Below are 57,671 nucleotides of genomic sequence, written 5' to 3' on the forward strand. Positions count from 1 at the left end.
TCGATGTTGCATGAGCTTAATCTGACGGCAATGTAGATTTAAAATAAAGTTTGATAATTTATAATAAAGATTGATAATTAGTAAAAGAGTTTGATAAAAAGGTCTATTTTGTAGGGAAATTGCTTATGCATAAAATAAAGCTAATTTTTTGTATACAGTAGCTATAAACTCTCTCGAGATTTGGAAAATAGATTCGCGAATCAACCAGGTTTCCAACCTGATGTGGTGATGAGCTGCGAAGCTATTATGAGTGCAGTGACATAATTAGGAGGTTTCCACTATGACAGCTTTATTTAAACCTATGGCGTTCCATCTGAAAACTGAACGACTTGACCTGAGTATGTGGGAGGAATCAGATTCAGCCTGGTTGAGAAAATTAATTGGCGAACGTGGTGTGGACATGCCAACCCTTGACTCCGTTCGTAGCTATCTTATTGAGATGCGCAAGAAAGCGGCTGAAAATGGCATTTCTCTTCTCACTATCCGTAGGCGAGACGAAGGCGATTTCATCGGGTACTGTGGCTTGATTATCGGCCGTTCCACCCTTGAAGAGCCTGAGATCGCATACGAGTTGTTCCGCAGTGTTCATGGTAAAGGATATGCGACCGAGGCAGCATCCGTTGTGCTGGACGCTGCGATTGCTACCGGGCGTCACAGACTTTGGTCGACTGTGGGCGCTTGGAATGTTGCGTCCCTTCGAGTTCTGGAAAAAATAGGATTTAATCGACATCACAGTACGTGGGACGAGCGCGGTGAGATTGTTTGGAACGTACGCGATTTTTAGAGATCCCGACCTAATTCGAAACTATGGAAAAGGAGAAAAGGTCATTAGTTTAGGGGAGAATCCACATCGCTATCAACCTAATAAAAAAAAATACTCCCTAAAATCAAAAAATACGCTATTCTTTCTGTAGACTCATAGGAAAGGATGGCGTGCACTTTAATAGCACAGGTGCTAGAATTGTTGCAGCCGAATATGCGTCGACTATAGATCGACTCTTATATAACAGGCATTAGGTAGTAGCAATTAATTTTGTATAAGGTAGGGTGCATGAAGGAGGAATTATGATGGGGGAAGGTAGGAAAGTTTCTATAGTAACGGGTGGTGCATCGGGGATAGGCCAGGCGCTTTGTAGCGAATTAGTATCCCGTAATGTCTTTGTCATTATCGCAGATATTAATAAAGTAGAAGGAAAAATTGTAGAGACTGAGCTAAACGAAACTGGAATCAATTCTAGGTATGTGTACTTAGATGTTACACATTTTGAAAGTGTGGAGCGAACAATTACGGATATATATAAAGAGTTTGGTAGATTAGATTATCTCTTTAATAATGCTGGTATTGCTATGTATGGCGAATTTTATGATATGTCGATTGAAGACTGGAAAGAAATCATGAATATTAATTTGTGGGGAGTCATTTACGGAACTCAAGTTGGGTATAATCTTATGAAAGATGAAGGATTTGGCCATATTGTGAATACAGCATCAGCAGCAGGACTTGGTCCCTCTCCTATATCCTCAGCTTATTCTACAACGAAACATGCGGTTGTAGGTTTAACGACATCTTTACATTATGAAGCAGAAGAATATGGGATTAAAGTAAGTGCATTATGTCCGACATTCGTTGATACTCCTATTTTTGATACCGCAAAAGCAGTTCATATTGATAAATCTGTGATGACAGAACAATTGAAAAAACAAAAAATGATGTCTCCACAGCAACTTGCGAAAATTACCATCAATGGTATTCATAAAAATAAGCCGATTATTTGTCCAATGTCAATGCGAAGAACAATGGATATTATTTTTACTTTGTTTCCATCAGTTCATAGAAAATTGATGAGATTTGTTTGTCAAGTAAGTAGAAAAGCTCGCATGAATTAATAAAAAAACACGCTATTCTTTTTTGTAGAAATACAGGGAGGAAAGGCGTGTTTTTTATATGTATATCTATTTTGATTTTTCAACATATAAGTAGCTGTTATGCAAAGTAAAACATGCCCTACACTCGCTTTCTTTATTTTCATCCTTGCATGTGTTGATTTGAAATTAAGCTGCACAGTATATAAAAAGTCATATCAATTTGAAAAAGATGAACCAAAATATCTTATTTCAATAACAACTGTGATTGTATGTTAAGAAAGGAATGATTATTTTCAATCCTTATTCTATAAAGGTTCATTATTCGTACTTGTTCTTCGGTTAATTCCTCTTTATTCCAGTACGTTTTTTTAACTTTTCATTTTCTTATAAATACAATATTTTAATCAAAATGGGTGTTTTTGCCCATCCCCTCGAAAAGGGGGAATAAGAAAAAAGCAAGCTTCCCTTTTAATATAACAGGAAGCATAACTTTGCATAAAATGCAGGTTTATGCTTTTTTTGTGCAAGAATATACTTCTCAAAAGTCATGTAAAAAAGATATTTTAGCGGTTAGCCTTATAAGTGTTTGGTGTGAAACAATTAAAGAATTAGAATTACTAGGGGTAGCACCACATTGCTATCAAGCTAAGAATTACAAATACCCCCAAAACGAAAAAATTGACATCTCCAGATGAAAATGTACAAACTTTTTGTTTTTGGGACACTTCAAGATACAACAAAAACAAATTACTAAAACTGCAACAAGGTTTCTAGCCAAAATAATCTTTAGTGCAAAGAATTCATAGTTTTTATCCCAAATAAATGTAACATCTTATAATTTTCACGTTTTTTCAGTTAAACATATAATGTGTTATTCAGTTTATAGTAATATATTCTTTACTTTTTGTAAAAAATATATTACTATCGAGTTGAGATAACTGTGTAATAGAAGAGAGGAATGACATGCTCGAAAATAATATAGCGGTAGGAAGAGCTGAAAAAAGATGGACGCAACAACAATTAGCAGATGCAGTTGGTGTCAGTCGACAAACTATAGTAGCTTTAGAAAAAAATAAATATAACCCTTCTTTGATTTTAGCTTTCAAAATTGCTAATTCGCTTGAGAAAGAAATAACTGATGTATTTAAATATGAGGAGGATGAATGATGGTTAATATTGCTACGATTGTAATTTGTGTGTTGGTAGTATTAGTGTTCATTGCAGAAATTTACAAAATTACGTTTGAACGTCGGATGGAGTCACAAGATGAGAGAGGACAAATGTTCATCTTTAAAATTAAGTCACTATCTTATACTGTTCTAACGGTTGGTATATTAATTGGAGTAGCATTAATAGCAATATTTAAGTTAATAGATAAGGAATATTTTATTTATTATGTAATGCTTGTGTTTTTTATTCAAAGTATAGCATCATCCATTTATTTGGCTATGGTTCGGAAAGTATAAAAACGGTTTACTAGATATAGGAATTACGTCCCATCGCTATCGAGCAAACTGTACACAAATATTAAAGTTGTTAAAAAAATAATAAAGTCCTTTAAAAATTAAAATAGTTATTTAAAAAGATGGTATGAATTGGAATTTCACACCATCTTTTTATTTGTATGCTATATAATGAAAAGAAAGAATATTTCGATATTATGTTCGTAAAAAAGGGCTGTATGCAGGAGGAGTTAATCAAATGTTAGGGTTACCCCATAGCGAAGTTTTTTTAGTTCCTTGGACTGAGGAATGGGAAATCGAATTTTCAAAAGAGAAACAATTGATTGAAAAACAAATTGGAGAATACATTTTGGCAATACACCATATTGGAAGTACTTCTATTCCACACTTGAGTGCAAAACCTATTATTGATATTGCGATTGAATTAAAGAATTTTGAAAATGGTGTGAAATGTATTGCTAAGTTAGAACAGTTAAATTATAGGTATAGAAAAGATGTATTACCTGAAAGATATTATTTTAATAAGGGAGAGCCGAGAACACATCAAATTCATATGTATGAAAAGGGTAATAAATATTTAATTAAACAATTGTGTTTTAGAGATTACTTAAAAAATAATAAAACTTCTCGGATTGAGTATGAACAGTTAAAGATTCAACTTTCACAGGCTAATCCCAATGATAAACATAAATATGCAGATGATAAAACAAACTTTGTTAAATCTATATTGGCTAAAATAAATAATTAAAAAAGGAGGCTATGTGTAACTATTCGCCTTCCGAAATTAAACAACTTTAATATTCTTAAAAAATCGTAAAGCGAAAGAAAAGCTAACCTTTTAAACATTTTTAGTAACCATCTATCAGCGTACAGATAAATGGTTACTTTATTTTTAAGAATATAATTAAACGACTTTATTATCTCTATACATAATAGATTTATTTTTCTCTAAATTCTGTTTATCATAAAAATAACAACTTTTTAATGAGAGGTGTCAAATTTGGAAACAAATATTTATTTTATTCGACATGCACATTCACAATCATCTAAATAATATACAACAAATATTTCCCGATCTTCATCTATTTCTGATGCACATCTTTTTAATGGCCTGCCCTGTAGAGAAGGATTAAAAATTAAAAGATGAGGTAGTAAGTCAGAAGTACTTTCTTTCTCAAGAACATGAAGCACCTCTCTTTGCGATGGGTCATCTTCATATTTTCGGTATTCAACACATCTAAAGTTATATTTCTTTGATTGAGTTAGGTAAGTTGTTTCTTCCTCCAACTTTTTAAGTTTAATTCTCACTACATCATCAACCCAAGAACCTATATTCTCGTAAACTACACCATTACTTACAATGTAATCAGTTATTAATCTCGCAGATAGCTCTTCATTTTTTAAGTTTTTACGTGAAAATAAAACTTCTTTCGTTTCAGTAATATATTCGATGGTATTCATTTTTGCATCAGCCTCCTTCACTTAGTTTAAAATTAGCTTATACTATAAATAAGACAGATTTTGTCATATTTATTGAAAAAGGTGATTAAATGTCTAAGACTAAACGTATCATTAGAATCATGCTGGCATTAAACAATAATAATTCCATTACTGCAAAGGAACTTGCTAAATCCGAAGGAGTCTCAGAGAGAACAATCCTCCGAGACATACAGGAGCTAAGTGAAATTTACTTTCCAGTCTATTCAGAAAGAGGTAGAAATGGAGGGTTTAGTACAATGAAAAATAAAATGATCCCTCCTATTTGGTTTAGTGAGGATGAAATAATAGCTTTATTTTTTGCAATAGATGCCATGCAATATGTTGGCTCCACTCCTTTTTCTTCTTCATATGAAGTAATTTTAAATAAACTGTTCAATATGATTCCTCAGGTAACTTCCGATGCAATTGAGAATACTAGAGACAAAATCTTGATGTGGCAACCAAATATTAAAGTAGATAAAAAGACGCTAAGAGACCTTTATGATGCATCTATAGAAGAGAAAACTGTAAATATCTTATATGAAACAACAGAAGATGAAATCTATAGAGAGATAGAACCTACGGGCTTATATGTATATAACGGGTATTGGTATTGTCCTGCTTACTGTAGAATGAGAAGAGGCATAAGGCTTTTCAGAGTAGATCGAATTAAAAAAACAATCATTAATTCTAACTCTCATTCCACTAATATCCATTTGAATGTTAAAGAATGGTTGTATTCTGAGTATGAATCTAATCCCATAAAGCTCGAAGTGAGTTTAAGCAAAGAGGGAAAAAGAAAAGCTGAGAGCATATCATGGTTAAGAGATAATATGGAATATAATTCGGATGGAACCGCGAAAATAACAAAGAATATTAACCCTTCAGAAGAGTGGTTTTATGTTGAACTACTTTGGAGTATTGGACCTGAAGCAGAAATAATAGAACCTGATTTCATAAAAAATAAGCTTATTGAAAGGGCTAAATCAGTGATAACAAAATATCATGACTTGTAGCTTAATTTGTATTTAATTTTATACTACTAGGCTGGATTGCTGCATAGATAATTGTTCCTTTATTCAACTAAAGAGTGCGATTGTGCCATAAAATAGATAAAAAATAATCAAACTTATTTCAAATCCACAACGCATGATGTTCCTATTAGCCACGAATTGTATTTATCCTCCTAAGTCTATTAAAACGCCAATATCCCCTACTATTGGTTTAGAAAGTAGGGGATATTTTTTGTAAAAGATTTACCGTTTTTTCTCAAAGCACTACATTACATTTAGAAAGAATAACGTTTTTTTACACTTAGGGGTAGTCGGAATTCTTAAGTTGATGGGCATGTGGCGATATCCCTTATTAACAATTTAATCTTTTATTCTAGAAATTTAAATTATATCAGGATGTTATTATGAATAACCTTTTCCTCTAAAATACTCTACACGCTTATCTACTCGTCGTTTCTTTTTATATTCCGTAGTCATAAGCAATGCACCCATTACAAACAAACTATTACTCACAATGATCCAAAGCATAGATAAATGTTGCGTTGTCAATAAACTAGGAAAAATTGCAACACACATGAAAAAAATCCGATGAAAGAACACTGCTATACAAACAGATAATGTAGTTAATAAAATTAAGAAAAAAGAAATAAATAGTTCCATATTAAAAAAACGCCACTGATATTCTTCATAAAAGTAAGCTATAATTTGTATTTCACATCCTAAAAATCCTAGCATATGACCAAAAACATGAAATTTATATCTATCTTGTTGCCTTCCCAGTTTCACAGCTAAACTTATAAGAGTACCCGTTACAACTCCAATCAATATAAATACTGCTACGTACCATAATGGTCTACCGATAGAAATGTCGACACCATAAAAGCCATAGAGCATAAGGGTTATACATACTCCTATCATTATAGTAGACAAAAAAACATCATATTTTTTATATAGAAATTTCTTTTGTAAAATCAACGAACTTATTAACATACAAGTACATGCTATTAAAGCAATATAAATAAAACCCCTCAAATCTCTCCCTCCTACATAGTAAATTTTACCATAATATTAACCTAAGCCTATATTCATGGGATCCCTAATAGAGATAACAGTAAGATCTATGATGTAAACAGTGAAATGACTTCCGATAACAAGAATTATTTGAACACAAAAGTCCCCCAGTTAAAGAATCTGGAGGACTTTTAATAGTCTTCTAAATACATTGAATCCCGATAATTAGAGCTTATGTAAACTGGGTATGTATAGTGTATTCACTTAAAAAAAACATTACCTAGCCCAAAATAAAGAAAATTTAATCATAAGAATAACTTGATAGAAAAACATGATATGATAAAAATAGTCCAAAAATTATAAATTTAAAGATAGTTAACGGTGAGAGAGGCTTTCTTTATGACAAACAGAAGGTCTTTTATCGGTAATGATTTTAAGGGAATAACACCTAATTAACTATAAGTGGTAGAGGTATTCTCTAAATTCGAAAGGGGAAAATTTATGATTAAAACCGCTGTGAAACTTGTAGAATTAAATGCAGAAAACTGGTATGAATGTTGTGAATTAGAGTTATCCGATGGACAAGCAGAATATATTGAACCAAATGCTATTTCAATAGCTCAATCAAAATTCGAACCAACTTTAAAACCTTATGCAATTTATTGCGAAGAAAAAGTGGTAGGATTTTTAATGTTTAATTCTGAAATGGAAGAACTTGATGGGTATTGGGTATATAGAATAATGATTGATAAGAAATTCCAAGGTAATGGTATAGGGAAAGCAGCAACTAATTTAATGATTGAAGAAATGACTAAATTACCAAATGCAAAAAAAATAGTAGTAGGTTATCATCCTGAAAATAAAGGAGCTCATTATTTGTATTCGAGTTTAGGTTTTGTTGATAATGGTGACAGGTTTGGTAAAGAAATGGCAGTTATAAGATATATAAATGACTAAGAAATCAATATAAAAAAGAAAAATTCAGAGTCACATATAGGGAAGGGTTTGCTTTTACTTCTGATATCGGGACTTACGTTAATTAAACAAACAAAGAGGTCTTAATAGACCTCTTTGTTTTATTCATCACTCAATAGTATTTGCAATTTGGACTAAGACTTTTGATGAAGCTTTATCTAATCCTCTACTATCAATGATTAGCATATATTGCCAACCATTCCTTTCAAATGTAAGAGTATCAAGACTTGAACTTTCCCTTATATGAAATAATATTGCTTTCGATTTATCCTTCAGTGTATATACACCCTTAGTCAGTTCTTGTTTAATTGGAATTGTATACTCTAAAGGGCGGATTCTTATCATATAATGTTTCGTACCCGTATGCTCATTTATATACTCAATTTCAAAACTGTCATTTACACTATATTCATTGTTATTACAATGTCCAAATTGATGAGTAAATTCTACTGATGGTAGCCTTGTCGGTAATGTAATGCCTCGTTGAAATAATTTTTCGCATTCAGCTATTGCTTCTCCGACAGATTTATAACCAATCTTATACCAAAACTTTTCAACAGAATGCTGTTCTTGAGCTTTAGCAGGAGTATTAATAACACTGATAATTAAAGCAAAAAGTATTGATATCAATATTATATGTCTTTTACTCACTAATGGGTTCTCCTTAAAAATACTTGCAATATACTGTATTGTTTATCATACCCTTTAATCTCAATATCATTTTTCACTTCCGATAACACTGATTATGTGAAAAGAGAGTAGTCCGTAATCATGTTAATAATGTAATGCAAAAACTAAGAGTCAAAGGATTTCACAAACAGTTATCATGTTTCTTCGTATAGCGTAATTTCAATTATAATGATTAGGCCAACTTTGTAGAAAAAGTTGGCTGTTTTTTCTACTGTCTTTCGTTTTATCCCGATATTTTAGGACAGTAAAACTCCCATCTCAAAATTTAGCGAAGGCTAAGAAGTTAGGTGGGAGATGAAGAAAAACCCCACTGATTAAAGTTTTACTTTATACCAATGACAGTAATGTTTAGAGACGGAGGGGGGATTATGCTGCGAATGCATAGTTAATTTACTATAAGCACTACACCGAGCCGGATACTTTCGGATTTAACAACATTGCAAAATCAACCATGTATTTTCAAAGTTTCTTTGCAATAAATCCTCTTTTTTGATCCAGAAATACAATAGACCAGTGTCTCCCCAATCCATTTCAGACTCATCGTTCGTATCAAGTTGTAACAGTAACATCCAATCTTGAGGACTACCGGATAAACGCTTTATTTCTTTCTCTGAAGGGTATCCATTTCCTAAAGAGATTCCGTTTGTAACAAGATGACACTCTTCAGCCATTTCTTCTGATTGTATAGCTTGTGCGGAGCCGAGTAAATGATGCAATCCATCGATATACAATTCTTCTATTTCTTTATAAAGATCCCATTCATCATCATGTGATAAACCTGTTTCACCGACTTTTTCTTTTGCTAATGTCCACGTTTCTTGAAATGAAATGATTGAAGGAGGGAACACTTCTGTTTGAAGTTCTCGTCGTTTTAGCTTTTCTATATTTTCCGTGTACATAACGCGGTGTCTTCCGGTATCCCTTGGATCAAATCCCCACGGTTGTTCTTCTGCGTCATAAAAGAAATACAACATGCCTTTTGTAGGTAGTGGGTTTCCTCTGTGATAGGATTGTACTTCTTCTAAATTCAGTTGCCCAATAAAGTGTAGCGGTATGTCGTTATATGTTGGAATCTTTAATTCATCAGGTAAATCTGGAAAACCTCCTAATTTTGACGTTCCGATTGCTATTTGCTCATCAGATCCTTTACGTAGATGAATTTGAATTGCTCGGTCAAGAGAATTTAAAATATGCTTTTCTAGATGAATGGCATTATACTTTTTGAGCGCATTTTGTAGAGTTTGTTTCATTATGTATCACCTCATTCTTATTGTACAACAATTTGGTAATGTTTTCTGAATAAGTAAGAAAATAGTGAAAATTATGTTAAAATATCATTAGCATGGAAAAAGGAGGAATATTTTATGACAAAAGATCGTCTTGCCCAAGTAGATTTAACGAAAAAAATGGAATCAAAATCAAAGTATAATAAGAAACTTGAGAAGTATCAAAGGCGCTTATTAGCGCTACAGCAAATTTTACAAAAAGAAAAAATAGCTGTTATCATGGCCATGGAAGGTTGGGATGCAGCCGGAAAAGGGGGAGCGATTAAACGAATTACTGAGCATCTTGATCCGCGTGGATTCCAAGTAAATCCAATTGGTGCGCCTGCTCCTCATGAACAACGTTACCACTATTTGCAACGCTTTTGGCGGAAAATTCCCCAGTATGGTCAAATTACTATTTTTGATCGCTCTTGGTACGGTCGTGTATTGGTTGAGCGTGTAGAGGGTTTTGCTACAAAAGAAGAATGGACGAGAGCATACGATGAAATCAATGATTTTGAAAAATTATTAACGGATGATCATTACATAGTAGCAAAATTCTTCTATCATATTAGTAAAGATGAACAACTGGCACGATTTAAGGATCGGGAGAAAAATCCTCTGAAGAGATGGAAAATTACAGATGAAGATTGGCGCAATCGTGAAAAGTGGGATGAATATGTCCGGGCAATGGAAGAAATGTTTGAGAAAACAGATAAACCGAATGCAAGCTGGAATATTATCGCTAGTAACGATAAATTATATGCACGTGTGAAAACATTGAAAGTGATCATTTCATTAATTGAAAATTATTTTATAGAGCATGGAATCGAATTACCATCATACTATCATGAAATGAAAAAGGAAATGCAAGAGGAAAGCGAACAAGTACAAAATTAAATTATGTCCTCTTCACCATAAGAAGTGTACGCAAAAAATGAAGAATATAATCGGAAATTGATGATTTTGTTTATGCCCATAAGTGAAGTTTATTCTTGTGAAAACTACATAATTATGCTAAGATTTATGTAACTTTTAATGAACGGAGGGGTCTCCTTTGATTTTAATCAGATTACGTCTCAATACTTTGTGCCAATAATTGAATAGCGCTCAAAGGCTCTGTCTGTGTACAGAGTGAACGGGATTGGTCTGCCTATTTTAAAGGAACCCTTTATTGAACAGATATGTGAAAAGAGGGAGGGACGAATACGCCCTCTTTTTGTTTTGCCTTTATAAATAGAATGATGTGATATATGTGTATGCTTCCTTGAATACGTATATCATTTGGGACTTATTGACCATGTAGCAATTTGAAAGCAATGCTTTCTTTTGTTTATTTGGTGTACTCTCATCCGTTTGCAAAAAGCACAGGCAGTGACCTGTGCTTTTTATTTTACGTAATCGAAATGGAGGAATTAATGTATGGAAGAACTAGTGCAAAAAGCGATATTAGTTGGAGTAAATTTAAATAATGAAAGTGATTTTGAATATTCGATGGAGGAGTTAACAAATCTTACGGAAGCGTGTGATGTGGAAGTTGTAGGGCGAGTTACACAAAATTTGCACCGCGTGAATCCATCACATTATATTGGAAAAGGGAAAATTGAAGAAGTTTCTACTTTTGTGAAGGAAGCAGATGCGAACATGGTGATCTTTAATGATGAACTATCACCTTCGCAAATTCGAAATTTAGAAGCTGATTTAGATTGTAAAGTCATTGATCGTACAATTTTAATTTTAGATATTTTTGCGCAGCGTGCGAAGACAAAAGAAGCACAGTTGCAAGTTGAAGTAGCACACCTGCAATATATGATGCCACGTTTAATCGGTCTTCGTGAATCTTTAGGAAGACAGAGCGGCGGCGTTGGTACGAAAAACAAAGGTGTCGGTGAGAAGAAATTAGAATTAGACCGTCGTAAAATTGAGGAACAGATTGCAGCGTTAAATAAAGAGTTAGAAGCGCTTGTCGCACAGCGCCAAACGCAGCGCAAACAACGTAAGAAAAATGAAATTCCTGTTGTTTCCTTAGTAGGATATACAAATGCGGGTAAGTCAACGATAATGAATACGATGCTGGAGATCTTTAACGGTTCTACCGAGAAACAAGTATTTGAAAAGGATATGTTATTTGCGACGCTGGAAACGTCAGTGCGAAATATTGAACTTCCAGATAATAAATCATTTTTATTAACAGATACAGTTGGGTTTGTAAGTAAATTACCGCACCACCTTGTGAAAGCATTCCGTTCTACATTAGAAGAAGTAGCGGAGGCAGATTTATTGATTCATGTAGTGGATTATGCAAATCCAAATTATGAACAATTGATTGAGATTACAAACCAAACTTTAAAACAAATTGGTGTTGAAAATATTCCAACGATCTATGCGTATAACAAATCAGATATGATGGATGTTGAAATCCCGAAAACTCAGGAGGATCGAGTGTATCTATCTGCAAAACAACAAATTGGGATTGAGGAACTTGTAGAAATGATTCGTTCGCACATATACAAAGAGTATATAAAGTGTGAGATGTTAATTCCGTATGATCAAGGGAAAATGGTCTCTTATTTCAATGATTATGCACATGTTATATCTACGAGTTATGAAAATGAAGGTACGAAAATTTCACTTGAATGTAAGACGAGTGATTTTGAAAAATATAAACATTTTGTCATTTAAAATGAAAAAGACATTGATTTTATTTGGAATTTTTAGTTATACTAAAAATAGCATGAATGAAATGAAAAGAACGGAAGGGTGACCCAATTACATGAAGTACTAATCCTATTTACGAAAGCAAACAATTGAAGGTTTTTTAGCATACGATAACGCTGTTATTTGTGATGCCTTCAATTTGCGTTTTTCAGAATAGGATGGGACTTCTATAGTTGGATCTAAAAGGGATAGTCTCTTTTGGTATGCACCTATAAATGATTGATGCCTCCTATTCTGAATGGATATAGGGGGCATTTTTTGTCTCCTACATTTGATAAAAGGAGATGTTACTATGTTTTTATTAGAAGCTAATTGTATAAAGTATTATGTAAAGGATCGTTTATTATTAGATATAGATCAACTACAAATTCAGCAAAATGCTCGAATTGGGTTAGTAGGTAGAAATGGAAGCGGGAAAACAACGTTATTTCAAATGTTAGCTGGGGAAATTTCTCCAGAAGAAGGAAATGTTATTCAACGTACTAAATGTGAACTTTTACCGCAACTTAAACGGACGGATACAACGAAAAGTGGTGGTGAAGTGACGCAAGAATATATTCAAAAGGTTTTTGTGAAAGACCCAGAACTTTTACTAGCAGATGAGCCGACAACAAATTTAGATACAGAACATATCGAATGGTTGGAGAAGAAATTGAAAAAGTGGCAAGGTGCATTTGTTGTTATTTCACATGACCGTGCGTTTTTAGATGCTCTTTGTACAACTATATGGGAATTGAATGAAGGAAAGATAAAAGAGTATACAGGCAACTATAGTGATTATGTAAAACAAAAAGAAATAGAGCTTCATCAAGAACAATTAGCTTATGAAACATATGAAAAAAAGAAAAAGCAGCTAGAAGAAGCAATGAAACTAAAAGAGAAAAAAGCTGAAAGAGCAACAAAAACGCCAAAAAAAGTAAGTAAATCCGAAGCGAGAATTACAGGAGCAAAGCCATACTTTGCCAAAAAGCAAAAGAAGCTACAAAAAACAGCATCGGCCATTGAAACGAGGTTAGAAAAGCTTGAAAAGGTAGAAAAAATAAAAGAAATTCCACCGCTTAAGATGAACCTGCCGAATGCGGAAACGTTTAAAAATCGGATTATTCTTCGAGTAAAAGATGTAACAGGGAAAGTTGGTGAGCGTGTACTTTGGAGCAAAACGAGTTTTCATATTCGAGGTGGGGATAAATTAGCGATTATCGGCTCAAATGGAAGTGGGAAAACGACACTTGTAAAAATAATTATGAATCAAGAGTATGGCATTAGACTTTCACCAGCTATGAAAATTGGTTATTTTAGTCAAAATTTAAACATATTAGATACGGAAAAATCAATTATCGAAAATGTCCAGTCTTCTTCCAAGCAGGATGAAACACTGATCCGAACGGTTCTTGCGAGAATGCATTTTTTCAGAGATGATGTTTATAAGCCTGTAAGGGTTTTAAGTGGCGGTGAACGAGTGAAAGTAGCGCTGACGAAGTTATTTTTAAGTGATATTAATACTTTAGTGTTAGATGAACCGACGAACTTTCTCGATATGGAAGCTGTTGAAGCGTTAGAGTCTCTTCTAAAAGAGTACGAAGGAAGTGTAATCTTTGTCTCACATGATCGCCGGTTTATTGAAAATATTGCTACAAGAATTTTAGCAATTCATGATCAAGAGATTAAGTTATTTGATGGAACGTATCAGCAATATAAACTCAATCAAGTGGAAAAGACGCGAGATACGAAAGAAGATCAGCTTCTTTTACTTGAAACAAAAATATCGGAAGTACTAAGTCGCTTAAGTATTGAACCATCTGAAGATTTAGAAATAGAATTTCAAAAACTTTTAAAAGAAAAAAGAGAATTATAATTAAATTTTATTTAGAAAATAAAAAGTACATTACGACTAATGGAGTGATGTACTTTTTTTTCTGAGCTAGATGTTGTTTCTTGTTTTTGCCACTATGCAGATAAAAATACTAATAATGTGAGTGAGGGTGCAACAATTTCTTTTGTCTTTTCTTCATAGTTTTCATGCTTTGCCTTCATTTCTGTCTAAGTATAAAAGAAGAAAAAATCGCTATAATTAAAACTGGTAATTCTTATATAAATATAATAGAGTAAATAATTTATATAAAATCGAAGTTGTGTTACTGGAAAAAGAGATAAAACCATTATAGAATAGGAAATGTTTCAAAAATCAGAAATTAGTACAGTAAGTGTACGGTTTATAGGTTGTATTTTCTGTTTTTAGGGAAGGAGAGAGTGAACTATGCAGGCAGTGTCAAAGGAAAATACAGTGGATTCACCGACGATTTATCGTATTTTATTTGCGATTAGTTTCGGCCATTTTTTAAATGACTCGATGCAGGCTGTTGTACCAGCGCTATTTCCTATTCTGGAAAAGTCGATGAATCTATCTTATATGCAAGTAGGGTGGATTGCATTTGCATTAAATATGACGTCATCGATTATGCAACCTGTATTTGGGATGTATTCAGATAAGAAGCCGTCGCCATTTCTCCTGCCACTTGGTATGTTTTCAAGTATGCTTGGGATGATTGGACTTGCGTTCGCGCCAAACTTTATTATCGTTATTATTTCTGTTTTATTTATTGGGTTAGGATCAGCGGTCTTTCATCCAGAGGGAGCACGGGTTGCTTATATGGCAGCAGGTACAAAGCGTGGTTTGGCGCAATCTATTTATCAAGTAGGAGGAAATACAGGGAATTCTCTTGCACCCATTTTTACAGCGTTAATTTTTGTTCCGTTTGGGCAAATTGGATCACTGGGATTCACAGCTTTTGCAGCAGTAGGTATTGTGCTATTAATTTTTGTTTCAAAATGGTACAAAAATGAGTTAGTAAATGGTGCGGTGCGAAGAAAGAAACGAGCTGCACTTGATGCTGAGAATGCAATTGTAAGTACGCATATTAAATTTGTAATCATTCTTCTTGTTTTCTTAACCTTTGTTCGTTCTTGGTATGGAGCTGGCATCGGGAATTTCTATCAATTCTATTTAATAGAGCATTACGGTTTGTCTATTAAAAATGCGCAGTACTTTGTATTTGCATTTATGATTGCTGGGGTGCTTGGTACATTCTTTGGTGGGCCTTTGGCCGATCGATTTGGTAAGAAAAATATTATCGTATTTTCAATGCTAGGTTCTGCACCGCTCGCACTTTTATTACCATATGTTTCTCTCGCATGGGTTGTACCGTTATTTTTATGTATTGGTTTTATTAGTTCTAGTAGCTTTAGTGTTATCGTTGTATATGCACAAGAACTTGTCCCGGGAAAAGTTGGAATGGTGTCAGGCTTAATTGTAGGTCTTGCGTTTGGCCTTGGAGCGTTAGGGGCTGTTGTTCTTGGGAAGTTAGCAGACGTGTATAGTCTGCAATTTATTATGGTATTATGTAGTTGTTTACCGTTAATTGGTCTTACGTCATGGTTATTGCCAAGTGATCGAAAATCACGATAGAATAGGGGATGCGCTATGAAACTATGTCATAATGTTACAGAATTAATTGGAGATACACCAGTCGTACGATTATCACGATTTGTTCCAGAAGATGCAGCTGATGTATATGTGAAATTAGAAATGTTTAATCCGTCTCGTAGTGTGAAAGACCGCGCTGCGTACAATTTAATTCATATGGCGGAAGAACAAGGTCACATTAAGCCAGGTGATACGATCATTGAACCAACTAGTGGGAATACAGGAATTGGTTTAGCAATGACCGCAGCTGCGAAAGGATATAAAGCCATTTTAATTATGCCAGATAATATGTCAAAAGAACGGATTAATTTACTTAAAGCATATGGAGCTGAAGTTGTTTTGACGCCAGCAGAGCAAAGAATGCCAGGAGCAATTGCAAAAGCGATAGAATTACAAAAAGAAATACCAAATAGTTTTATTCCACAGCAATTTGAAAACCCAGCAAATCCCAATATCCATCGTTATACAACAGCTCTTGAAATTTATGAGCAAATGGATGGAGAGTTAGATGCTTTTGTAGCAACTGCGGGAACAGGTGGAACGATTACAGGAACAGGGGAAACTTTGAAAGAGAAACTACCAAATATATATATTGCAGTAGTTGAACCAAAAGGATCTCCCGTTTTATCCGGAGGTGTGCCCGGGCCTCATAAGTTAGTAGGAACAAGCCCAGGGTTTATTCCTAAAAATTTAAATACAGAAGTGTATGATGAAATTATTCAAATTGTAGATGAAGAAGCGTTAAGTACAATGCGAAATTTAGCAAGACAAGAAGGCCTATTAGTAGGTCCATCTTCAGGAGCTTCCGTGTATGCTGCAATCATGATAGCGAAACGATTAGGTGCGGGTAAGAAAGTATTATGTATTGCACCTGATACGGGTGAGCGGTATTTAAGTATGGGATTATTTGAATAAGATATATTGAGAGAGTATGCATGGTGTATACTCTTTTTTTATTATAAAAGGTAAATTAAGGTTTAATATAGAAATGAATGAATATAAGCAAAGGAGAAGGAAGTAGTTTTAAGGAGGAAATAGAATGCAGTTAATAGATAAAGCAATAGAAATGACAGCAATTTATAAGCAAAATCCGAAAATAGAGGCAATTATTTTGGCAGGATCTGTAGCAAGGAAGTTACAGGATGAACATTCAGATATTGAATTACATATTTTATGGTCAGCATCGCCAGCGGATGAAGATCGTCAAAAACCTATTAAAAGTATTGGTGGAACTATTTTGTCATATCATCCTTATGAAGAGGAAGAATGGTCAGAAACATATTTGACGACAGAAGGGATTAAGCTAGAAATTAGCAACTTTTTAACAACGACAGTTGAAAAGTTTATTTCTGATGTAGTAGATAAATATGAGACAGATTATGAGAAACAATGCATCGTATCATCGATTCATGATGGTGTGAGTTTATACGGAGAAATGAAAGTAAATCAGCTAAAGGATAGAGTTGCAGAATATCCAGAGGAACTAGCGAAACGAATGATTATGGAAAATCTTTGGTTAAGCAATCGCTGGCATAATCGCGAGGCACTTTTGGCACGAAAAGATTGGCTTATGCTTTATGATATCATTTGTGAAGTGCAAAGAGATTTATTTGGTGTTTTATTTGGCTTAAATAAACTGTATGTGCATCATCCAGCTTTTAAGTGGATGTCTTATAATATTGAACGCATGAAAGTGAGACCTGAAAATTTGTATGAGCGTTTAACGGATACGTTATTAGGAAATCCCGAATATAGTGTGAAAGAATTAGAATTGCTAATTCAGGAAGTGTTACACTTGGTTCATACATATACTCCAGAACTAAATATTGATGAACAACAAAAACTTATTCAGTATGTAAAGTAGAAAAAAGAAGAGATGTAACGATAAGTGAAGTTACATCTCTTCTTTTTTATTTTATTAATTTTCCTAGCACAGGTAAACGCTGAATACGATCACCGAGAATGTGTGAAGCCAGACCACTTTTTAATACGAAAGTAAGATAAACCAATCCTCCAACTGCGCCGCAGATGATAACGATGAGTAATGATTCGATATAAGGTTGTCCAGGGATTAGCCATCCGACAATCGCCTTTAATCCCATTACAACAGCAGACATTGCTGCTGAATAAATTGTAATAAGGAATACTGTTTTAGCCGTTTCTGCAATATCAAACTTTGCAAATTTGACAATGTAATATAGCATCATGATATCAGAAACGAGATATCCAAGAATCGTTCCAAGTACTGCTCCATGTCCACCTAATAAGTATATAAGTGGTATGTTCGCGATGATTTTTACAAGAATACCAATGGAGAAAGCAATCATTGTTTTTCTCTGATAATCAATTCCTTGTAAAATAGCTGCTGAAACTGTGAAAATGGCACTTAATACGGCTGATGGTGCATAAGAGATTAAATATTGTGATCCGCCTAAAGCTGTATCAGGGCTCATATATATCATACGGAATGAATCGTATGCAATGCTGGCGAGTCCAAAGGCAGCAGGGATTGTAAAGAATAATAACAATTGGAAAATTTTTGTGATCTGTTCTTGTAGTTCATCAAGTTTTCCACTTGTAAATGATTTTGTAATTGCTGGAATAATCGTAAGGGAAAATCCAGTTGCAAGTGAAGCGGGAATCATAATTAATTTTTGAGCATAGTTCGTTATATAAGCAAATATCGCATTTGCTGTTTCAAGCGGTGTTCCGATTGCCCTTAATGCATCGGCTACAGTATATTGATCCACTAATGTATAAAGCGGTATAGCAATCCCTACAAAAACAATTGGGATTGCATAACGAAGTAGCTCCATATAAATGCTTCTTAACGAAATGTTTGAAGCTCGTGTTTTTAATTCGCCCGCAGGTGGTTTTAAGTGATTATATTTTTTCCAATACATAATTAAAATCGAAATACTAGCAATTGCTCCGATAACCGCTCCAAATGTAGCGACTGCAACAGAAGAAGCTACAGAACCGCCTAGTAATTTTGAAACGATAAAACTACCTACTAAAATGAAAACGACACGTGCAATTTGTTCTACAACTTGAGAAACAGCACTTGGTTTCATATGTTGAAATCCTTGGAAATATCCACGTGTGACACTCATTGCTGGAACAAGAATGAGCGCAAAGCTTAATGCTCGCATTGTAAGTGTTACATCAGCGATAAACTCCGGATCTGGTGTTTTGGAACGAATAATAAACTGAGATACGTAAGGAGCTCCGATAAATAAGATTAAAAATCCGGCGAACCCCATGAGTATCATCAGTTTTATACTGGAGTTATACAGTTTTTTACTTGTGTTATAGTCACCTAATGCATTATATTTAGCCACAAATTTCGATACGGCAATCGGAATGCCAGCCGTTGAAAAACTAAGTAAGATACCATACCAAGAATATGCATATGCGTATAGGGCAACCCCTTGTTCACCAACTAATAGTTGAAAGGGGAAGAAGTATATAAAGCCTAAAATACGCGAAATCATTGTGGCACCACTTAGTAAAGCAGTTCCTTTTAAAACTTTTGAAGTAGACAAAGTTTTTCCTCCTACTCATGCTGCGTTACAATCATCTTATACTACTATAAACCTGTCGGTATATTTAATAAAGGATAAACCATAAGTGTTACAATAGTATTCATCGAAAAGTCATATTTTGAATTTTTATTATGAAAAAATAGGAATCTGATACATAAATATTCAAAAAATTAGTTGACACTATTTTTAATGTATGATAAAAATGGTAGTAATCAATTCGGAAAATAATATTTGAGCAATGAAAGGGTAAAGTAATGGAAATCTCCCTATATCAGAGAGCTGATGGTTGGTGTGAATCAGTATATAGATTATTCATGAAGTTCGTCCTGGAGCATCTTTCATAAATCTCACGTTGTGAAGAAATGAAAGACGGTAGTGTATACCGTTATCAAATAAAGTGGTGAAGAATTTTTCACAACTAGGGTGGTACCGCGATATATATCGTCCCTACGTTTTTACGTAGGGGCGTTTTTTATTTAGGGATTATTCTTGTTGTATCTTCATAACTAGGGTGGTACCGCGATATTTTATCGTCCCTACGTTTTCGTAGGGGCGTTTTTTATTTCGGGTGTTTCTTAGTGTTCTTCACAACTAGGGTGGTACCGCGATATTTTCATCGTCCCTACGTTTTTGTAGGGGCGTTTTTTTATTTTTGAAAGGAAGTGGTTGTATTAGAAAGGAAACAGGCTAGAACAATACGAGTAAGGACGAAATGTATGAAAGAATAGAAGAGAGAGGAGATAAAAATATGAATTCACAGCAATGGACATCGAAATTAGGTTTCGTTTTAGCTGCAGCAGGATCAGCGATTGGACTTGGAGCAATTTGGAAGTTCCCATATATGGCCGGTATTGGAGGAGGCGGTGCGTTCTTCCTTATTTTCATCGGTTTTACTTTACTGATTGGTTTACCTTTATTATTAGCAGAATTTGTAATTGGAAGAAGTACACAAAAAGAGGCTGTGGATGCATATAGAGAAATCGCTCCTAAAACGTTATGGCAATGGCTTGGTAAATTAGGGATTGTAACATGTTTCATATTACTTTCTTTCTACAGTGTTGTTGGAGGTTGGATTTTATTATATTTATGGAATGCAGTTACAGGTAGATTGTGGGAAGGGAATGGTGCATACGAAGCAACATTTGGTGAAATCATTTCCAATCCGTATTTAGCAGTTGGCTCACAGCTATTATTTATTCTTATTACTATTTTTATCGTAAGTAAAGGCGTCCAAAACGGTGTTGAAAAAGTAAATAAATATTTTATGCCAGCACTATTTATTTTATTTTTCGTGTTAATTGTTCGTGCACTTACATTAGATGGAGCAGGAGAAGGTGTTCGCTTCTTCTTACAACCGGACTTCTCGCATGTAACATCTGAAATTGTTTTATATGCGATGGGACAATCATTCTTCTCTTTATCTGTCGGGGTAGCAGTAATGGTAACTTATAGTTCCTATTTACCAAAAGAAGAAAGTCTGCCGCGTTCAGCATTTTCTATTGTTGGTTTAACACTTGTTATTACATTGCTTGCTGGACTTGCGATTTTCCCAGTTGTATTCGCATTTGGAATGGAACCATCTCAAGGCCCAGGATTATTATTTATTGTACTACCAGCTATTTTCAGTAAAATGGCATTCGGAAAACTATTTTTCATTGTTTTCTTATTACTATTTTTCTTTGCCACTATAACATCAGCAATTTCTATGTTAGAAATTAGCGTTGCCTCGTTAACAACAAAAGGTAAAGGGAAACGTGAAAAGGTTGCATTGATTGTTGGGTTATTAATTTTCGTTGTTGGGATTCCATCGGCACTATCATATGGTGTGCTAAGCGATGTGAAGCTCTTTGGAAAAACAATATTTGATTTAGCAGACTTTGCAGTAAGTAATGTACTTATGCCGCTTGGTGTTTTATTAGTTGCAATCTTTGTTCCATTAAAAATGAAGAAAGACGTATTAATGAAAGAACTTGGTGTAAGTAAAAATAAAGGATATAAACTATTTGTTTTATGGCTATGTTTACTTCGCTATGTAGCACCAATTGCTATTATTATCGTATTTTTAGATGTGATTGGAGTAATTTAAAATACAAAAGGCTCTAGCATAACATGATGCTAGGGCCTTTTCACTGTAGAATTATCTTTTTTGCAATTCGTTTACAGTTACAAATTGATAACCTTTTTTAGATAAAGAATCTAAAATACCTTCAAGTGCCTGTAAATACTTTTCAGAATCATCATACATGGAATGTAATAAGATGATAGAACCAGGTTTTCCATTTTTATTTACATAGTTCACTTTATCAGAGGGTGAATTGTAATACGTGTCAGGCTCAAGGTCCCAAGTAATGGTTTCAATGTGATGCTTGTTTAAATAGTAGGGCAAGCCGATTAATTTTTTTCCATTCGGTGGCCGGAAATCAATTTGATCTGTATATCCTGTTGCGCGAATGAATGTATTTGTTTTTTCAATTTCTTCTTTCATAAAAGAAGGTGTCTTAAAAATCATTCGATTATGAGAATATGTATGATTTCCAAGTTGATGTCCAGATTTTACGATTGCTCGCCCTAATTTTAAGTTTTTCTCTAGTTCAGTTCCAATAACAAAAAAAGTAGCGTTCGCATTATAGTTATTTAAGAGTGGTAATGTTTTTTCTACATTTTTTGTAGGACCATCATCAAAGGTTAGTGCAACAATCTTTTGATTTGTTTCTACTCGATTTGTTAATTCACCAAATAATTGATACGTTCGTGAATTCATGAGTTTATAGGCTCCAAATAGTAAGATGAGAAGAGTGATTAGTATAATGAATGAGGTAATGATTCTTTTTTTCATTTCAATTTGTATGTATTATATCAAAACAAATAAATTACTGCTTTTCTAAAAATCATGAGGATGCAAGAAAGAAAAAGTTGTCATATAATAAGAATCAAAAGGTATATTAGGAGGTGTTGATATGGTGATTACAATACAATTGCCAAATACTGCAGCGTCTCATGCAAAGCCAAGTATGGAAATGGCGATACTTTGCGTGAGGTAGACAAGTAATATACAATCGCCAAAATGAGCTCGTATCATTTCTTTTATATTTGGCTTTGCACCTTATTGAAATGAATCATAAAAAATAAGGGGCGAGCAGAAATGAAATACGTAAAAGCAGCGGCTGTTTTACCAGAAAATTTAATTATAGAAATTCAAAAGTATGTGCAAGGTGAAACAATTTATATTCCAAAACAGGAAAATACACATTATAAATGGGGTACACGATCTGGAGGAAGAAAGCAACTTGATGAGCGGAATCGAGCGATTAAATATGCATTTAAAAGCGGAGTATCTATTCATCAATTAGCTGAAGAATATTTTCTTTCGAATGAAACAATTAAGAAAATAGTGTATTCTAAATAAAAATGACGTAAGCACTGATTATTTTATATGAAATAATCAGTGCTTTTTATGTAAACTTTGTTTCTAAATTATTTTCTGCATTTTATAAAATGAGTTTATTGTATAAAATAATAAGAGATCAACAATTTGTATGGAGTGATAACAATGGAAGCATTTATTAGAAGTGATCAATATAATTTTATAAAATCACAAACTCATATTCTAGTGCACGGGCATGCAACAGCAAATGATAGAGGTGTTATTACTGCCCTGAAGTCACTTGCAATAGAAAAAGTATTACATGTTTTTGAAAATCTTACTGCTGAACAAAAAGAATTAATTGATACGATTTTAACAGTTGAAAATAGAGAGGATGCAGAAGCATTTTTACTCAAGTTAACCCCATATGTCATTCCTTTTCAGGAAGTTACACCGCAAGCGTTAAAAAAGTTATTTCCTAAAGCTAAAAAACTGAAGCTCCCTGAAATGGAAGAAATAAATATGAAAGAAATGTCATATCTAGGTTGGATTGATAAAGGAACTGGTAAAAAGTTTATTATAGCGAAAAACAGAAACAAGTTTGTTGGTTTGCAAGGAACGTTCCAAAGTTTAAATAAAAAAGGCATTTGTGCATTGTGCCACGGTCATGAAGAAGTAGGAATGTTTTTAGTTGAAATAAAAGGGGATATACCAGGTACTTTTGTTAAAAAAGGAAATTATATCTGTCAAGATAGTATTGCTTGTAATCAGAATATGAAATCGCTTGATAGGTTGAATGATTTTATTGAGAGATTGAGAAAATAAATTATAGCTGGAGTGATAAATATAGAAAATAAAAAGGACGAATATCTTTCGTCCTTTTTATGCGTTATGTCATGATTTATTCAATTTTGCATAGATAAAAAAGTACGGAGAGAAAGTAATGAATCACTTTTTAAATGGCACAATTTTTGCATTGTAATAAAAGAAAAAGGTATTTAAAGTAAGTTTCTTTTAAATGTAAAAATCATGTTTAAAAGGGGAAATGAGAAATGAAATATCCACTAACTCCAGATGTAAAACCAGAGTTTTGTACGACAGGTACATTTATGAGATTGCCATCAAGTAATGAAAAAGCAAAAGTTGCAATTTTAGGAATGCCGTTTGATACGGCTGCTTCCTTTCGCGTCGGTGCGCGTTTTGCTCCGCAAGCCATTCGTCAAGCATCTATGACGCTATTTCCATATCATCCAATTCACCATGTATATCCGTTCGATGACACAAATGCGATTGATATTGGTGATGTGTCTGTTATTCCGCATAATATTCATCGCAGCTATGATATAATTGAAGAAGCTGTTTTTGGTTTAATGAATCAAGGAATTATTCCAATCGGACTTGGTGGAGATCATTCAGTTACATTAGCAAGTCTTCGTGCAGCAGCTAAAGTTCATGGACCGGTAGCAATGATTCATTTCGACTCTCATACTGATACATGGGATACATATTATGAGGAAAAATATTGGCACGGTTCGCCGTTTATACGTGCACATGAGGAAGGGCTATTACAACCAGATAAAGTATTTCAAATTGGAATTCGAGGAACATTGAATCATCCTGGTGATATAGAAGCTAGTAGCGACTTGGGATATAACGTCATTACAACAGCGGAATTATGTAATCGTGGTTTTGAGAGCGTTCTTAAGCAAATGAGGGAAACGATTGGCGATACACCGTGTTTCTTAACATTTGATATTGATTTTGTAGATCCATCTTGTGCGCCTGGTACAGGTACGTTAGAGGTGGGGGGATTTAACAGCCGTGAGACATTAAATATGGTGCGCTCATTAAGTGGGTTTAATTATATTGGTTTCGATTTAGTAGAAGTATTACCGCCATATGATCAATCGCAAATTACGTCGCTTTTAGCTGCAACACTTGTGCATGATTTTGCTAGTTTAATTGCGTTGCAGTTGAAAAATGAAGGGAATAAGTAAGGAGTTAATTATTATACTGAAATACAAAAAGGCCAATGAAACTATTTTTCATCGGCCTTAAAGATGTCCATTTATTATTTCTGTTGCCAATTTTCCTTAATAAAATCTTCACGACCAGATTCTTTACGCTCCTGAGCATATTTCTCAGGATTTTTTTTATAAAAATGTTGATGGTATTCTTCCGCTTCGTAAAAAGGAGCGGGTGGACGAATTTCTGTTACAATTGGGTCTTTAAACATACCACTTTTAGCTAGCGCGTGCTTTGATTTTTCAGCTAGCTCTTTTTGATTTTCATTATGATAAAAAATTGCTGTGCGATAGGATGGACCACGGTCAAAAAATTGTCCGCCGTTATCGGTTGGATCAATTTGTGGCCAATATAAATCTAGCAATTTTTGATAAGGAAAAATAGAAGGATCGAATGTAATTTGAACAACTTCTAAATGTCCAGATGTTCCAGCTTTTACTTGTTTGTATGTTGGATTTTCGATATGACCACCAGCATAGCCTGAAACAACTTTTTGAATACCTGGAAGCTCATCAAATGGTTTTACCATGCACCAAAAACAGCCACCTGCAAAGGTTGCGAGTTCGTATGTTTTTTCTGTCATTGCTGTAATCCTCCTAAATAGATATGTTTTATCTAGTATTATATAAATTGTTTTATTCCGCAATAAAAAAGATTTGCAAATATGTGTTTTTATAAGCAAGAGCCGCCACTCACATCGATCAATTGACCGGTAACCCAACGGTTGTCAGGGAAGCGAGAAATGTAGCCGTATCTGCAATGTACTCTATTGCACCTTGCTCACTTCTTAGATTACGTAAAGAAAGTTAAAGGGATCGTAGACAGTGAGAACATGTTTGGTAAAGGTAAATACATATGATTCGTCTAATATTAACTCTCGGTGTCAGCAACCGGATAACTACTTAAGGCTGAAAAAGAATTTGCTAATTTTTTCGCAAAATGTAATGGGGGTTCCACTGATTGGAGATGAATGTACATGACTAATGGACTCGTATATAACCAATGGTTGTGTAAAGCACTAACAATAATTCCCTGTTGCACAATTGCGCGCATAAATGAAGGGATTTCTTCTTGTAAAACAGCAATTTCTCCTAAATTTAAAGCATTTCCACTTTGATCCAAAGATTCAAAACTTACTCCTACAGGTATTACATTGCCACTGAGCTTTCCTTGAACAAGCACATTAAAATTGCGACGTAAAGATACCGAACAACCATTTTGATTTATTTTACTTTTTCCTTTAAGAATTGTAGCAAATTGTCCGCAAAGACTATTTAAATCATTCATGGATCTACTCCCCTTTATCGTACAAAATGATTTGTCTTATATTCTCGTATAGTTCATGCGCTAGGCTCATGCAGATTTTTTTAAACTTCTTTGAGCTTCAAAGAGGCGGTGTTGATCTGTATGTACAAATTAACTCATATGATTACTTATGCCTCCTTGCTCTAACACATTAAAAATAGGACGAATCAAGGAATTGTACTTTAATAATTAAATACAATTCCTCTTCTACAGCAAAGAAAAACAGGTCACAATGTGTGAATTCTTAAAAATTTATGACCTATTAATTTCAGAAAAAGTGGGAAATGAACATGAAACATATTTTCGTCAATTCAAAAAAGTTTCAGCTTGAATAGGTATTAGTTCTATATGTTATACCATCATTGTTCCAATAATTCCTGTTATGGGAAGTTCGATTGCTTGTAAAGTATAGTCCTATGGATAATGGAAGGATAAAAAAATATAGAACAGGGCATGAATAGTAGGTATAAATTAAATTTACTTTTGTAGCTATTTTTATATAGAGTCATGTATTTAGGTTAAATACACCTTTTCATGAAGGTACGATTTATTTTTGTATTGGTGAAATAATCAAGTTTCATGTTCGGTAACTGGATTGTCTGTGATTTAGAGTAAGTGTAGGGAATTTTATCTAATGTGATTTTTTGAAAAAAGGAGTTTGTATGAAAAGAAACATAGGTAAGAAAAAGACTGGACTACTAAAAGGAGTAATGCTGATAACAAAAATAGCTTTAGCTTCTGGTTTATCATGGGAATTAGCAAAAATGCTAGGATCAAAACATCCTTATTTGGCACCACTGACTGTTATTCTTTCTATACAAGAAACAGTCCAACATTCTGCCATGTATGCTTTTTACAGAATTATCGGCACTATTTTCGGGATTTCCGTTACCGTTTTTATTATCAATCATTTAGAAGTTAATGGGTGGACGATAGGATTATTATTGCTTGGAGGAATGTTGCTTCCAGTTGTACTAAGGGTACATAAAACAATAATACATCAAGTGGCTTTAACGATTTTATTAGTTTTTGTCTTTGTTCATAAAACAAATTATTATGTCATAGATCGAATCAGAGATACTATTATAGGAGCACTTATTGCCGTTATTATCCATATGATAATTTTCCCACCCAATTATGTGAAGGAAGCTCGTCAGACTTTAAGTCAGTTTGGATTTCATCTTGTACAGTTGTTTGAAAGAGCAGCTGATTGGGTAAATACGAATTGTGGCTCTGTTAACGGGCAGCAGTTAAGAAAAGATGTGACGAACCTACTTCAGGAACTGCATCAAGTGCAAAAAGATTTTAAGCTGGCGGAAAAAAGTTTGAAATTGAATCCATTTGCTAAGAATAAAAAACAAATATTAAAACAAAACGAACAATTCCTTGTGCAGTTAAAGGTAGGGTATATCTACCTTTCTAATATAATCAATACATTTAGTGACTGGTCTAACACAGACTGCATTTCAAAAACGGATCAACAACAATGGACGATTCAACTACAAATGCTAGGAAGGTACATAGAAAATCAACTCAATAAGAGTTCAGAGGATCGTCAAAATTTTAGGGTTTCTAAATTTCATCTGGATTTATTAGACTTATCTTCGATTTCTGTACAAATCAATATCTCACCAGAATTAGAGCACTATAGATATCAATTGGGTTTGTATAATGAAACGCTTAAATTTATTCAAGAGTTAAGGAAGGATAATTATTAGTAGCTCGGTTCTTGTACAAGAGAATCTGTGGGGATGCTAGGTTAGCAAAAAAGCTTCTTCTTAACATACCAAAATCTATGTTTTAACAAAAAAGATCCACATTTAAATATTTTGATTATAATTTAAAATATAAATTTTTCGAAAAATATATTGACAATGAAAAGATCAAAGTCCTATAATACGTGTAACAACTAAAGTTGAATTGAGAATTTTCTAACTTTTATATATTGTATATGCAGGGAAGAGGAAAAGTAGATGATTACGAAAGTTTCAGAGAGCTGCCCCGTGGCTGTGAGGGTGGTAACGATCGAATCATTGAAAATCACCTTGGAGCATCGCTTACGAAAGGAAAACTGAGTAGAGGGCGGCGGTTTCATCTCCGGTAAAAGGATGAAAGTCTGATAGGACTTACAAAGCTTATATTTTGTGAGAAATATAAGGAAGCTGAGTGGTAACGCGAAACTCTCGCCTCAGCAATCNNGATTGCTGAGGCGAGAGTTTTTATTTTAGAAAAGAGAATAGAGTAATGCAAAGAAGAGGAGAGTAAACGATATAGATTGTTTCAGAGAGCTGCCCCGTGGCTGTGAGGGTGGTAACAATTGTATCGGTTGAAAATCACCTCAGAGCACTGCCCTCGAAAAAACTGAGTAGAGCGCAGCGGAGTTGTTCACGATAAAAGAACAAAAGTCTAATAGGACTTACAGAGCTTGTATTTCGCGAGAAGTATAAGGAAGCTGAGTGGTACCACGATTCCCTCGTCTCAGCAATGGATTATTACACGTTTGTAGAAAATCGATTGTTGAGGCGAGGATATTTTTATAATTAATTTACAGAAGATTTAGAAAAATATATTCTTCTCAGCAATCGATACAAAGATGGATTGCACATAAAGAGATAAAAAAAGAGGAGCGATGTAGGATGAAAAACCAGTATATCTATATGAATGGAGAATTAGTAGAGAAAGAAAAGGCTGTTGTATCTGTTTATGATCATGGATTTTTGTATGGAGACGGCGTATTTGAGGGGATTCGTAGTTACGGAGGAAATGTATTTTGTTTAAAAGAACACTTAAAGCGTTTATATGAATCTGCGAAATCGATTTTACTAACAATCCCAATGACAATCGAAGAGATGGAACAAGCAGTTTTACAGACACTACAAAAAAATGAATATGCAGATGCATATATTAGATTAATTGTTTCAAGAGGAAAAGGGGATTTAGGGCTGGATCCAAGAAGCTGTACGAAACCAAGTGTCATCATCATTGCGGAACAGTTAAAGTTGTTCCCGCAAGAGTTTTATGATAACGGGCTTAGCGTTGTATCGGTTGCGTCTCGTCGGAATATGCCAGACGCACTTGACCCACGTATTAAGTCGATGAATTATTTAAATAACGTATTAGTGAAGATTGAAGCAGCACAAGCAGGTGTGCTTGAAGCGCTTATGTTAAATCAACAAGGGTATGTTTGTGAAGGATCGGGAGATAACGTGTTCATTGTGAAAGATGGAAAAGTAGTAACGCCACCTGCCTATTTAGGAGCTCTTGAAGGGATTACAAGAAATAGTGTCATTGAACTTTGTGAACGGCTAAATATTCCTTGTGAAGAAAGACCATTTACTCGTCACGATGTATATGTAGCAGATGAAGTATTTTTAACAGGAACTGCAGCGGAATTAATTCCAGTTGTAAGAGTGGATTCAAGAGAAATTGGAAATGGAAATCCAGGGGAAGTAACAAAACAGTTAACGGAAGAATTTAAAAAGTTAACGAGAGAGCGAGGAGTGCGCGTTCCGGGACTAGCAGAAAGTTTAGCTTAACAAACAGGGGAAGGAGTTATTGAAATGGTGGAACAACATGCAGTGTGTGATGAAGTATATAGCGGAGAAGTAAAAAAAGTAACAGGTGCCGGACATGTGATTCACTGCTTAAAAAAATTAGGTGTAACAACCGTGTTTGGCTATCCGGGCGGAGCTATTTTACCAGTTTATGACGCGCTGTATGACAGTGGTTTGAAACATATGTTAACGCGTCATGAACAAGCTGCCATTCATGGTGCGGAAGGATATGCGAGAGCCTCTGGGGAGGTCGGGGTAGTATTTGCTACCTCCGGTCCAGGGGCTACAAACTTAGTTACTGGTTTAGCAGATGCATATATGGATTCGATTCCTTTAGTTGTTATTACCGGTCAGGTAGCGACACCTCTCATTGGAAAAGATGGATTTCAAGAAGCGGATGTTGTGGGAATTACAATGCCGGTTACAAAACATAATTATCAAGTACGGGATGTAAATCAGTTATCACGTATATTGCAAGAAGCATATTATATTGCCAAAAGTGGACGGCCGGGTCCGGTGTTAATTGATATTCCAAAGGATGTTCAAAATTCTATTGTAACGAATGTTTTTGAAGGAGAAGTTCAAATTCCTGGTTATAAGCCACGGATCGAACCAGACAAAATGCAGCTGGAGAGCGTGGCAGAGGCAATTTCAAAAGCAGATCGCCCGCTACTGTATATCGGCGGCGGTGTCATTCATGCAGATGCATCTGAAGAGCTTCTAACATTTGCGGGGCGGAATCAAATTCCAGTCGTTTCAACTTTAATGGGACTTGGTGCTTATCCACCAGGAGATCCTCTGTTTTTAGGGATGCTTGGTATGCATGGGACGTATGCTGCAAATATGGCAGTAACGGAATGTGATTTGCTTCTTGCATTTGGAGTTCGTTTCGATGATCGAGTCACAGGAAAGTTAGAGTTATTTTCACCTCATTCGAAAAAGGTACATATCGATATTGATCCAGCGGAACTTCATAAAAATGTGACGGTAGAATATCCAATCGTAGGGGATGTGAAACGAGCGATGCAGATGTTAGTAGATATGCGAGTAGCATGTCAAACTGATGCATGGGTAGAGAGAGTAAGAACATGGCAAGAAGAATACCCGCTGTCATATGAACAGAGTGAATCAAAATTAAAGCCGCAGCATGTGATTCATTTAGTAAGTGAACTAACAAATGGTGAAGCAATTGTGACCACAGAAGTCGGACAGCATCAAATGTGGGCAGCGCATTTTTATAAGGCGCAAAAACCGCGAACATTTCTAACATCTGGTGGACTAGGAACGATGGGGTTTGGATTCCCAGCAGCAATCGGTGCTCAGCTTGCATTTGAGGATAAGCCAGTTGTCTGTATTGCGGGAGATGCTTCATTTCAAATGAACATTCAAGAATTGCAAACAATTGCTGAAAATAATATTCCAGTGAAAGTTTTTATTATTAATAACAAGTTTTTAGGCATGGTCAGACAGTGGCAAGAGATGTTCTATGAAAATCGTTTATCAGAATCACAGATTGGATCACCTGATTTTGTAAAAGTAGCAGAAGCATATGGAGTAAAAGGTTTGCGCGCTACAAATCCAATTGAAGCGAAACAAGTCATGTTAGAAGCATTTTGTCATCAAGGACCAGTTGTTGTTGATTTTTGTGTAGAAGAGGGCGAAAACGTATTTCCCATGGTCCCTCCTAATAAAGGGAATCATGAAATGATTATGAAGAGGTGGGAAGAATGAGTCATACTTTTTCACTCGTTGTCAATAACGATCCTGGAGTTTTACTAAGAGTATGTGGGATTTTTGCTCGGCGTGGTTATAATATTTCTTCTTTAAATTTAAATGAAGGAGAAACAAGAGAGATTTCGGAAATGAAACTTATAACAGTTTGTACAGAAAATGAAGCGACATTGCTCGTAAATCAGTTGAAAAAGTTAATTGATGTTCTGCAAGTAAACAAATTATAAGGAGTGTATGTGAAAATGAAAACATATTATGAACAAGATGCGAATTTAGAGGTATTAGCAGGGAAAACAGTGGCGGTAGTTGGTTATGGTTCACAAGGTCATGCGCAAGCACAAAATTTACGTGATTCTGGAGTTCGTGTTGTAGTCGGAGTTCGTCCAGGGAAATCATTTGAGGTAGCGAAAGCGGATGGTTTTGAAGTAATGCCAGTTTCAGAAGCGGTACGAACCGCAGACGTTGTGCAAGTATTATTGCCAGATGAACAGCAGGCGCATGTATATCGAAATGAAGTAGAAGAAAATCTTCGTGAAGGACAAATGTTACTTTTCTCACATGGATTTAATATTCACTTTGGACAAATCCAGCCACCAAGTTACGTAGATGTAGCGATGGTTGCGCCGAAAAGTCCAGGACATCTTGTTCGCCGTGTTTTCCAAGAAGGAAATGGGGTCCCTGCATTAGTTGCGGTTCATCAAAATGCAACTGGGAGAGCGTTTGATGTTGCTCTTGCATATGCAAAAGGAGTTGGTTGTACACGTGCTGGTGTAATTGAAACATCATTCCAAGAAGAAACAGAGACGGATTTATTTGGAGAACAAGCTGTATTATGCGGAGGGGTAACGGCACTTGTAAAAGCAGGTTTTGAAACGTTAACAGAAGGAGGATATCGTCCGGAAATTGCGTATTTTGAATGTTTACATGAGCTTAAATTAATTGTTGATTTAATGTACGAAGGCGGTTTAACGAATATGCGCCATTCTATTTCAGATACAGCAGAGTTTGGTGATTATGTAACAGGATCTAGAATTGTTACAGATGAAACGAAGAAAGAAATGAAACGAGTTCTTTCGGAGATTCAGCAAGGCGAATTTGCAAAGAAATGGATTCTAGAAAACCAAGCTGGGCGCCCGACTTATAATGCAATGAAAAAAGCAGAGCAAAATCATCTACTTGAAAAAGTAGGAGTGGAACTCCGTGAAATGATGAGTTGGATTCAGGGGTCAGAAGGAAAAAAGTTAGTAAAAAAATAGAGTGAAATTAGATGAATAAAAGTGAACAGGAAAGGATTTGGAAAAATGAGAAGCGATATGATTAAAAAGGGTTTTGATAAAGCACCACATCGAAGTTTATTAAAAGCAACTGGTTTAAAAGATGAGGATTTTGATAAGCCCTTTGTAGCCATTTGTAATTCTTTTATTGAAATTATTCCAGGGCATAAACATTTAAATGAATTTGGTCGCCTTGTAAAAGAAGCCGTACGTGCAGCAGGAATGGTTCCATTTGAGTTTAATACAATTGGGGTAGATGACGGGATTGCGATGGGACATATCGGTATGCGCTATTCGCTCCCAAGCCGTGAAATAATCGCGGATTCGGTTGAAACGGTAGTAAATGCTCACTGGTTTGATGGGATGATTTGTATTCCGAACTGTGACAAAATTACACCTGGTATGATGATGGCGGCATTACGTGTTAACATTCCGACTGTATTTGTTTCAGGTGGACCGATGGCAGCTGGGAAAACATCGAAAGGTGAAGTAGTCGACTTAAGCTCTGTTTTTGAAGGAGTAGGAGCTTATCAATCTGGAAAAATTTCAGAAGAAGAATTAAAGGATATTGAAGATCATGGTTGTCCATCTTGCGGTTCCTGTTCAGGTATGTTTACTGCAAACTCAATGAACTGCTTATGTGAAGTATTAGGACTTGCACTTCCTGGGAATGGGAGTATTTTAGCAACTGATCCAAGACGTGAGGAACTTATTAAACAAGCAGCTGAAAAATTAAAAGTATTAATTGAACGTGATATTAAACCTCGAGATATCGTGACAGAAGAGGCGATTGATGATGCATTTGCATTAGATATGGCGATGGGGGGATCAACAAATACGGTATTACATACGTTAGCACTCGCACAGGAAGCGGGACTTGAATATGATATGAGCCGAATTGATGTAGTTTCAAGACGCGTTCCACATTTATGTAAAGTGAGTCCGGCTTCTAATTGGCATATGGAAGATATTGATCGTGCGGGTGGCATCAGTGCTATTTTAAAAGAGTTAAGTAGAAAAGAGGGTGTACTCCATCTGGACCGTATTACAGCTACTGGTCAGACATTAAGAGAAAACCTTGCTCATGCAGAAATTCATGATAAAGAAGTCATTCATTCTCTTGAAAATCCTCATAGTGAAGAAGGTGGCCTGCGTATATTAAAAGGAAACCTTGCAAAAGATGGGGCTGTTATTAAAAGTGGTGCAACAGAAGTGAAACGTTTTGAAGGACCATGCGTTATTTTTGAATCTCAAGACGAGGCACTTGCAGGGATTATGCTAGGTAAAGTGAAAAAGGGAGATGTTGTTGTTATTCGTTATGAAGGACCAAGAGGTGGACCTGGGATGCCAGAAATGTTAGCCCCAACCTCGGCGATTGCTGGTATGGGATTAGGTGCAGATGTTGCACTGTTAACAGATGGTCGTTTTTCAGGGGCATCACGAGGTATTTCAGTAGGGCATATTTCACCTGAAGCTGCTGCCGGCGGGACAATTGCACTTCTTGAGCACGGTGATACCGTATGTATTGATGTAGAAGAACGTTTACTTGAAGTGAGGGTAAGTGATGAAGAATTAGAAAAACGTAGAAAAGAATGGAAAAAACCAGAGTTAAAAGTGAAAACAGGATGGCTTGGACGCTATGCACAAATGGTAACATCAGCAAATACAGGTGCAGTATTGAAAATACAAAATTTTGATTGAACCGATATAAAAAAGAGATAAGGAATGATACGAGATGGTGCAAAATGTAAAGGAGAGAGTGAAAATCGAAGATATCCTTGTGGCTCATAATCATATGAAGGATATCGTCAATAAAACGCCGCTTCAACGGGATTCAGTTTTATCTGAGAAATATGAATGTGACGTATATGTAAAACGGGAAGATTTACAAGTGATTCGTTCGTTTAAAATTCGTGGTGCTTACAATGTCATTCAAAGTTTGTCGAAAGAACAATTGCAAAATGGTGTTGTATGCGCGAGTGCTGGGAATCATGCGCAAGGAGTTGCATATACGTGTAATTTATTGAAGATTCAGTCGAAAATTTTTATGCCAACAACAACACCGAAGCAGAAAGTATCACAAGTACAATTTTTTGGTGGTGCTTATGCGGAAATTGTATTAGTCGGGGATACATTTGATAGCTCTTTTCAAGAAGCGCAGCGCTATTGTGAAGAAAATCGTATGACGTTCGTTCATCCATTTGATGATCCGTATGTAATCGCAGGACAAGGGACAGTCGCTGTTGAAATCTTACACGATATGGAGAAACCTGTTGATTACATCTTTGCTGCAATTGGTGGAGGGGGCTTAGCATCAGGTATTGGTACATATGTAAAAGGTGTGAGTCCTGCTACAAAAGTAATCGGTGTAGAACCAAAGGGAGCAGCATCGATGAAAGAGGCTTTTTTACAAAATGAAAATGTAGCCCTAGAAAAAATTGATAGTTTCGTTGATGGGGCAGCGGTTAAAAAAGTAGGGAAATTGACTTTTGAAATTTGTAAAGAAGTGTTGGATAATATTGTGTTGGTTCCTGAGGGAAAAATTTGTACAACAATTTTAGAATTGTACAAGAAAAATGCAATCGTTGCGGAGCCAGCTGGTGCCCTTTCAATTGCAGCACTCGATTTTTACAAGGATGAAATTAAAGGGAAAACCGTTGTTTGTACGTTAAGTGGTGGCAATAATGATATTGATAGAATGCAAGAAATGAAAGAACGCTCTCTCATTTATGAAGGATTAAAACATTATTTTATTATTGAATTCCCGCAGCGTTCAGGAGCATTGCGAGAATTTCTTGATAAAGGTTTAGGACCAGAAGATGACATCACTCGTTTTGAGTATATTAAAAAACATAATAAAGAAAATGGGCCTGCGCTTGTTGGGATAGAGCTAAAACATAAAGAAGATTATGAGCCGTTAATTACCCGTTTTCAAGAAAATAATATTCAATTTATGGAGTTAAATAAAAATCCTGTTTTGTTTGATTTGTTAATTTAATATACAAAGAGAAAGGAAGCTTTTTATGCAAAAGCTTCCTTTTTTCTAACTACGTTTGTTTTTAATTGTTCCATTTTCATCAATTTCTACATCAGTTGAAACAGTTTGTAAATATTGTAATGCTTTTTTCTTTTCCTCAGGAGTAGTTGGTGAAATTTGATTATTACGAATGATGTAAGGATTAAATGACATCTGTACGTCTTTTCCTTTAAAGGTAAGAGTTAATACACCCGTTTCAGCACTTTTTCCTTTTACATAGTTAGGGAACAAGAAGTTTCCTAACGAATAAGCGACAGGGACATTGTTGTAATATTCAAATCCTTGTAACCAATGTGGATGACTTCCAACAATCGCATCAGCACCAGCTTCGACTATTTTCGGTACATACTGTTTTTGATAGTCTACAGGTCTATTTGATTTTTCAACGCCCCAATGCATATACACAATCAGATAATCAGCGTCTTTCTTTTGTTCTTTGATCGTTTTTGTGACTTGATTGATATCATATCCATTTGCAACACCTGGCTTGTCTTTACCAGCTACCCAGGTAAAGTCAGGCATGAAACGAACGAAGGAAAGGAATTTGAATTTTTTCCCTTTCACTGTAATTTCTCTTGCTGTGTATGCATCATTCGCATTTTTTCCTGCTCCAATATAAGGAAGTTTTAGATTTTCTACGTGAGATATCGTATCCATTAAACCTTCTTGTCCATAGTCGAGTGTATGGTTGTTCCCGATATTGACAATGTCATAGCCGGTATTTTTAATAGTTTGTAAGGTGGCAGGGTCGCTTTTAATCCAGAATTGTTGACCCGGAATTTTTTTCTCACGTGTTGTAAATGTAGATTCCAAGTTTATAAAGGAAATATCAGCTTTTGCTATTTCATCTTTTACGTGTTGGAATGGATAATCAGCTCCGTTTTTTTGAATAACCGGTCGCAATTGCCAATCAAACATTGTATCACCAGAGAACGTAAGTGTAATTTCAGGATCTTCTTTTTTCTTTGTTTTTTCTTTTTTATTTTCGACTCCGGATGCATCTTTTGCTTTTGATGTAAAGGAGTTATTAATCAATAAAACAATTGGCGTAATAAGAATTACAATTAAAATAAATCGTTTAAATAAAGTTGTCATAGTTATCTTTCCTTTTTTCAATATTCGCCCGCTATTTCCGGGCTGCCCGTAAAATCTTGATTGGTGAGGGCTGATTAAAGTTTCCCTTTATATAATGACTGACCTTTAGAAAATTTGCTGATAAGAGTTTCATATGATATGTAAGAAAATGAGTAAGTGCTTAATAGTCTATGTATGCTAGACATGATATGTAGGTTGAAAGATACGTCTGTTAGATTATAGGTATGTATTGAGAGCTCCTCTCATAGTGTATGCAATATTACGGTAACATGAAACGATGAAAGAATACAATACATAAGTCAATTTTACTTATAAAGTTTTGAAAATTCTGTTAAAAATCCTTGTATTTTGTTGTATGGTAGATATAAAAATTAGAAATATAATGGTTGAAGAGAATGGGAAAGGCACAATGGTTATATTAGGAGCGGTAGTGAACGGAATTTGTATCATAATTGGTACTATCTTAGGTAAACTATTAAGCAATATTCCGGAAAGTATGAAAGGGACAGTTATGCATACAATCGGTTTAGCTGTTACTGTACTTGGTCTTCAAATGGGATTGAAAAGTGAAAACTTTCTTGTTGTAATTATAAGTCTTGTTATTGGTGCAGTGGCTGGAGAATGGCTGGAGTTAGAAGAGAAATTAAAGAGTTTAGGAGATTGGTTAGAAAAAAAGGTTGGCTCAAAAGGGGAAGGTAGTATATCCCTTGGGTTTGTAACAGCTACATTAATCTTTGCTATCGGTGCAATGGGGATTTAGATAGTGGTATTCGTGGAAATCATGATGTGCTATTTACAAAAGCAATAATTGATGGATTTATTTCTCTCATTTTAACGAAAACGCTTGGAATAGGCGTACTATTTTCAGCGATACCAGTCGTTTTATATGAGGGAGGTATTGCGATTTTCGCGACGCAAATTAATAGCTTTGTACCAGAAAAGCTAATGAATCAGTTTATCATAGAAATGGCTGCAACTGGCGGAATTATGATTTTTGCAATCGGATTAAATTTACTTGGTTTTATTAAAATTAAAGTGGCAAACTTATTGCCAGGGATACTTGTAGTTGGAATAATTGTTTCTATTATGTATGGATATAATTTGTATGTTTAATTAAGCTAAATAGTCCACAACTGTTTTGGAACAGTTGTGGACTATTTGTATGTAAAAATTAATATGCTTTTTTCATGAAATGAATAAAGCCACCTATAAATAAAATCACAAAGCTCCCAATTACGACAAATACCAGTGTTTGAAAAGAGATATAAAACAGCCCAGATCCTTCTTTAGGAAGCATTGCAAGAAAAGGTTGGGACCATGGGTAAATGGGACCAAACCTTGCAGAATTTGCAATTACCATAGCGGGTATGGAAGCTATAACATTTAAAGCAATTGGTGCCGCAAAGCTAGACCAGATGGTTGAAACCCATAATTGTAAGGCGATTAAAGGCAGAGTAGCAATCCAACCGCCTATAATACTTTTAATTGTAGGAATGAGAGGGAATGGACTAGATATATGTAAAAGTTGTCCAACACTAACATAGCTTATAATGAAGAGAATTTGCATTGTACCTACAAATAAGAGAACAAAGAAAAATTTTGTTATATAGGTATGATACCTTGCTATCGGCTGCACCAAAAGTTGTTTCCATCCCCCGTTTGAATGTTCATATCGGCAAATAAATGCAGTGAAAATGCCTGTTAATAATGGAAGAAGCAACATACCATGTACCAGTATCATGATATTATAAATTAGCTCCCAATGTTTATAATCGGGATAGTTTGAGGCATTTGCATAAGCTATTACTCCTGCTAAAGTCGGGCTTAAAAATAGTAATGTCCATATTTTGGTTTTTTTTATTTTATAAAATTCAGCTTGTATGGTTTTAAGCCAAAGCATTATTTATGCACATCCCTTCTAGTAAAATCTGCTGTTTCAATACATAACATACATATACCAACGATTAGGCCTATTACTACACATAGAAGTGGAGATCCCCAGTCAATGCGTAGGCTTGGCCATCTCCATATAAACCAATTGGGAAGAGCTATTGAAAACATTGTGAAAATAGTTCCTAACAGTCCGATTGTAAATGCGATACTTTGGTTTTGAAATATGATGGCAATCCATAGTTGAAGAGCTACAATTGGCAGTGCCGACCAATAAGGATAGAAACTCATTTTAAATATAGAAAGCCATGGAATTGAAGCATCGAATTGTAATACTAAACCCAATCCAATTATACCAATCAATAATAAAGAACAAGATACAGTAAGCAGGAAAAATACCAGTATGAATTTTACTAGAAAAATATGCCCCTTATTAATAGGTAAGGATAAGAGATGCTTCCATGAACTAGAATGATGCTCTATGTGTGCAATTAAAGAAGTAACGATCGTAATTCCTAATATAAGAGTTGTGAGAGCAAGCGGTTGAGCTTCAGAAATGAGGCCGCTCCATAAATCCTTCGCATATTTATTTGTCAAAAAATCATATCGAAGAAAAAAGTTACATGCTTGAAGAGAAATAACACCCATTGGTCCTAAAAAGATTAAAAACCAAATCCATTTCCTTTTTATTTTTAAAAGCTCAGATTGAAAGAGGCGTTTGTACATGTGTCTCTTCCTCCTTTATAAGCTGTAAGAATATCTCTTCGAGTGACTTTTTATTTTCTTCAATTCGGAATACAGAAATATTATGTGTTACAAGTGTTTTTACAATTTCGCCAACAGTTTCATTTGATACATTTGATAGAATAATTTGATTTTCCTCTTGCATAGAAGGAATCCCTTTAGCGAGAATGAGCTTCCAAGCTACATCTGGTTTGTCTGTCCTAAGTGTAATAGAATGCTGAGCGTGCTGGCGCAATATCTCTATTTTATCTTGAAAAATAAGCTTTCCTTTTGCGATAATTCCAACATAAGTTGCCATTTGATCAATTTCACTTAATAAGTGACTAGAGATAAGGATGGTAATTCCTCTTTCTTTCGCCAGTTGTTTAATTAGCATACGAATTTCATGAATCCCTTCTGGATCGAGTCCATTTGTCGGCTCGTCTAAAATTAATAGCTGTGGATCACCAAGTAAGGCAATGGCAATTCCTAACCGTTGTTTCATTCCTAATGAATATTCTTTTACTTTTTGTTTGGAAGCATGTTGTAAACCGACAATTTGTAGCACTTCCTCAATTTTTTCTTTCGGAGCATTTCTTAAAATCCGGTAAACCTCTAAATTCTCAAGGGCATTTAGGTGGGCATAATAAGATGGATTTTCAACAAGAGCTCCAATTTTAGATAGTATCGATAAACGCTCTTTCATTAAATCTTGTTGAAATATAGTGACCCTTCCTTGCGTTGGTTTAATAAGGCCTAAAAGCATACGAATACTAGTTGTTTTACCAGCTCCGTTAGGCCCGAGAAATCCATAAATCTCTCCTTTTGGAATTTTTAAATCTACGTTATGTACTACATAATCATTTCGATATCTTTTTGTTAACCCTGTCGTTTCCAAAATATAATTCATATTCCTATCACCTCAAATCAAGTATAGGAAATAAAGGTTAATGATAATGTTAGAAGAGTTTAAGATTTGTTTAAATTTATACAGCATTACCTAATTTTGGAGTGTATTGGTTTTCAAATCGTGTTGTATTTCTTATGATGGAAGAGAACGGTTAAATTTATATATGAGGGTGAAAAAATGACACACATTTTATATGTTGAGGATGATCTTGAGATTGGGGAATGGGTCAAAAGGGAACTGCAAAAACAAGAGTATGAAGTTGCATGGTTTACTTCAGAGAATGGTGCCAATGAAGTATGTGAAATAGCAGATGTTATTGTTTTAGATGTTATGTTGCCAGGTCTTGATGGTTTTACACTTGGTCAACGTTTTAAAAGGGAATATCCAGATACCCCTATTATTATGCTAACTGCAAGAACAACATTAGAAGATAAAATATATGGATTAACATTTGCTGATGATTATATAACAAAGCCATTCCATCCAAAAGAGTTAATGGCACGTATTGAAGTTTTATTAAGGCGGTACAATAAAGATGGAGCAGAAGTGCAACATGTGAAACATTTAAAAGTATTTATGAAAGAATACCGGATTGTTGATACAGACACGGGTGAAGAAATTGTTTTATCAGGAAAGCAGCATCAAATCTTTTTTTATTTGATGAAGAATATGAATCGTACATTAACGAAAGAACAAATTTTTGAAGCGGTATGGAATGAATCCTACATAGAAGGGGATAAATCATTGATGGTTCATATCCGTCATTTACGCGAAAAAATAGAAAGAAACCCTAGTAGCCCTCAAATAATAGAAACAATACGTGGGATAGGCTATCGGTGTAAAGTATGATAAAAAGTACATCATTATTACGAAAGTACCTATTTATCATATTTATAGCGATTATAATGTTACCTCTTATTGTCCCACTCAGTTCGTTTCTCTTTATTAAATATATAGAGTGGATAGAAGATTTTAAAGTTGCATATTCAAGTGTGCAAATAGAAGAGGAATGGAGAAATAAAGCGATAGATTTACACGAAAAAAATTCTGAAGGAATTGAGCGAACTTTTCGAGAGTTTCAAGAAAAATATCCAGAAGGATCAATGTTTTGGGTGGATAGTCAAGGGAAAACGAACCTTCAAATTCCTGAAAAACAAAATATTCCACAGGAGTGGAGTGCAAGTGATGCAGTTGCGTTTATGAAAAGGAGTTTTGAAGGGGATCCATTTACAGTTGTATCTTACATTGGAAAAGAGAAACAAGGGGCGTTTATGGTATTTCAAATTCCGAGGAAATATGTGAAAGCACCAATTACTCAAATACGTGAAAGATATGAAATTGTTTTTGGAATGGTTATTATTGGATGTTTTACGACGTTTATCATTATCTCTATCATCTTTTTTCTTAAGATTAGAAAAAGATTATTAAAGCTACAAAAAGCAATGGAACTTCCTCATGACCAGACACTTCCGTCAAAAATTTCTATATCAAAGCAAGACGAGATCGGTTTATTAGAAGAGTCTTTTAATCGTATGGTAGAGGCTTTACTGCAAAGTCGATTGAAGGAGGAGGAAGAGGAACAATTTCGTAGAAAATTAATTGCCGATCTTTCTCATGATTTACGGACACCATTAACGATAATGCGTGCACAAATAGATTCATTGAAAGAAGAAGTGATTTCGGTAAAAGGGTATCAAACAATGATGTTAATGGACGAAAAAATAAATTATGTGGCAGAATTAATTGAGAATTTATTATCTTATTCTTTAATAACGGCAAAGAAATATCCATATCATCCAGAACGATCGGATATGACACGTTTAATGAGAAAGCTTGTTGCATCATGGTATGACATATTAGATGAGAAAGGTTTTGAGGTTGATATTGTGATTCCAGAAAAGCAATTGTTTTGGAACATCGATGAAAATTGGTTTCAAAGAATTATAGATAATATAATTCAAAATGTAGTTAGGCATGCAGCTGATGGGAAATTTATAGGAGTATATGTAAACCATGAGGAAAAAACAATTACAGTTGTTGACCATGGGCCAGGTTTTCAAAATACTCATTCGCCAAATAAAGGTGCGGGAATTGGATTATCCATTATTGCAGTTATGACGAAAGAGATGGATATTGAATGGGATATAAAGTCTGATGATACGGGAGTTAAGTATATATTTAAACAGTTGCTGTAAAAGGGAGAATACATATGAGAGAATTCCAGTTCACAAAACGAGTAAATAGAATGTTTCAAATTGCAAGCAAAGAATCTAAATATAATGAATACATCATTCGTCCGTTAGATTTATTTATAGGAGCGTATAAAGAAGGAACAGGGGTTTGTAGTGAATTATATATGTATTTATTTCATAATATAGGGCTAGATTTTGTAACGGAATTTGTACAATTACAACAGGCGGGCTTTCAGGATAAAAGATATATAGAAGTACAAGGATACAAAGTTTCTTATAAAACAATGGAGATATTACAATTAGCTAAACATAAGATGGCGCGATTTAATCAATTATATCTGAATGAAGGACATATTTTAAGCGTGATCCTTCAGCAAGATGAGACAATTGCAAGTCTAATAGACGAAGATATGAAACAAAGTATTTTACAGATTGTTTCAGTACCAAGAGATATGACTGTAAATTTGAATAGTTATGAAATACCAACAAGTATGAAACATGCCTTTTGCAATGTTAGACGAGTTGTTCAATCTGATTTAGAAGAACTTCTTCAATTTGTTATGTTTGAATTTGGAGAAAGATGGATTGATGCAATTCATAATGGTTTTCAAATATATCAAGAAATTCCAATGTATATCGCAGTGCAAGAGAAAAAGATTATTGGTTTTGCTTGTTATGATATTGTAAGAGGAAAGAAGGGGCTGTTTGGACCGATGGGAATCGCTAAAAATAATCGTGTAAATGGTGTAGGAAGAGAACTATTACATAGATGCTTGGCTGAAATGAAGCAAATTGGTTATGAATATGCAGTGATTGGTCAGGCAGGTCCGATTGAGTTTTACGAGGAGAGTTGTGATGCGCAAGTAATACATATTATATAGAGATTACTTTGAGTAGAAATGTTACAGAAGCAATAGGAGGGTTGTTTATTGTTCTTACATGTTATTGCAGTTTTTGAATAAGATTTAATCAAAATCCTGTAGTAAAAATGCATGATTTTTCTTATTAAGCTGAACTGCTAGTTTATTTCAATAACATATATGTTCTTTTGAATCGTATTGCTAAACTTTTTCAGTAGAAAGGTGTAGAATGGGTATCTAAGAAAGAAGGTGCGAAAATGGCCAGCTGGAAAAGAAATTTAATGATTTGTTGGCTTGGTTGTTTTACTACGGCGGCAGGTATGAGCTTAGTGATACCATTCTTATCCTTTTATATTGAGGATCTAGGCGTAACGGGAACATCTGAAATTGCACAGTGGTCAGGAATTGCATTTGGTGTAACATTTTTAATGGGCGCAATTGTATCGCCGATATGGGGGAAACTCGGTGATATACATGGCCGGAAATTGATGCTTATTCGTGCGAGTCTTGGTATGGCGATGATTATGACGCTTATGGGATTTGTTACAAATGTATATCAATTAGTTGCACTTCGTTTTTTTATGGGGGCAGTGTCAGGATTTCTTTCGACTGCAATCACATTTATAGCAGCAGAAACACCAAAAGAGCATTCAGGTTGGGCAATTTCTACTATATCAACCGGTGGTGTAAGTGGTTCCTTACTTGGCCCGATGCTTGGTGGCTATTTGTCTGAATTAATCGGAATGCGTCATGTATTTTTAGTAACGGGTGCTTTTTTATTTCTTTCATTCTTAATTGTTTTTTTCTTTTTACATGAATCGAATCATTCTGTTCAAGCAAAAAAAGAGCAACCAAAAAAAGTATGGACGATGGTCCCGGCGAAACATTTTATTATAAGCCTATTTGTAGCAACTTTTATGATTCAACTTGCAAATATGTCCATACAACCTATTATTACGTTGTATGTGAAACATTTAGCGTGTCCTCATATGGATCATATTGAGATAATTGCGGGGGCGGTGATATCTGCAACAGGTCTAGCAGTCATTTTAGCAGCTCCTAAACTCGGAAGATTATCGGATCATATTGGCCCTCAAAAAACGTTAATTGTAGCATTGTGCGTCGCAGGAATTCTTTTTATCCCACAAGCGTTTGTGACAGCTGCTTGGCAATTATTAATATTGCGTTTTCTATTAGGGATTGCACAAGCTGGATTGTTACCTTCCGTACAAACTCTACTTAAACAACATACACCACAACATGTGACTGGACGTATTTTTGGATATAATCAATCCTTTCAGTTTTTAGGAAATATGATTGGACCAGTACTCGGAGGACAGATTGCCGCACATGCTGGATTTCAATATGTATTCTTCTCTACAGCATCGCTTTTATTCTTGGCTTGCATTTGGGTATATTTTAATAGTAAAAGCGCAATGGAATCAGAAAAAGAGCATTTGGAAGCTAGTTAATAAGGTGAATTATAAAGGTTGTAAAGATTGAATAAAAAGGATGAAGTGAACGGTGCTTCATCCTTTTTGTTTTAAATTAATTAAAACTGAAAGCAAAGATAACTTAATGTTCCAAGTTCATAGCTACGATGAATCATTTTACCTTCAGTATTCCCACTTCCCATAGCAATGAAAAGTGGGACAAAGTGTTCTGCTCTTGGAACGGCTAAACGCGCGTGAGGAGCAGCGGTTTCCCAGTTACACAATGAATTTTTATCGTTATTTTGCATATGTTTTATAATCCAGTCATCAAATTCAACAGCCCAACTTTCAGGCGTTGTTTGATCCCATTTGAGTGCACGTAAATTATGCACAGTAACACCGCTGCCGATTACTAAAATATCCTCTTGTCCAAGTCCTTGAATTGCCTGTCCAATTTCATATTGCTTTTTTGCGGGAAGGAATGGATTTACTGAAACTTGAACGACAGGTATATCAGCTTTTGGATACATACGATGTAATAGTGTCCATGAACCATGATCTAACCCTCGAGTTGTATCTTTGTGAACTGGAATCCCCTTATGTTTAAATTTTGTTTCGAGCATTGTTGCGATGGCTGAAGAACCTTTTGCTTTATATTGTATTTCATATAATTCGGGAGGGAATCCGCCGAAATCATAAATTGTTTCATATTCATCATCTGAAGATGAGATGGTTAATACTTCAGTTTCCCAGTGTGCTGTAAAAATAGCAATTGCTTTTGGTTTATATGTTTCTCCAAGTGTTTTTAGAAAACGTGTATAGTCTGTATCTTGAATAGCAAGCATTGGTGAGCCGTGTGCTAAAAATAATGATGGTATCATAATGGTTCCCTCCTAAAAATATAATTATATAGTTACTTTATGTAAGTTACTATATAATTATATTTCTTGTTCTTCAAGATAATAATTTGAGGATTCGTTTAGAAAATACAGTGTTTGTCATTACGAAAACAATTGCATATAATACATAGTAAGAATAATGAATAATCATTCATTTTATAAAAATGTACATAATGGATTTGGAGGGTGTGAAAATGAACATACAGGAATGCTTTGTTACGGTATTGGATGGATCGGAAATTTATTTACGTAAGTGGCTACCGGAAAGTGAAATTCGTGGAATTGTACAAATTGCACATGGTATGACGGAACATGTTGGTGTCTATACAGAGTACATTGATGCTTTATTGAAGGCTGGTTATGGTGTGTATGCTCATGATCACCGGGGACATGGAAAAACAGCAAAACAAGAAGAGGATTACGGCCATTTTGAACCGAATATTGGCTGGGATCAAGCTGTTTCTGACATAATCTTTTTATCGGAACTTATTCGTAATGAACATAATTGTCCGCTTTTTTTATTAGGACATAGTATGGGCTCTTTCTTATCTAGACGTGCTGTGCAACTTCGTGGTGAACTATATGATGGATTCCTTATTTCTGGGACAGGTGGAAATCCTGGGTTTTTAGGTGTAGTAGGTCATAAAGTGGCAACAGTTGAAATGAAGCTACGTGGTGCAAAAACAAAAAGTCCAATGTTAAACTTTTTATCATTTGGAAATTTTAATTCGAACTTTAAACCGAATCGTACAAAGTTTGATTGGCTTTCTTCAGATACAAATCAAGTTGATAGATACATAGAAGATCCATTATGTGGTTTTATTTGTTCAACAAGTTTTTATCGTGAATTATTTAACGGTGTGCTTGAAGTGAATAAACTAGAGGAATATAAAAAAACACCTAAAGACCTTCCGATACACATTTTTTCTGGAGATCGTGATCCGGTGGGCGACATGGGGAAAGGTGTAAGAGAGGTGTACGATATGTATAAAAAATGCGGTGTGAAAGATGTAACACTTCGTTTATATGAAAATGGAAGGCACGAAATGTTTCATGAAGTGAATAGGGATGAAGTATTTCAAGATTTGATAGCTTGGTTAAATGAACATAACGTATAAAATAAAAGTCTCACTTTTTGTAGAAGTGAGACTTTTATTTTAAGAAATTGGAGGGGAATCATGAGTGAGTTTATAAATGTAGAATATATAGAAAGAGATTTTCAAGACATAGCTACAAAAGGAGAGGGAGAAATGAAAGTAAGGGAAGCGTTATTAAACGAAGCAAATGAATTAAGTGAGCTAGCACTAAATTCAAAAGCAACTTGGGATTACAGCGAAGAATTTATATTAGCATGTAAGGAAGATTTAACAATTACAGAAGCGTATATTGTCAATAACTACGTATATGTTTTAGAAAATCAAGGAGTAAAAATTGGTTTTTTCTCGTTTTTGCGTAAAGAAGAGGATGCTCTTGATTTCTTATATTTACATCCAAATTATAAGGGGAAAGGTTATGGGAAACTTTTATGGCAAAGTGTTGTAGAAAGAGCAGCTAACTTGGGAATTAAGAGATTTACAATTGATAGTGATCCAAATGCAAAAGGGTATTATATGAAAATGGGCGCAAAATTAATCGGTGAGACACCTTCAACTGTTTTTAAAAATCGGATTTTGCCACTTTTACAATATGATGTATAGAATCGATATTACATAGGGGATGCTGAGAAAATGAATGAGTTAAAGTTTGCAGAGGTGTACGAAATCTTAAAAAAGTCGTGGTCAATTGAAACAAGCTCAAAGTGGACGATAGAAAATCCAGCAAAAGGGCAATGCGGTGTAACAGCACTTGTTATACACGATTTGTTTGGAGAAGAAATAAAGAAGACGCAAGTTGACGAAGTTTGGCATTTTTACAATATGATAAATGGCAAACGATATGATTTTACATCATCACAATTTTTTGAAGAGATAACTTATATGGACATTCCTTCTAATAGAGAAGAAGCATTTGCAGACACGAATGAAAGGCAATATTATACTTTAAAACAAAAAGTGCATATCTTTATGCAATAGAATTTGTCTGAAGTGAAATATCTTTTGACTCTCAATGTTTAATAAGTTACTATAATGGTGGTAACTTATCGAAAGGAATATACTTTATAGAGTTGAGAGGGGAAAAACTTTTGAAAACAGCTTATGTAAGCGCTGCGATTGCAACGCTAAATGAACAGAATGAAGTGTTACGAAACGGATATATCATCGTAGAAGATGATAAGATTATAGAAGTACAAAATGGAGAATTTTCTAATCAGGATCAAGTGGATGAAGTAATCGATTTAAAAGGAAAGTGGTTATTGCCAGGTCTTGTGAATACGCATACACATGTTGTAATGACTCTTTTACGTGGCATTGGTGATGATATGCTGCTCCAGCCGTGGCTTGAAACAAGAATTTGGCCACTGGAAAGTCAATTTACTCCAGAACTTGCTGTTGCGAGTACAGAACTTGGTTTATTAGAAATGGTGAAGAGTGGGACAACAACATTCTCTGATATGTTTAATCCGATTGGTGTAGATCAAGATACTATTATGGAAACGGTCCGTAAGAGTGGAATGCGTGCTGCAGTTTCAAGAACTTTATTTAGCTTTGGAACGAAAGAGGATGAGAAGAAAGCAATTCAAGATGCGGAGAAATATGTAAAACAATATTACAGTGAAGGCGACATGTTAACAACAATGATTGCCCCTCATAGTCCATATACATGTTCTACAGAAATGCTAGAAGAGTGTGCACGCATTGCGATGGAAAATCAGACAATGGTTCACATCCATCTTTCGGAAACAGAGCGTGAAGTACGTGATATTGAAACGCAATATGGCAAACGTCCAGTAGAGTATGTGGCAAGTTGTGGTTTATTTCAGAGACCGACAGTTATTGCACACGGGGTTGTGCTAAATGAAAATGAGCGCGCTTTCTTAGCAGAACATGATGTTCGTGTTGCTCATAATCCTAATAGTAATTTGAAATTAGGATCTGGTATAGCAGATGTTAAGACAATGTTAGAAGCGGGAATCAAAGTTGGTATTGCCACAGATAGTGTTGCATCTAACAATAACCTAGATATGTTTGAAGAGCTCCGCGTTGCCACTTTATTGCAAAAAGGTATCCATAAGGATGCAACTGCACTACCCGTTGAAACAGCTCTTTCATTAGCCACCAAAAGTGCGGCAGAAGTAATTGGAATGAAACAAACAGGTTCAATTGAGGTAGGGAAATGTGCCGACTTTATTACAATTGATCCATCCAATAAGCCGCATTTGCAACCAGCGGAAGAAGTATTGTCACACCTTGTTTATGCCGCGAGTGGGAAAGATATATCAGATGTTGTAATTAACGGAAAGCACATTGTGTGGAACGGTGAATGTAAAACATTAGATGAAGAGCGAATTATTTTTGAAGCGAGTCGTTATAAACGAGGGTTGAAGATGTAATTGAAATAGACAAATTGATAAAGAACGCTATCCTTTTTAATGAAATACAAGAGGAGAGCGTTTTTTTGTGAATTTTATGTGAAACGAATAAATATTCAACAGAATAACACGACTTTATACTAGTCTTTCTGCTATAATGTATAGCGTTTTATAATATTATTCGAATTTAAGGAGAAAAATTCATGAAGCAGAAAAAGAGCCGCTTACTAGCAATTACACTTGTCACATCTTTAATTTTATCGGCTTGTAGTAGTAAAGCGAATAAAGTTAATAAAGAGGATCAAAAACAAGTGTTAAACGTAACAGTATCAGAAGAAATCCCTTCTCTTGATACAGCCAAAGCGATGGATGGTACATCATCACATGTGATGCAAAATATATTTGAAGGGTTATATGTACTAGATAATCAAGATAACCCCGTACCTGGTGTGGCGAAGTCATTTGAGAAAAGTGAAGATGGGAAAAGATATACATTCCATTTGCGTAAAGATGCAAAATGGTCAAATGGTGAATCAGTAACAGCACATGATTTTACTTTTGCTTGGAAACGGACATTGAGTCCTGAAACAGCCTCTCAATATGCGTACATGTTATTTTATATAAAAAACGCACAAGAAATAAATAAAGGTACATTGGCTACTGATCGACTAGGAGTAAAGGCATTAGATAATTATACGCTAGAAGTACAGTTAGAACAGCCTGTTCCGTATTTACTGCAATTATTAGCATTGCCTATTTATTTACCACAGCATGAATCATTTGTGAAAGAACAAGGAAATCGTTATGGATTAGAGCCTAATAACCTAATATATAATGGAGCGTTTGTGTTAGAAAAATGGAAGCATGAACAAGAATTTCAATTAAAGAAAAATAATACTTACTGGGATAAAGGGAAAGTGAAGCTAGATGAAATAAACTTCCATATTGTAAAAGATACAATGACGGCTGTAAATTTATATGAATCTGGTACTCTTGACCGTGTGCCTATTAATTCTACATTTGTAGAACGATACAAAAACAACAAGGGGCTACATGTGTCAAGTGAGTCAGCCATAGCGATGCTTCGACTTAATGAAAGAAATGCTACACTAGCAAATAAAAAAGTTCGTCAATCTATTTCTTTAGCATTGAATAAAGAGGAATTTGTAAAGCACTTTATAAATAATGGTGCAACTCCTGCACAAGGTCTGATCCCAAAAGGATATAAGAATGAAGCAACTGGGAAGGATTTTAGAAAGGAGAATGGGAATATTGCTAGCTATGATTTGCAAAAAGCAAAAAAACTTTGGACAGACGCTAAAAAAGAGCTTGGCACAGAAAGTATTACAGTTGAGCTCCTGACATTTGAACAAGACAATGCAAGGCGTATGGCAGAGTATATAAAAGGCGATTTGGAAAAGCATTTACAAGGTTTAACAGTGCAGATTAAACAGCAACCATTTAAGCAAAAATTACAGCTAGAACAAACAGGGCAATATGATATATCTATGGTAGTGTGGGGGCCAGATTATAAAGACCCGATAAGTTACTTAGAATTATTTACGACAAATAATTCTAATAATAAGATGGAGTACTCGAATTCTTATTATGATGATCTTATAAAGAAAGCAAAATATGATATTGTACAAGACCAACAGAAAAGATGGGAGACCTTACAAGAGGCAGAGCGAGTAGTCTTGGAAGATGCTGCAATTGCCCCGCTTTATCATACTGGTTCAGCATATATACAGAAGGAATATGTCAAAGGTATTGAGAAGCACCAATTTGGTGGGGTGTATACGTATAAACATGCTTTTATAGCTGAAAAATAATAAGGTGGAAAAGAGCTAATTACTTGATACAGAAGTATTGGCTCTTTTTTAAATTTTAAAGTAAATAATTCGGAGTTTGTTCTTTCTCTGTGATGGACATTTTTTGTTATAAGAAATACATCTCTAATTTCAACGTTTTTTTGCACCGGTTACTCTTTCATAACACATTTGTGCTAGTGTTAGCTACCTCCCTAAAACTACGTTGAATGACTTATGATAGTATCTTTAGCTCAGCACGGCGGATAACCTGTTTGATGAAAAGGAATTCTCAAAAAGAGTGCTATAAAACAAGACAAGCCAAAGAAATGGATAAGGAGTGAGCAAGCGATGGACAACATAATAAATGCGGGCAGCTTTGGTTTGCAAAGCAGGACGGCTCAAAAAGCGGTTGGCCAGTATTTGTTCGATTGCTTGAAACTGGAGGGCATTACCGAAATTTTCGGCGTCGCAGGGGACTATAATTTTACACTTCTTGATACCTTGGAGTGTTATAACGGTATCCGTTTTATAGAAGGGCGGAACGAATTAAACTCGGGCTATGCCGCAGATGGCTATGCAAGAATCAAAGGAATATCCGCTCTTATTACGACCTTTGGGGTCGGGGAGCTTAGCGCCTGCAATGCGATAGAGGGAGCCAACAGCGAGCATGTGCCAATTATTCACATTGTGGGTGCGCCTCCTGAGAAGGATCAAAAAGAGCACAAGCTGATGCACCACACCCTAATGGATGGAAATTTTGATGTCTTCCGCAAGGTGTATGAGCAGATTACGGCTTATACCGCAGTACTTACGCCGGAAAACGCCAAGATTGAAATTCCGGCTGCGATTCGCATTGCTAAGGAAAAGAAAAAACCGGTATACCTGGTTGTAGCCGATGATTTAGTGAACAAGGCGATCACGGTCCGGAAAGAGCCGGTACCACCACGTCCAACGTCCAACCTGAAAACCCTTCAGGCTGCGGTGAATCATGTCCATCGGCTGCTGGAGCGTGCAAAGCGTCCGGTTATCCTGGTGGATGTGAAAACAATGCGTTTCGGGCTTCAGACAGCAGCTCGGCAGCTGGTCGACGCCATGAACGTTCCTGTTGCAACGATGATGTATGGGAAGGGGGCATTCGACGAGAGCCATCCAAATTATATCGGAATGTACCTAGGCTCTTTCGGAGGTTCTGAAGTCCAAAGTAAGGTGGAAAGTGCCGAAAGACTCTGTATCATTGAAATGATCGCGGGGAATCCGATGGACGCACCTAAATATATGCGACAGATGCGTAGTTATATGGAGAAGCAAGAAATGCAGCGTAGCCAGAAATAGTTCCAAATAACAAGAATGTTCCCGAATGATGGATATGACCTTTAATAGGTATCCTTGACAAACGGTTATGTAGAAAATTAGCATTTTTAATTCGTTTACTACAGTTGGGTTCCTGAAATTTGCTAAGAAATCTGTTCTATTACTCCCACAAGTTAAAAAACATTAAAATGATGTTTTTTAACTTGTGGGTCACTATACATCGCCATTAAGTAAAAAAGGTTGTATCCTAAAGCGAAAAAAGTGAACTTAATTCTCATGAATAAAAGTGGAAAGAAAAAAATTCGTTTTGATGCATTTCAAAATCTTAAGTTGATAGATGAGGGGTACCGTCAGGAAAATGCGGATTTATAACGGCGAGCTTATTTTCAAGACGATTCCCCCGCTTTTAACAACTGTAGCCTTGGAATACAGTTTGATTAAAAATGTGATTTTAATTGAAATTGAATATCATATTTTCTTTTTATCCTATATGACAAAAGTGAGAATGTTACGATATTAACGCGAAAAAAAGGGCTGTTAATGGTAGGTGAAAGAAATGGAAATTGATGAAAATGCTAAAGGAATTTCTTTTAGGGCATTAAAATTAGAGGATTATGACGTTGTTTTAAATTGGAATAAAGATGAACGATTTTGTGAAGCAAATGGCTGGCAAAAAAATAGAGATAAAGATGAATTATTTCAATGGTGGAATCATTGTGTAGATAAGCAACGAAATGATTTTATTCGTTTTGGAATTGAATATAATAATAGACTTATTGGCTATGCAGATTTAGCAAAGATAAGAAATAATAGTGCTGAAATTGGTATTGCTATTGGGGATAGCAAACTCTGGGGCATGGGAATTGGTACTCAAACTGTTAATAGTCTAATCCATCATGCAGTCAAAGAATTAAGAATCACTATATTTTACGGTGAAACGCATGAAACAAATCTCCGTTCAAGGAAGATGATGGGGAAATTAGGTTTTACTGAGGTTAGTCGTATTGGTAGTGAAATTTATTTAGACAAAAAGGTTAAGTTGATACAGTATAAATTATGTTTGGAGGAATAAGAAACGGGAGGGCGAATCATAACTATTCGCTTACCGAAATCATTAAACTTTATTATAAAAATATATAGCTTGCAAAATTTTAGCCCCCGCATTTTAATCAAAATACGAGGTTTTTTTATGATGAAATCAAAGTTTTTAGCTACTTTTCACTCAAACTTTATTTCAATCCAACATCGGAATGATTAAGCTGTATGAATCATAAAGTCATTTTAAAAATAAGCTCTGAGATGAATGGTGGAAAATTAATTTTTCTCCATTCACAGCATTGTATTTTCAGAATAGATAATTTTTTAATGGGCTATTATGTTAAACTAAAATATAGATTTTTAATATGGCAAAGGTGGTGAAAAAATGGCAGAGAAAAACAGAAGAAATAAGCTGTATTATACAATCGCTTTTCTCGTTTCAACAAGTTACATCTGGGTTTTAATTATATCTGCATACAACATGGGTATCCCGCAATATAACAGTTTGATTTACGGTATTCTTCTCATGACAGCTTTTACATTTATAATTACAGTTCCATTACTTTATATAGGTTTACCCCTAATATGTATTGGCGCTGTACTTGCCATGTTTCGAATATTCTCTGTAAAGCGAATGTTGACTTATTATGCATTATCTTGGTTGATCCTATGGCTTGCTTTAGAGATCCCTTTAAGCATTTATGGTAATCATGAAGAAAAATACATATTTACAGAACAAGTAAAAGAGCAACACATCATAGAAAAGGTAAAAGAGGCAGTAGAAAAAAACAATGGTCCTATTAAGATTACGGATGAGCTTAAACAAAGTATGCTGGAATGGAATGAGGGTACAGGGAGTCCCGAATATCCTATTTTAGAGATTAGATATGAATTATTAAACTGCGATAAACAAAAAGACGAAAAAATAAATGGGTATTCCTGTACAGCTTCTATTGAAGCGCATTATAAACAGGAAAAATGGTTGATTGATTTTGATTCAAAAGAAAATGCAGGAGGAATGAATTTATCTAAAAATAACCAACAGGCTGAAGAGAAGGCGAAACAGGAAGCTCTTACTTCTGAAGAAGAAACGAACATCCGAAAAAATGCTGAATCTGAGGCAATTCAATTTTTAAAAGAGAAGTACAATTTAAATTTAACACTCGTTAAACAAACATTTGAAAAGAGTATAAACTCAAACAAGAAAGAAAATAGACCATCGAATCCAGTGCATGAAATAAAAATTAACGGTTATTTAAACGAAGATTCCAAAAAAGATGTCACAGTAAGGGTGGAATACGATCCTTTAACCAAGAAGTACTGGTCTCATATATATGCATTTGAAATGAGTGATGAAGCACAGAATGAAATACAAAAACAAATCGATTTAAAAAAGGAGAAAAATAATTAATATGGAATCCGATTTGGTATATTATTTTAACCCCGCCTTAAAATTAGGGCGGGGTTATTGTTGATTTGAAATAAAGTCGTGATGTTTATAAAAAAATTGTGAACCTTTACCCTCCTAGGTATTTTTGTCAGAAGATGTTCTTTTTGACTAGAACAAAAAGAACATCTGAATAAAAAGTGGATTAAGGAATTATTTAGTGACATAGAGTTGTTCCGTTAAAGGGCCATATTCTTGAGGGAATCCCTGGTCCAAATTTGATACTAATAGAACAGTTCTAATCATATTCTTATGATAGAAAACATTAAAAAGGGGTGTAAAGTTAGTTGATAAAAGTTAAAGTTAGTTTACGGCCCATTGTAAGTAAGATAAATTTACCCACCGTTTTGAAAACAGCTATACTTCCGGGTGACTCAATTGAAAGATTATTTATTGCAACCCAGGTAGGAGAGATTTTTTACATAGGAAACGGAGTTATAAGGACTTTTTTAGATATTCGCCCGCGAGTCATAAAATTAGGTACTTCTGAGGAAGGTGTTTCTGGTAGTGGATATGATGAACGGGGATTGCTAGGGCTAGCATTTCACCCAGAATTTTATTATAACGGTCTGTTTTATCTTCATTATTCAGTAGCTGGAACACAAGGTCCAGGTGCCCTTTCTGAACATTTTAAGCCTAACCCATGTGATTCCAGTACTTTAAACCTAAGGTGGACAAATAGAGAAACGCAATATGATCATATTGATACAGTTGAAGAATGGATTTTACAATCGAATGGTCAACCTCAAAAACGACGGACATTACTTAACTTAAGAAGACCATTTTTTAATCATAATGGTGTCAATAGCTTAAACTTTTCACCTGAAACCGGAAAACTTGTTTTAACAACTGGAGATGGTGGGGCAGGCTATGATCCATTTAATTTAAGTCAGAATGATATGGAGATAGCTGGTAAAATAATTGAAATTGATGTAGTTAAGAATACATCTATTAATAATCCACCCGTAGTCACGCGCTTTAATGAACTTCCCTCATCTATCCAGGAAACGCTTACGGTAATTGCCAAAGGGGTTCGCAATATAACAGGCATTTCATTTCAAAGGTTTTATAATCAGTATATCAAATATGTGGGGATTGTCGGACAGGACCTGGTAGAGTCGATTTTTTCATTCGTTCATTATAAACCAATACCGGTTACTCAGCTTATTCAAGCTTCTTTAACTGACCAAGAAGGATTTATTAACTTTGGCTGGCGAGGGTGGGAAGGTGCTTTTCCTACTTCGTTTATAAAGGGCTGTTCTGCAAATCCGACTTTGGTTGAGAAAACAATTGCTTATTACAATGAAGCAGTAAAAACTTTAGTAGGGCGTCTTCAGCCTTTAACTAGTTATTTTCATAAAGATCCCCGACCCGATAAGTTTGGAGGAACTGCACTTACAGGAGTCCAGCCATATATGGGGAATGAAATCCCAAATTTAACGGGAAGCGTCGTGTTTACCGATCTTGCCAAGAATGAAGAATCTCGACCTCCGGTTAGAGGAGTTTTAGCTTATACCAGGGGAAGTACAAATTGTAAACTAAATGATTTTAGTGTTATTGAAACGGATTATAATTTTGGGTCTCAATCAGCTTATTATGTTAATTTGGGAACGAATCTGGATCAAACCAGACTATATTTAGGAGTTTATGGCTCTATGAAAGTAACTGATTTTAACCAAGGTACTGTTTTTGAAATTGTTCCATGATTTATAACTATAGGATTTGATAGATATTCCCTTTATAAAAAGTAACACCGGAAAGTGGCAGGAGAAATCCCTCAGCTATTACTTTTCTTCAGGTTGGAGTAAGCACTAACACCTTACCATCAATCTGTAAACGTTAAGTTAATGGGAGTTATAAGCTTTTTAGCAAATACTTCAATTCCATATCCTAATGGAACTAAGATATCTTCTGGCTTTAAAATTCTTTTCATAGTATCCGCCCGATACATTGTACCCCTTAGAAAAAGCTTCTATTTTTGAATATTCACGGAGGGACAGTCCTCATTCCAATTGATTACTAACAGGCAATACAGCATAAAGCGCAAGGGAATGAATAGTATAGAAAGTGACGAATTGGATGTTTTTAGGGGGTGTTTGAATCGATCAGTTTGTTCGTTATTGGTATCAATCGATGATAGAGACAGATGCAAACTATGTTCACGTAAGAAAGATGGCCCTTGCAACCAAGTTAGTTATTACAGCTGTATTGAGCACATTTGCCGCTATGTTTCAATCAGCGGGGGGCTTTATGCCTGGTATAGGCTTTCTGATTAGTATTCTAGCGACCTTACCAATTTTTTTAACTACTTGCTTTTCTATCCGCCAGGGAATCCTTTCTTATACCCTTACGATTTTCCTTTTATTTATTATTCAGCCGAGTGAACTAATTATCTTTCCCTTTACAACAGGTTTATTAGGTATAGCGATGGGGGCGGCCTTTTTACAATTTAAGAGGAGAGTTGTGGTTGTTTCCTTTTCATCAATATGTTTACTTACAGGTATTATAATGCTTTTGTATGTATTTCGTTTTCCAGTGCTAGGCCCTACTGTTGATACAACTATGGATTCGAAAGTTATTGCAATAATATGTGTATTGAGTTTTCTTTACTGCTGGATCCTCGCGGAGCTTTGTAGAATACTCATGAATAGATTGTGCCAGGTATTGTCTTAGCAGTTGAGTGAAATCTTTTTGAACGAATATAAGATGAAGCCGAATACAAAAGAGAGAATATGTAACGTTACTGTTGAAATAAAAAAGAAGATCTCATNNATGAGATCTTCTTTTTTATTGA

General features: G+C 35.0%; 53 protein-coding genes, 4 pseudogenes and 2 other annotated features (1 of these 59 running past the window's edge). Of the genes and pseudogenes, 40 read left to right on the forward strand and 17 right to left on the reverse strand.

The features are described from left to right. Positions 1–280 precede the first annotated feature (280 nt). Together CN288_RS14540 and CN288_RS14545 are read left to right on the forward strand one after the other, a co-directional pair. A complete protein-coding gene (locus CN288_RS14540) occupies positions 281–784 on the forward strand; it encodes a GNAT family N-acetyltransferase (protein ID WP_016131669.1) in 504 nt (167 codons plus the stop codon). Between the two features lie 284 nt (positions 785–1,068). Next, complete coding sequence (locus CN288_RS14545; RefSeq protein WP_026591687.1) at positions 1,069–1,887, forward strand: SDR family NAD(P)-dependent oxidoreductase; 819 nt, start codon at positions 1,069–1,071, stop codon at positions 1,885–1,887. Positions 1,888–2,110: 223 nt separating this feature from the next. Here the strand turns inward: CN288_RS14545 and CN288_RS30040 are convergent. Next, positions 2,111–2,227, reverse strand: a pseudogene (locus tag CN288_RS30040) (protein kinase); the annotation flags it as partial. A gap of 130 nt (positions 2,228–2,357) precedes the next feature. Between CN288_RS30040 and CN288_RS14555 the strand changes: the two are divergent. The 4 genes from CN288_RS14555 (at position 2,358) to CN288_RS14570 (ending at position 4,077) form a co-directional block, all read left to right on the forward strand. Further along, positions 2,358–2,561, forward strand: coding sequence for a hypothetical protein (locus CN288_RS14555; RefSeq protein ID WP_098302531.1), 204 nt, complete (start codon positions 2,358–2,360; stop codon positions 2,559–2,561). A 268-nt stretch (positions 2,562–2,829) separates the two neighbouring features. Further along, positions 2,830–3,033: a helix-turn-helix transcriptional regulator gene (locus CN288_RS14560; RefSeq protein WP_026592059.1), complete on the forward strand. Its 204-nt coding sequence runs from the start codon at positions 2,830–2,832 to the stop codon at positions 3,031–3,033. Next, entirely contained in the window at positions 3,033–3,332 is a 300-nt protein-coding gene (locus CN288_RS14565) for a hypothetical protein (protein ID WP_026592058.1), read from the forward strand. The genes CN288_RS14560 and CN288_RS14565 overlap by 1 nt, the downstream gene beginning before the upstream one ends. A gap of 235 nt (positions 3,333–3,567) precedes the next feature. Continuing rightward, positions 3,568–4,077, forward strand: a complete 510-nt coding sequence (locus CN288_RS14570; RefSeq protein WP_026592057.1) for a GrpB family protein — start codon at positions 3,568–3,570, stop codon at positions 4,075–4,077. A gap of 266 nt (positions 4,078–4,343) precedes the next feature. Here CN288_RS14570 and CN288_RS14575 read toward each other — a convergent pair whose 3' ends face one another. After that, entirely contained in the window at positions 4,344–4,790 is a 447-nt protein-coding gene (locus CN288_RS14575; protein ID WP_026592056.1) for a hypothetical protein, read from the reverse strand. Positions 4,791–4,909: 119 nt separating this feature from the next. On the opposite strand from CN288_RS14575, the gene CN288_RS14580 reads away from it, so the two are divergent. Further along, a complete protein-coding gene (locus CN288_RS14580) occupies positions 4,910–5,824 on the forward strand; it encodes a helix-turn-helix transcriptional regulator (protein WP_441296560.1) in 915 nt (304 codons plus the stop codon). Positions 5,825–6,223: 399 nt separating this feature from the next. On the opposite strand, the gene CN288_RS14585 is transcribed toward CN288_RS14580, so the two are convergent. Next, positions 6,224–6,715 carry a hypothetical protein gene (locus CN288_RS14585; RefSeq protein ID WP_255259981.1) on the reverse strand — a complete coding sequence of 164 codons (492 nt, stop codon included), beginning with the start codon at positions 6,713–6,715 and terminating at the stop codon, positions 6,224–6,226. 618 nt (positions 6,716–7,333) lie between these two features. Here CN288_RS14585 and CN288_RS14590 point away from each other — a divergent pair. Then, complete coding sequence (locus CN288_RS14590; protein ID WP_000597922.1) at positions 7,334–7,789, forward strand: GNAT family N-acetyltransferase; 456 nt, start codon at positions 7,334–7,336, stop codon at positions 7,787–7,789. A 126-nt stretch (positions 7,790–7,915) separates the two neighbouring features. On the opposite strand, the gene CN288_RS14595 is transcribed toward CN288_RS14590, so the two are convergent. Both CN288_RS14595 and CN288_RS14600 read right to left on the reverse strand, forming a co-directional pair. After that, positions 7,916–8,458: a hypothetical protein gene (locus tag CN288_RS14595; RefSeq protein WP_098302533.1), complete on the reverse strand. Its 543-nt coding sequence runs from the start codon at positions 8,456–8,458 to the stop codon at positions 7,916–7,918. Positions 8,459–8,925: 467 nt separating this feature from the next. After that, complete coding sequence (locus CN288_RS14600) at positions 8,926–9,747, reverse strand: YwqG family protein (RefSeq protein WP_026592053.1); 822 nt, start codon at positions 9,745–9,747, stop codon at positions 8,926–8,928. A 114-nt stretch (positions 9,748–9,861) separates the two neighbouring features. On the opposite strand from CN288_RS14600, the gene CN288_RS14605 reads away from it, so the two are divergent. From CN288_RS14605 to CN288_RS14635, 6 genes are all read left to right on the forward strand, one after another. Next, complete coding sequence (locus tag CN288_RS14605) at positions 9,862–10,662, forward strand: polyphosphate kinase 2 family protein (protein ID WP_026592052.1); 801 nt, start codon at positions 9,862–9,864, stop codon at positions 10,660–10,662. A gap of 522 nt (positions 10,663–11,184) precedes the next feature. After that, on the forward strand, positions 11,185–12,444 hold the full coding sequence (hflX, locus tag CN288_RS14610) for a GTPase HflX (RefSeq protein WP_026592051.1): 1,260 nt from the start codon (positions 11,185–11,187) through the stop codon (positions 12,442–12,444). 328 nt (positions 12,445–12,772) lie between these two features. Continuing rightward, positions 12,773–14,335, forward strand: coding sequence for a Vga family ABC-F type ribosomal protection protein (locus tag CN288_RS14620; protein WP_026592049.1), 1,563 nt, complete (start codon positions 12,773–12,775; stop codon positions 14,333–14,335). Positions 14,336–14,737: 402 nt separating this feature from the next. Beyond that, on the forward strand, positions 14,738–15,946 hold the full coding sequence (locus CN288_RS14625; RefSeq protein ID WP_026592048.1) for an MFS transporter: 1,209 nt from the start codon (positions 14,738–14,740) through the stop codon (positions 15,944–15,946). A 15-nt stretch (positions 15,947–15,961) separates the two neighbouring features. Continuing rightward, complete coding sequence (cysK, locus tag CN288_RS14630) at positions 15,962–16,879, forward strand: cysteine synthase A (RefSeq protein ID WP_098302534.1); 918 nt, start codon at positions 15,962–15,964, stop codon at positions 16,877–16,879. A 124-nt stretch (positions 16,880–17,003) separates the two neighbouring features. Continuing rightward, entirely contained in the window at positions 17,004–17,828 is an 825-nt protein-coding gene (locus CN288_RS14635; protein ID WP_090688354.1) for a DUF4037 domain-containing protein, read from the forward strand. A gap of 46 nt (positions 17,829–17,874) precedes the next feature. Here the strand turns inward: CN288_RS14635 and CN288_RS14640 are convergent, their stop codons facing one another. After that, positions 17,875–19,509: a putative polysaccharide biosynthesis protein gene (locus CN288_RS14640; RefSeq protein ID WP_098302535.1), complete on the reverse strand. Its 1,635-nt coding sequence runs from the start codon at positions 19,507–19,509 to the stop codon at positions 17,875–17,877. 229 nt (positions 19,510–19,738) lie between these two features. Then, positions 19,739–19,961, forward strand: a binding site (T-box leader). A gap of 296 nt (positions 19,962–20,257) precedes the next feature. On the opposite strand from CN288_RS14640, the gene CN288_RS14645 reads away from it, so the two are divergent. Further along, on the forward strand, positions 20,258–21,595 hold the full coding sequence (locus CN288_RS14645; protein ID WP_026592044.1) for a sodium-dependent transporter: 1,338 nt from the start codon (positions 20,258–20,260) through the stop codon (positions 21,593–21,595). Between the two features lie 51 nt (positions 21,596–21,646). Here the strand turns inward: CN288_RS14645 and CN288_RS14650 are convergent, their stop codons facing one another. Next, positions 21,647–22,345 carry a polysaccharide deacetylase family protein gene (locus tag CN288_RS14650; RefSeq protein ID WP_098302536.1) on the reverse strand — a complete coding sequence of 233 codons (699 nt, stop codon included), beginning with the start codon at positions 22,343–22,345 and terminating at the stop codon, positions 21,647–21,649. Positions 22,346–22,651: 306 nt separating this feature from the next. Between CN288_RS14650 and CN288_RS14655 the strand changes: the two genes are divergently transcribed. From CN288_RS14655 to speB, 3 genes are all read left to right on the forward strand, one after another. Then, positions 22,652–22,915 (forward strand): CD3324 family protein, encoded by a 264-nt coding sequence (locus tag CN288_RS14655; protein ID WP_026592042.1) that lies wholly within the window; start codon positions 22,652–22,654, stop codon positions 22,913–22,915. Positions 22,916–23,059: 144 nt separating this feature from the next. After that, positions 23,060–23,698, forward strand: coding sequence for a FusB/FusC family EF-G-binding protein (locus tag CN288_RS14660; RefSeq protein ID WP_090688363.1), 639 nt, complete (start codon positions 23,060–23,062; stop codon positions 23,696–23,698). A 227-nt stretch (positions 23,699–23,925) separates the two neighbouring features. Further along, positions 23,926–24,870, forward strand: coding sequence for an agmatinase (gene speB, locus CN288_RS14665; RefSeq protein ID WP_026592040.1), 945 nt, complete (start codon positions 23,926–23,928; stop codon positions 24,868–24,870). Between the two features lie 74 nt (positions 24,871–24,944). Here speB and msrA read toward each other — a convergent pair whose 3' ends face one another. From msrA to CN288_RS14680, 3 genes and pseudogenes are all read right to left on the reverse strand, one after another. Then, positions 24,945–25,481: a peptide-methionine (S)-S-oxide reductase MsrA gene (gene msrA, locus CN288_RS14670; RefSeq protein ID WP_098302537.1), complete on the reverse strand. Its 537-nt coding sequence runs from the start codon at positions 25,479–25,481 to the stop codon at positions 24,945–24,947. A gap of 89 nt (positions 25,482–25,570) precedes the next feature. Further along, positions 25,571–25,674, reverse strand: a pseudogene (locus CN288_RS14675) (SDR family oxidoreductase); the annotation flags it as partial. A 94-nt stretch (positions 25,675–25,768) separates the two neighbouring features. Then, positions 25,769–26,185 carry a DUF1259 domain-containing protein gene (locus CN288_RS14680; protein WP_098302538.1) on the reverse strand — a complete coding sequence of 139 codons (417 nt, stop codon included), beginning with the start codon at positions 26,183–26,185 and terminating at the stop codon, positions 25,769–25,771. A gap of 680 nt (positions 26,186–26,865) precedes the next feature. Here CN288_RS14680 and CN288_RS14685 point away from each other — a divergent pair. The 7 genes from CN288_RS14685 (at position 26,866) to ilvA (ending at position 35,760) form a co-directional block, all read left to right on the forward strand. Then, positions 26,866–27,921 carry an FUSC family protein gene (locus CN288_RS14685; protein WP_026592037.1) on the forward strand — a complete coding sequence of 352 codons (1,056 nt, stop codon included), beginning with the start codon at positions 26,866–26,868 and terminating at the stop codon, positions 27,919–27,921. Between the two features lie 229 nt (positions 27,922–28,150). After that, positions 28,151–28,397: a binding site (T-box leader), on the forward strand. A gap of 442 nt (positions 28,398–28,839) precedes the next feature. Next, positions 28,840–29,739, forward strand: a complete 900-nt coding sequence (gene ilvE, locus CN288_RS14690; protein ID WP_026592036.1) for a branched-chain-amino-acid transaminase — start codon at positions 28,840–28,842, stop codon at positions 29,737–29,739. A gap of 24 nt (positions 29,740–29,763) precedes the next feature. After that, positions 29,764–31,488: an acetolactate synthase large subunit gene (gene ilvB / locus CN288_RS14695; RefSeq protein WP_141527975.1), complete on the forward strand. Its 1,725-nt coding sequence runs from the start codon at positions 29,764–29,766 to the stop codon at positions 31,486–31,488. Continuing rightward, complete coding sequence (locus CN288_RS14700) at positions 31,485–31,715, forward strand: ACT domain-containing protein (protein ID WP_026592034.1); 231 nt, start codon at positions 31,485–31,487, stop codon at positions 31,713–31,715. The genes ilvB and CN288_RS14700 overlap by 4 nt, the downstream gene beginning before the upstream one ends. Before the next feature lie 15 nt (positions 31,716–31,730). Then, positions 31,731–32,744: a ketol-acid reductoisomerase gene (locus tag CN288_RS14705; protein WP_098302539.1), complete on the forward strand. Its 1,014-nt coding sequence runs from the start codon at positions 31,731–31,733 to the stop codon at positions 32,742–32,744. A 45-nt stretch (positions 32,745–32,789) separates the two neighbouring features. Further along, positions 32,790–34,463, forward strand: coding sequence for a dihydroxy-acid dehydratase (gene ilvD, locus CN288_RS14710; protein WP_098302540.1), 1,674 nt, complete (start codon positions 32,790–32,792; stop codon positions 34,461–34,463). Positions 34,464–34,497: 34 nt separating this feature from the next. Continuing rightward, positions 34,498–35,760 carry a threonine ammonia-lyase IlvA gene (gene ilvA / locus CN288_RS14715; protein ID WP_026592031.1) on the forward strand — a complete coding sequence of 421 codons (1,263 nt, stop codon included), beginning with the start codon at positions 34,498–34,500 and terminating at the stop codon, positions 35,758–35,760. Positions 35,761–35,805: 45 nt separating this feature from the next. Here the strand turns inward: ilvA and CN288_RS14720 are convergent, their stop codons facing one another. Next, complete coding sequence (locus tag CN288_RS14720) at positions 35,806–36,894, reverse strand: CapA family protein (RefSeq protein WP_026592030.1); 1,089 nt, start codon at positions 36,892–36,894, stop codon at positions 35,806–35,808. A gap of 409 nt (positions 36,895–37,303) precedes the next feature. Here CN288_RS14720 and CN288_RS14725 point away from each other — a divergent pair. Further along, a pseudogene (locus tag CN288_RS14725) lies at positions 37,304–38,007 on the forward strand (DUF554 domain-containing protein). 58 nt (positions 38,008–38,065) lie between these two features. Here CN288_RS14725 and CN288_RS14730 read toward each other — a convergent pair. The 3 genes from CN288_RS14730 to CN288_RS14740 are packed head-to-tail and all read right to left on the reverse strand — an operon-like array spanning position 38,066 to position 40,417. Continuing rightward, the gene (locus CN288_RS14730) at positions 38,066–38,794 is read right to left on the reverse strand and encodes an ABC transporter permease (RefSeq protein WP_026592029.1); all 729 of its coding nucleotides are present in this window, start codon (positions 38,792–38,794) and stop codon (positions 38,066–38,068) included. After that, positions 38,794–39,510: an ABC transporter permease gene (locus tag CN288_RS14735; RefSeq protein WP_098302541.1), complete on the reverse strand. Its 717-nt coding sequence runs from the start codon at positions 39,508–39,510 to the stop codon at positions 38,794–38,796. The genes CN288_RS14730 and CN288_RS14735 overlap by 1 nt, the downstream gene beginning before the upstream one ends. Continuing rightward, a complete protein-coding gene (locus CN288_RS14740) occupies positions 39,485–40,417 on the reverse strand; it encodes an ABC transporter ATP-binding protein (protein ID WP_026592027.1) in 933 nt (310 codons plus the stop codon). Before CN288_RS14740 ends, CN288_RS14735 begins: the two co-directional genes overlap by 26 nt. Positions 40,418–40,594: 177 nt before the next feature. On the opposite strand from CN288_RS14740, the gene CN288_RS14745 reads away from it, so the two are divergent. The 4 genes from CN288_RS14745 (at position 40,595) to CN288_RS14760 (ending at position 44,941) form a co-directional block, all read left to right on the forward strand. Continuing rightward, on the forward strand, positions 40,595–41,266 hold the full coding sequence (locus CN288_RS14745; RefSeq protein ID WP_098302542.1) for a response regulator transcription factor: 672 nt from the start codon (positions 40,595–40,597) through the stop codon (positions 41,264–41,266). Next, the gene (locus CN288_RS14750; protein WP_255259982.1) at positions 41,263–42,612 is read left to right on the forward strand and encodes a HAMP domain-containing sensor histidine kinase; all 1,350 of its coding nucleotides are present in this window, start codon (positions 41,263–41,265) and stop codon (positions 42,610–42,612) included. The genes CN288_RS14745 and CN288_RS14750 overlap by 4 nt, the downstream gene beginning before the upstream one ends. 14 nt (positions 42,613–42,626) lie before the next feature. Next, on the forward strand, positions 42,627–43,490 hold the full coding sequence (locus CN288_RS14755; RefSeq protein ID WP_098302543.1) for a GNAT family N-acetyltransferase: 864 nt from the start codon (positions 42,627–42,629) through the stop codon (positions 43,488–43,490). A gap of 236 nt (positions 43,491–43,726) precedes the next feature. Continuing rightward, positions 43,727–44,941, forward strand: a complete 1,215-nt coding sequence (locus tag CN288_RS14760; protein ID WP_098302544.1) for a multidrug efflux MFS transporter — start codon at positions 43,727–43,729, stop codon at positions 44,939–44,941. 80 nt (positions 44,942–45,021) lie between these two features. Here CN288_RS14760 and CN288_RS14765 read toward each other — a convergent pair whose 3' ends face one another. Next, positions 45,022–45,783 carry a DODA-type extradiol aromatic ring-opening family dioxygenase gene (locus tag CN288_RS14765; protein ID WP_098302545.1) on the reverse strand — a complete coding sequence of 254 codons (762 nt, stop codon included), beginning with the start codon at positions 45,781–45,783 and terminating at the stop codon, positions 45,022–45,024. 212 nt (positions 45,784–45,995) lie between these two features. On the opposite strand from CN288_RS14765, the gene CN288_RS14770 reads away from it, so the two are divergent. The 9 genes and pseudogenes from CN288_RS14770 to CN288_RS14810 all read left to right on the forward strand — a co-directional run bounded on the left by CN288_RS14770 (position 45,996) and on the right by CN288_RS14810 (position 56,583). Beyond that, positions 45,996–46,919: an alpha/beta hydrolase gene (locus tag CN288_RS14770; RefSeq protein ID WP_098302546.1), complete on the forward strand. Its 924-nt coding sequence runs from the start codon at positions 45,996–45,998 to the stop codon at positions 46,917–46,919. Positions 46,920–47,051: 132 nt separating this feature from the next. Further along, positions 47,052–47,498, forward strand: a complete 447-nt coding sequence (locus CN288_RS14775) for a GNAT family N-acetyltransferase (RefSeq protein WP_026592020.1) — start codon at positions 47,052–47,054, stop codon at positions 47,496–47,498. Positions 47,499–47,528: 30 nt separating this feature from the next. Continuing rightward, entirely contained in the window at positions 47,529–47,873 is a 345-nt protein-coding gene (locus CN288_RS14780) for a YunG family protein (protein WP_026592019.1), read from the forward strand. Between the two features lie 92 nt (positions 47,874–47,965). Next, positions 47,966–49,291 (forward strand): bifunctional S-methyl-5'-thioadenosine deaminase/S-adenosylhomocysteine deaminase, encoded by a 1,326-nt coding sequence (locus CN288_RS14785; protein WP_026592018.1) that lies wholly within the window; start codon positions 47,966–47,968, stop codon positions 49,289–49,291. Positions 49,292–49,473: 182 nt separating this feature from the next. After that, positions 49,474–51,102: a peptide ABC transporter substrate-binding protein gene (locus tag CN288_RS14790; RefSeq protein ID WP_098302547.1), complete on the forward strand. Its 1,629-nt coding sequence runs from the start codon at positions 49,474–49,476 to the stop codon at positions 51,100–51,102. A gap of 327 nt (positions 51,103–51,429) precedes the next feature. After that, positions 51,430–52,326, forward strand: a pseudogene (locus CN288_RS14795) (thiamine pyrophosphate-binding protein); the annotation flags it as partial. A 622-nt stretch (positions 52,327–52,948) separates the two neighbouring features. Continuing rightward, complete coding sequence (locus tag CN288_RS14800) at positions 52,949–53,464, forward strand: GNAT family N-acetyltransferase (RefSeq protein ID WP_098302548.1); 516 nt, start codon at positions 52,949–52,951, stop codon at positions 53,462–53,464. A gap of 492 nt (positions 53,465–53,956) precedes the next feature. After that, positions 53,957–54,841: a hypothetical protein gene (locus tag CN288_RS14805; RefSeq protein WP_255259983.1), complete on the forward strand. Its 885-nt coding sequence runs from the start codon at positions 53,957–53,959 to the stop codon at positions 54,839–54,841. A 323-nt stretch (positions 54,842–55,164) separates the two neighbouring features. Next, on the forward strand, positions 55,165–56,583 hold the full coding sequence (locus CN288_RS14810) for a PQQ-dependent sugar dehydrogenase (RefSeq protein WP_098302549.1): 1,419 nt from the start codon (positions 55,165–55,167) through the stop codon (positions 56,581–56,583). A gap of 119 nt (positions 56,584–56,702) precedes the next feature. On the opposite strand, the gene CN288_RS29615 is transcribed toward CN288_RS14810, so the two are convergent. After that, positions 56,703–56,828, reverse strand: coding sequence for a hypothetical protein (locus CN288_RS29615; protein ID WP_255259984.1), 126 nt, complete (start codon positions 56,826–56,828; stop codon positions 56,703–56,705). A gap of 182 nt (positions 56,829–57,010) precedes the next feature. On the opposite strand from CN288_RS29615, the gene CN288_RS14815 reads away from it, so the two are divergent. After that, positions 57,011–57,550 carry a hypothetical protein gene (locus CN288_RS14815; protein WP_441296561.1) on the forward strand — a complete coding sequence of 180 codons (540 nt, stop codon included), beginning with the start codon at positions 57,011–57,013 and terminating at the stop codon, positions 57,548–57,550. Positions 57,551–57,664: 114 nt separating this feature from the next. Here the strand turns inward: CN288_RS14815 and CN288_RS14820 are convergent, their stop codons facing one another. Then, positions 57,665–57,671 carry the final stretch of an Nramp family divalent metal transporter gene (locus CN288_RS14820; RefSeq protein WP_026592011.1) on the reverse strand. Its footprint extends 1,292 nt past the window's final position, so only the last 7 of its 1,299 coding nucleotides appear in the window; the start codon falls outside the window, past its right edge — the gene reads right to left on this strand; it ends in the stop codon at positions 57,665–57,667.

This window comes from Bacillus sp. AFS023182, assembly GCF_002560575.1.
Taxonomy (GTDB): domain Bacteria; phylum Bacillota; class Bacilli; order Bacillales; family Bacillaceae_G; genus Bacillus_A; species Bacillus_A arachidis.

Bases quoted from the DNA above. Each gene is read 5' to 3' on its own strand.
- CN288_RS14540 (WP_016131669.1), top strand. From the start codon at position 281: ATGACAGCTTTATTTAAACCTATGGCGTTCCATCTGAAAACTGAACGA.
- CN288_RS14545 (WP_026591687.1), top strand. From the start codon at position 1,069: ATGGGGGAAGGTAGGAAAGTTTCTATAGTAACGGGTGGTGCATCGGGG.
- CN288_RS14560 (WP_026592059.1), top strand. From the start codon at position 2,830: ATGCTCGAAAATAATATAGCGGTAGGAAGAGCTGAAAAAAGATGGACG.
- CN288_RS14565 (WP_026592058.1), top strand. From the start codon at position 3,033: ATGGTTAATATTGCTACGATTGTAATTTGTGTGTTGGTAGTATTAGTG.
- CN288_RS14570 (WP_026592057.1), top strand. From the start codon at position 3,568: ATGTTAGGGTTACCCCATAGCGAAGTTTTTTTAGTTCCTTGGACTGAG.
- CN288_RS14575 (WP_026592056.1), bottom strand. From the start codon at position 4,790: ATGAATACCATCGAATATATTACTGAAACGAAAGAAGTTTTATTTTCA.
- CN288_RS14580 (WP_441296560.1), top strand. From the start codon at position 4,910: ATGCTGGCATTAAACAATAATAATTCCATTACTGCAAAGGAACTTGCT.
- CN288_RS14585 (WP_255259981.1), bottom strand. From the start codon at position 6,715: ATGCTCTATGGCTTTTATGGTGTCGACATTTCTATCGGTAGACCATTA.
- CN288_RS14590 (WP_000597922.1), top strand. From the start codon at position 7,334: ATGATTAAAACCGCTGTGAAACTTGTAGAATTAAATGCAGAAAACTGG.
- CN288_RS14600 (WP_026592053.1), bottom strand. From the start codon at position 9,747: ATGAAACAAACTCTACAAAATGCGCTCAAAAAGTATAATGCCATTCAT.
- CN288_RS14605 (WP_026592052.1), top strand. From the start codon at position 9,862: ATGACAAAAGATCGTCTTGCCCAAGTAGATTTAACGAAAAAAATGGAA.
- hflX (WP_026592051.1), top strand. From the start codon at position 11,185: ATGGAAGAACTAGTGCAAAAAGCGATATTAGTTGGAGTAAATTTAAAT.
- CN288_RS14620 (WP_026592049.1), top strand. From the start codon at position 12,773: ATGTTTTTATTAGAAGCTAATTGTATAAAGTATTATGTAAAGGATCGT.
- CN288_RS14625 (WP_026592048.1), top strand. From the start codon at position 14,738: ATGCAGGCAGTGTCAAAGGAAAATACAGTGGATTCACCGACGATTTAT.
- cysK (WP_098302534.1), top strand. From the start codon at position 15,962: ATGAAACTATGTCATAATGTTACAGAATTAATTGGAGATACACCAGTC.
- CN288_RS14635 (WP_090688354.1), top strand. From the start codon at position 17,004: ATGCAGTTAATAGATAAAGCAATAGAAATGACAGCAATTTATAAGCAA.
- CN288_RS14645 (WP_026592044.1), top strand. From the start codon at position 20,258: ATGAATTCACAGCAATGGACATCGAAATTAGGTTTCGTTTTAGCTGCA.
- CN288_RS14650 (WP_098302536.1), bottom strand. From the start codon at position 22,345: ATGAAAAAAAGAATCATTACCTCATTCATTATACTAATCACTCTTCTC.
- CN288_RS14655 (WP_026592042.1), top strand. From the start codon at position 22,652: ATGAAATACGTAAAAGCAGCGGCTGTTTTACCAGAAAATTTAATTATA.
- CN288_RS14660 (WP_090688363.1), top strand. From the start codon at position 23,060: ATGGAAGCATTTATTAGAAGTGATCAATATAATTTTATAAAATCACAA.
- speB (WP_026592040.1), top strand. From the start codon at position 23,926: ATGAAATATCCACTAACTCCAGATGTAAAACCAGAGTTTTGTACGACA.
- msrA (WP_098302537.1), bottom strand. From the start codon at position 25,481: ATGACAGAAAAAACATACGAACTCGCAACCTTTGCAGGTGGCTGTTTT.
- CN288_RS14680 (WP_098302538.1), bottom strand. From the start codon at position 26,185: ATGAATGATTTAAATAGTCTTTGCGGACAATTTGCTACAATTCTTAAA.
- CN288_RS14685 (WP_026592037.1), top strand. From the start codon at position 26,866: ATGAAAAGAAACATAGGTAAGAAAAAGACTGGACTACTAAAAGGAGTA.
- ilvE (WP_026592036.1), top strand. From the start codon at position 28,840: ATGAAAAACCAGTATATCTATATGAATGGAGAATTAGTAGAGAAAGAA.
- ilvB (WP_141527975.1), top strand. From the start codon at position 29,764: ATGGTGGAACAACATGCAGTGTGTGATGAAGTATATAGCGGAGAAGTA.
- CN288_RS14700 (WP_026592034.1), top strand. From the start codon at position 31,485: ATGAGTCATACTTTTTCACTCGTTGTCAATAACGATCCTGGAGTTTTA.
- CN288_RS14705 (WP_098302539.1), top strand. From the start codon at position 31,731: ATGAAAACATATTATGAACAAGATGCGAATTTAGAGGTATTAGCAGGG.
- ilvD (WP_098302540.1), top strand. From the start codon at position 32,790: ATGAGAAGCGATATGATTAAAAAGGGTTTTGATAAAGCACCACATCGA.
- ilvA (WP_026592031.1), top strand. From the start codon at position 34,498: ATGGTGCAAAATGTAAAGGAGAGAGTGAAAATCGAAGATATCCTTGTG.
- CN288_RS14720 (WP_026592030.1), bottom strand. From the start codon at position 36,894: ATGACAACTTTATTTAAACGATTTATTTTAATTGTAATTCTTATTACG.
- CN288_RS14730 (WP_026592029.1), bottom strand. From the start codon at position 38,794: ATGCTTTGGCTTAAAACCATACAAGCTGAATTTTATAAAATAAAAAAA.
- CN288_RS14735 (WP_098302541.1), bottom strand. From the start codon at position 39,510: ATGTACAAACGCCTCTTTCAATCTGAGCTTTTAAAAATAAAAAGGAAA.
- CN288_RS14740 (WP_026592027.1), bottom strand. From the start codon at position 40,417: ATGAATTATATTTTGGAAACGACAGGGTTAACAAAAAGATATCGAAAT.
- CN288_RS14745 (WP_098302542.1), top strand. From the start codon at position 40,595: ATGACACACATTTTATATGTTGAGGATGATCTTGAGATTGGGGAATGG.
- CN288_RS14750 (WP_255259982.1), top strand. From the start codon at position 41,263: ATGATAAAAAGTACATCATTATTACGAAAGTACCTATTTATCATATTT.
- CN288_RS14755 (WP_098302543.1), top strand. From the start codon at position 42,627: ATGAGAGAATTCCAGTTCACAAAACGAGTAAATAGAATGTTTCAAATT.
- CN288_RS14760 (WP_098302544.1), top strand. From the start codon at position 43,727: ATGGCCAGCTGGAAAAGAAATTTAATGATTTGTTGGCTTGGTTGTTTT.
- CN288_RS14765 (WP_098302545.1), bottom strand. From the start codon at position 45,783: ATGATACCATCATTATTTTTAGCACACGGCTCACCAATGCTTGCTATT.
- CN288_RS14770 (WP_098302546.1), top strand. From the start codon at position 45,996: ATGAACATACAGGAATGCTTTGTTACGGTATTGGATGGATCGGAAATT.
- CN288_RS14775 (WP_026592020.1), top strand. From the start codon at position 47,052: ATGAAAGTAAGGGAAGCGTTATTAAACGAAGCAAATGAATTAAGTGAG.
- CN288_RS14780 (WP_026592019.1), top strand. From the start codon at position 47,529: ATGAATGAGTTAAAGTTTGCAGAGGTGTACGAAATCTTAAAAAAGTCG.
- CN288_RS14790 (WP_098302547.1), top strand. From the start codon at position 49,474: ATGAAGCAGAAAAAGAGCCGCTTACTAGCAATTACACTTGTCACATCT.
- CN288_RS14800 (WP_098302548.1), top strand. From the start codon at position 52,949: ATGGAAATTGATGAAAATGCTAAAGGAATTTCTTTTAGGGCATTAAAA.
- CN288_RS14805 (WP_255259983.1), top strand. From the start codon at position 53,957: ATGACAGCTTTTACATTTATAATTACAGTTCCATTACTTTATATAGGT.
- CN288_RS29615 (WP_255259984.1), bottom strand. From the start codon at position 56,828: ATGTATCGGGCGGATACTATGAAAAGAATTTTAAAGCCAGAAGATATC.
- CN288_RS14815 (WP_441296561.1), top strand. From the start codon at position 57,011: ATGATAGAGACAGATGCAAACTATGTTCACGTAAGAAAGATGGCCCTT.